Genomic DNA, 53908 nt, shown 5'->3' with positions numbered 1-53908 from the left:
GAGCACGAGGTCGGCGCCGCTTGCTGCGGGGCCTGCGTCGGGGTTGGGCCAGCCGTCGCGCGGGGCGACCAGCCGCATCTCGGTCAGGCCGAAATTGAGCATCGCCCGCGCGGCCTTGCCGATATTCTGGCCAAGCTGCGGCTGGACGAGAACGATGACCGGGGGCTTCGCGCTCACAGCAGCTTCCCCGGTTCAGCCAGTTCGACCGGCTCGCCGACTTCGCCCGCAATCTCGGCGAAATCGCTGGCTTCGGAAAAGTCGCGGTAGATGGACGCGAAGCGGATGTAGGCGACATGGTCGAGGGTCTTGAGGCCCGCCATCACCGCTTCGCCGATGTCGACGGTGGCGACCTCGTCACCGCGGGTTTCGAGCTGGCGCTGGATGCCCGACACCAGCCGCTCGATCCGCTCGGGCTGGATGTCGCGCTTGCGGCAGGCAAAGCCGATCGCCCGGGCGAGCTTGGACCGGTCGAACGGCTCGCGGCTGCCGTCCTTCTTGACCACGACGAGATCGCGCAACTGGACCCGCTCGAAGGTGGTGAAGCGCGCGCCGCAGCCTTCGCACTGGCGACGGCGACGGATCGCCGCCCCGTCTTCCGACGAACGGCTGTCCTTCACCTGACTATCTTGGTCTCCGCAGAAAGGGCAGCGCATCAGGGATAGATCGGGAAACGCGCACAGAGCGCGCGGACGCGCTCGTTGACCTGGCGCTCGACCTCGCCATTGTTCTCGACGCCATTGACGCGCAGGCCCTCGAGCACGTCGGCGACCATGTCGCCGATCTCGCGGAACTCGGCCTCACCGAACCCGCGGGTGGTGCCCGCCGGGGTGCCGACCCGGATCCCGCTGGTCTTGAGCGGGGGCAGCGGGTCGAACGGAATGCCGTTCTTGTTGCAGGTGATGCCGGCGCGCTCGAGGCTCTCGTCGGCGTCCTTGCCGGTGATCCCGAGCGGGCGCAGGTCGACCAGCGCGAGATGGGTGTCGGTCCCGCCGGCAACGAGGTCGGCGCCACGTTCCTTGAGGCGCGCGGCAAGCGTCCGGGCGTTGGCGACCACCGCCTTGGCGTAGGTCTTGAACTCGGGCTTCAGCGCTTCGCCGAAGGCGACCGCCTTGGCGGCGATGACGTGCATCAGCGGGCCGCCCTGGAGGCCCGGGAAGACCGCCGAGTTGATCTTCTTGGCGATTCCCTCGTCATTGGTCATCACCATGCCGCCGCGCGGGCCGCGCAGCGTCTTGTGGGTGGTGGTGGTGACGACATGGGCGTGGCCGAAGGGCGAGGGATGCTCACCGGCCGCAACCAACCCGGCGAAATGCGCCATGTCGACCATCAGATAGGCGCCCACCTTGTCCGCGATGGCGCGGAAGCGGGCAAAGTCGAGGATCCGCGGATAGGCCGAGCCGCCCGCGATGATCAGCTTGGGCTTGTGCTCGAGGGCGAGCCGCTCGACCTCGTCGAAATCGACCAGATGGTCTTCCTCGCGAACGCCATATTGGACCGCGTTGAACCACTTGCCCGACTGGGCCGGCGGGGCGCCGTGGGTGAGGTGGCCGCCCGCGGCAAGGCTCATGCCGAGGATCGTGTCGCCCGGCTGCAGGAGCGCGAGGAACACCGCGCCATTGGCCTGCGCGCCCGAATGCGGCTGGACGTTGGCGAAGCCGCAGCCGAACAATTGCTTGGCCCGCTCGATCGCCAGCGTCTCGACCGCGTCGGACGGATGGCAGCCCTGGTAATAGCGGCGGCCGGGATAGCCTTCGGCATATTTGTTGGTGAAGACCGAACCCTGCGCCTCGAGCACCGCGCGGCTGACGATATTCTCGGAGGCGATCAGCTCGATCTGGGTCTGCTCGCGGGTCAGCTCGCCGCTGACGGCGGCGGCGACATCGGGATCGCTGTCGGCGAGGCTGCGGCTGAAGAAGCCGTCGGGCTGGACGTCGTTGAGGTTGGCGGCGGTGGCCATGTCAGGCTCCTGTGGCGGCGGAAAGAAGGTCGACGCGGCGCTGGTGGCGGCCGCCGGCGAAGTCGGTCGAAAGGAAGGCGGTGACGCAGGCCCTGGCAAGGTCGATGCCGGTCAGCCGGGCGCCGAGCGCGATGACGTTGGCGTCGTTATGCTCGCGGGCGAGCGCGGCCGAGAGCGGCTCGTTGACGAGGGCGCAGCGGCAGGCCGGGTTGCGGTTGACCGCGATCGAGATGCCGATGCCCGACCCGCAGACGGCGATGCCCCGTTCGGCCTTGCCCGCGGCAATGGTCTCGCCGAGCAGGCTTCCGAAGCGCGGGTAATCGACGCTTTCCGGGCCATTGGTGCCCAGGTCGAGGACCTCGTGCCCTTCGCTGCGCAGCCACTCGGCGAGCGCATCCTTGAGCGCGAATCCGGCATGGTCGGCGGCGAGGGCGATGATCATGCCGCGCCCTTAGCGCAGGCCTGGCCGCGATGCCACCGGGACCCGTGCCAAAGTCGGCTTGTCATCGCCCGTCCGCTCACTAGGCTCCGCTGATCGATCAACGGCCCAGAAAGACCGGTCCTGTGCGTATTTCCCTGGTGGCATTGGCGTCTGCCCTTCTCCTCGCCGCGCAGCCCGCGCAGGCGGACTGGGTCGAGGCGAGCAGCGATCACTTCCTTGTCTACGGCGACCTCAAGCCCGCCGAGGCACGCGACTTCGCCGAGCAGCTGGAGCGCGTCGACAAGCTCCTTCGCCTCGTCACCGCCACGCCCGACACGCCGGCCGAGCGGGCCAACAAGGTCACCATCTTTTTCGTCCCCGACATGGCGACGGTGCAGCGGCTTTACGGCGCTGGCGGACAGGACGTCGGCGGCTTCTATCGTCCCGACGCGCAAGGCTCGCTCGCGGTCACGCCGCGCTCGGTCGGGCGGATCGGCGAATATATCCAGCCGCAATCGGTGCTGTTCCACGAATATGCCCATGCGATCCTGATCAGCGGGCAGCGTGCGGCCTATCCCAAGTGGATCAACGAGGGGCTCGCCGAATTCTTCGGGACGGTCGACCCGCGGCCCGACGGAAGCCTGGTGCTCGGGCGCCTGCCGCTGATCCGCGGCTTCGCGCTGGCCGAGCAGAACCAGATGGGCGCCGAGGAACTGCTGACCTCCGACCAGCGCCGGCTGAGCGGCGAGGACACGGGCCATCTCTATGCCCGCGGCTGGGCGATGATCCACATGCTGATGCTCAACAAGGAGCGGGCCGGGCAGCTCGATACCTACATGCGGCTGGTCGGCGAAGGGATGCCGAGCCTGCAGGCGGGGCAGAAGGCGTTCGGCGACCTCGGCAAGCTCGACAGCGACCTCAAGGTCCATCTCCGCTCGCGCAAGTTCCCGAGCATCGTCGTGCCCGCGGCCAAGGTCGGCGGCGGCAAGGCGGCGGTCCGGACGCTCAGCGGCTGCGAGGCGAAGATCATGCCCGTGCGGGTGCGCTCGGCGGTCGGTGTCACCGAGAAGACCGCGGGCGCGGTCGCGCTACAGGCGCGCCAGGCGGCGGTCGGCTGCGACAAGGACGGCTTCGTCCAGCGCGTGCTGGCCGAGACCGAATATGACGCCAAGAACAATGCGCAGGCTGCCGCTGCGGCCGATCGCGCGCTGGCGGTCGATCCCAACAACGTGATGGCGATGGTCTATCGCGGCCGGGTCGATGCCCGGGCGGGCAAGTGGGCGGACGCGCGCAAGTGGTTCGTGAAGGCCAATCGGGCGAGCCCCGACTATGCCCTTCCCCTGGTCCTCTACCACGACAGCTTCACCGCGGCGCGCCAGGCGCCGACCGCGGCGGCGACCAACGGCCTGCTGCGCGCGCTGGTGCTGGTTCCGCAGGACACGTCGCTTCGCCTCCGGCTGGTCATGGCGGCGGTGGGCTCGGGCGACTACGAGCTCGCTCGCACGGCGCTCCTCCCGGTGGCCAACGCGCCGCACGCCAAGCCCGACGCCCCGGCGGCGAAGATCCTCCAGATGATCGAAGCGAAGAAGGACAAGGCCGAGATCACCAAGGCGATGAACGAGGCCAAGTGGAACGAGATCACGACCTTCTGACCCGCGGCAGGAGCCGGGTTCCGCGGCCGGCGCTCTGGCTCGGCCTTGCGGGTCTGATCCCGCCCGTCTTCCTGACGGCCGCCGCTCTGTCGATGAGGGGCGACTTCTGGCCGGTCGCCCCCGGGTTCGTCCGCTCCTATGCGGCGATCATCCTCAGCTTCCTTGGCGGCACCTGGTGGGCCTTTGCCCTGCGCGAGGAACGGCCGCGGTTCCTGCTGCTCCTCATCAGCGTTCTGCCCTCGCTGGCCGGGTGGGTCGCCATGTTCTGGTTCACGCCGTCGCAGTCCCTCTTCGCACTGGCGCTGTTGCTGTGGGGCGCGCTTGCGATCGACCATCTGCTCGTCCGCCGCGGCCTCGCGCCGCCCTGGTGGATGAAGCTCCGGCTCCCGCTGAGCATCGGCCTTGGCCTCTGCTGTGCGCTGAGCGGACTGGCGCTGGTCCGATAATCTTCACTCTCGGCCGCTAGGACGGAGGGGCATGATCTACGGCCTCCTGTTCTTCGCGATCCTCTTCTTTCCGGCAGTGATGGTCGCGGCCTTGCCGTCGCCCTTCTGGCGCCCGGTCGCGGCATGGGTGACGCTTGGCGGGGGCCTCCTCCTGATCGGCGAGCGCAACATTCCCTGGTACGACCAGGGGATGTTCGGCGGCCTCGCCGAGGGCCTGCTTTTGTGGATCCTCATTCCGCTGCTGATCATCGCCTTCGTGCGCGCCTTTCGCGACATCGAAAAGGAGCGCCCGACCCTCCTGCTTTGGGCCGACTGGCACGTGCCGGTCGCCATTCTGGCGGCTGTCTCCTTCTTCCACTGGCTGGCGAACCGGCTGGCGGGGGCAGCTCCAGCGCTCGCGGTGCATCTGGCGACGATTGTCATCGCGGCGAGCCTGTGCGCGGGCGCCGTGCTGGCATTCAGGAAATGGCGGGGCTCGAGACCGGTTCTCGGTGGCGCCTTCGCCTTCCTCGCCCTCTCGGCAGGCGCCTTCCTGCTCCTCGTCGGCAAGGCCGTGCTAACGGCGCGACAGCAGCAGGGCGTCGCCATGGAAGTTGCGGCCGGCCGTCCGTGGTGCGCGCTGACCTTCGCCGGCAACGGCAAGGCCCGCCCCGCGACCAATTGGCTCAACCTCTCGCCACTCGTCTCCCGGAGCGGCGGGCGAAGCTATGTCGAGGACGTCGCCTGGCTTGCGGTGGAGGAGGGCGGCACAGTCACGCGATACCGCGGCTATGCGGGTTCGAACGGCGCCTTCATGCGCGCCGTGACGTCTGCCGACCCCTTCGACCGGGTGACTGCTGGCCGATGCCGGCCCCGCCCCGGCGGAAACCTCGGCTAGGCGGCTTCGCGCATCTCGAGGCGGCTCCAGATCTCGACCAAGGCGCCGGTGAGTTCGTCCTGCATCGCCTCGTCGTGCCACGGCCCCGGGGTGAAGCGCAGCCGCTCGGTGCCCCGCGGCACGGTCGGGAAATTGATCGGCTGCACGTAGAGGCCATATTCGGCGAGGAGGATGTCGCTGATCGTCTTGGCCTTGACCGGACAGCCGACCAGCAGCGGCACGATGTGCGTCACCGTTTCCATCACTGGCAGGCCGGCATCGGCGAACTTGCGCTTCAGCATCGCGGCGGCGGTCTGCTGGCCGGTCCGCTCGGCGTCGCTCGCCTTGAGGTGCCGGACGCTGGCGAGTGCGCCGGCGACCAGCACCGGCGACAGCGAGGTCGTGAAGATGAAGCCCGGCGCATAGGAGCGGATGCAGTCGACGATATTCTGGTCGGCCGCGATATAGCCGCCCATCACGCCGAACGCCTTGCCCAGCGTCCCCTCGATGATCGTCACCCGGTGCGCGACCGCGTCGCGTTCCGAAATGCCGCCGCCACGCGCGCCGTACATGCCGACCGCGTGGACTTCGTCGAGATAGGTCAGCGCGCCGTAGCGCTCGGCAAGGTCGCAGATCGCACCGATCGGGGCGACGTCGCCATCCATCGAATAGACGCTCTCGAAGGCGATCAGCTTGGGCGTGTCGGGATCGGCCGCCGCCAGCAGTTCCTCGAGGTGGGCGAGGTCGTTGTGGCGGAAGATCTGCTTCTCGCAGCCCGAATTCTTGATCCCCGCGATCATCGACGCGTGGTTGAGCTCGTCCGAGAAGATGATGCAGCCGGGCAGGAGCTTGCCGAGCGTCGACAGCGCCGCCTCGTTCGAAACGTAGCCCGAGGTGAAGAGCAGCGCGGCTTCCTTGCCGTGAAGGTCGGCGAGTTCGGCCTCGAGGTCGACGTGATAATGGGTGTTGCCGCCGATGTTGCGGGTGCCGCCCGAGCCGGCGCCGACGTCGTGCAGCGCTTCTTCCATCGCCGCGACGACGGCCTCGTGCTGGCCCATTCCGAGATAATCGTTCGAGCACCAGACGGTGATCGGCTTGGGGCCGTTATGTCCCGCGAAGCAGCGCGCGTTGGGGAAGGATCCCTTGTTGCGCAGGATGTCGATGAAGACCCGATAGCGGCCCTCATCGTGCAGCCGGTCGATCGCTGCCTGGAATACGGATGAATAGTCCAACGCTTTGAAGCCTCTTGCTCGATCGCGCCTGTAATCAATCTAGGCGATCAAGGCCAATGCAAACGACTCGCAAGTCATACATGCCTTAGGTCGTCCAGATTAAGGGCGGTCAATGCGCGGGCCAATGGGACATTCGGTCCACCCCCCGTGAACACCGCGATCCCGCGCGGCGCGACGCTCGGCCAGGGCTGGCCTTCAGTGAGGTGGGCGATCCGCCGGGCGATACCAGGACCGCCGTCGATCTGCGCCACGCCCGGCAGGGCAACGGCGAGCTCGTCGGCGAGCAGGGGGAAGTGGGTGCAGGCGAGCACCACCACGTCCATGCCCTGGCCGGTCAGCGGCGCGACCGCGGCCGCCACGTCCGCGGGAGCGATCGCCTCGCCCCCAAGTTTCGCTTCGGCCAAAGCGACGAGTTCGGCCGAGCCGTGGCGGAGCACGGTGCAGTCGGCGGCGAAGCGGGCAGCGAGATCGTCGACATAGGGCTGGCGGACGGTGGCCGGCGTGCCGAGGACCCCGATCACCCGGCTCTTCGACATCGCCGCCGCCGGCTTGATCGCGGGCACGGTTCCGACCACCGGAATGTCGAGCGCGGCGCGGACGAAGGGGAGGGCGATCGTCGAGGCGGTATTGCAGGCGATGACCGCGAGCCGCGGGCGGAATCGTTCGGTCAGCCGTCCGAGCAGGGCCGGCACCCGCGCCGCAATCTCCGCCTCCGAGCGGGTTCCGTAGGGGAAGGCCGCGCTGTCGGCGACATAGACGATCGGCGCCGTCGGCAGCAGCGCCCGGGTCGGGCCCAGTACCGACAGTCCGCCGACCCCGGAATCGAAGAAGAGGAGGGGCGCGTCGGCGGCTTCCATGGCGCGCGCTTGTGGCGGTCGTTGCGCGGTCGCGCAATGGCCACTAGCCTTCGCCCCACGATGACGTTCCAGCTCCTGCTTCCCCTTCTCCTCGGCTACCTCCTCGGTTCGATCCCCTTCGGCCTCGTCCTCACCCGGCTGACCGGGCGCGGCGACATTCGCGAGATCGGGTCGGGCAATATCGGCGCGACCAACGTGCTCCGGACCGGGTCGAAGGGCCTCGCCGCGGCGACCCTCCTCCTCGATGCGCTGAAGGGAACGGCGGCAGTGCTGCTGGCGGAGCAGCTCTGGCCGGGCAGCGGCCGCTATGCCGCCACCGGGGCGCTCGTCGGGCACCTCTATCCCGTCTGGCTCCGGTTCAAGGGCGGCAAGGGGGTCGCGACCCTGCTCGGCATCCTCCTCGGCCTCGCCTGGCCGATCGGCGCCATCTATGCCGCTGTCTGGATCGGGCTTCTGCTGATCGTCCGGATCAGCTCGGTCGCCGGCATGACCGCCGCGGTCAGCGCGCCCATCGCCGCCTCGCTGATGGGGCGCCCCGAGCTCGTGCTGATGCTGGCCGGTTTCGCGCTGCTGATCGTGTGGAAGCACAAGGAGAATATCGCGCGGCTGCTGGCCGGGACCGAACCCCGGGTCGGACGCTCCCGCCAGTGAGCGACGCGGACCTCCTCGCCCGGGTCCGCCTCATCCGGACCCCGAGCATCGGTCCGATCACCTGCCGCCAGTTGATGGCCCGCTTCGACTCGGCCGAGGCGGCGCTTCATGCCATTCCCGATCTCGCGGCCCGCGGCGGCGGTCGCCTCCCGGCCGTCTGCAGCGAGGACAGCGCCAGGAGGGAGATTGATCGCGTGCGCCGGCTCGGCGGTCGTTATCTCGTATCGGGCCAGGGGCTCTATCCGGCGCTCCTCGCCGAGGCGGACGATGCGCCCCCGCTGCTGACCGCGCTTGGCGACGTCACCCTGCTCGACCGGCCGCTGGTGGCGATGGTCGGCGCCCGCAACGCGAGTGCCGCGGCCTGCCGCTTCGCCCGCAGCCTCGCTCATGAGCTCGGCCGTGAAGGGCAGGTGGTGGTGTCGGGCCTTGCCCGCGGGATCGATGCCGCCGCGCATGAAGGGGCGCTCGAGACCGGCACGATCGGGGTAATCGCCGGCGGGCTCGACATCTTCTATCCGCCCGAGAACGAGCGGCTGCAGAAAGCCGTCGCCGAGCGCGGGCTGGTGCTTGCCGAAATGCCGCCGGGGACCGAGCCCCGTGCCCGGCACTTTCCCTATCGCAACCGGATCATCGCCGGCGTGTCGACCGGGACCGTCGTGGTCGAGGCGGCGCCGCGCTCGGGGTCGCTGATCACCGCCCGGCTCGCCGCCGAGATGGGCCGTGAGGTGATGGCGGTCCCCGGAAGCCCACTCGATCCGCGCGCCCAAGGCTGCAACGATCTGATCCGCGACGGCGCGACGCTCATCCAGAATGCCGCCGACGTGATCGAGGCGCTGCGTCCGGGCCTCGGCGGCGTGCGCTCGGGTCGCGACCTCTTCGACCATGCCGATGCATCGCTTTCCGCCGATCCGTCAGAGCCGGACGCGACGGCCCGGGCGGCGGTCGAGGAATTGCTCGGACCGTCGCCGGCCCCGGTCGATGAGCTGGTCCGCCTGTCCGGCCTCGACACCGGCGCCGTCCAGCTCGTCCTCCTCGAACTCGACCTCGCGGGCCGCCTCGATCGCCACGCCGGCGGCAAGGTCAGCCTGCGGATGGGTTGACGGGGGCCATCGGGGCCCATCACCCTCGTGCGTATGCGTGAGGGAAAAGCAAAGTGAAGCTGGTCGTCGTCGAATCGCCGGCCAAGGCGAAAACCATCGAGAAGTATCTGGGGCCTGGCCACAAGGTGCTGGCCTCCTACGGCCACGTCCGCGACCTGCCGCCCAAGGACGGCTCGGTCGACCCGGATCAGGATTTTGCGATGGACTGGGAGGTCTATGGCGACAAGGCCAAGCAGGTGAAGGCGATCGCCGATGCCGCCAAGGCCTCAGACACGCTCATCCTCGCGACCGATCCCGATCGCGAGGGCGAGGCGATCAGCTGGCACGTCCAGGAGCTGCTGAAGAAGCGCAAGGCGCTGCCCAAGGACGTCCAGCGCGTCACCTTCAACGCGATCACCAAGAATGCTGTGCTCGACGCGATGGCGGCGCCCCGCGGCCTCGATAACGACCTGATCGACGCCTATCGCGCCCGCCGCGCGCTCGATTATCTGGTCGGCTTCACCCTGTCGCCAATCCTGTGGCGCAAGCTTCCCGGCGCCAAGAGCGCGGGCCGCGTCCAGTCGGTCGCGCTCCGCCTGATCGTCGACCGCGAGGCCGAGATCGAGCGCTTCGTCGCGCAGGAATATTGGACCGTGACCGCGCGCTTCGCCGCGACCGGCCAGGAATTCACCGCGCGTCTTGTCGAACTCGATGGCAAGAAGCTCGACAAGCTCTCGCTCGGCGACAAGGGTTCGGCGACCGAGGCGAAGAAGGCGGTCGAGGCCGGCCACTTCGCGGTCGCCTCGGTCGAGACCAAGCCCTTCACCCGCAACCCCCCGCCGCCCTTCACCACCTCGACTCTGCAGCAGGAAGCCGCGCGCAAGCTGGGCTTTGCCGCGAGCCACACCATGCGGATCGCGCAGCAGCTCTACGAGGACGGGCTGATCACCTACATGCGGACCGACGGCGTGCAGATGGCGGGCGAGGCGATCAGCGCCGCGCGCAAAGCCGTCGCCGACCGCTTCGGGGCATCGCATCTTCCGGACAAGCCGCGCCAATATTCGAGCAAGGCCAAGAATGCGCAGGAAGCGCACGAGGCGATCCGGCCGACCGACTTCTCTCGAGAGAAGGCCGGCAGCGGCGATCATGCGCGCCTCTACGAGCTGGTCTTGAATCGCGCGCTCGCCAGCCAGATGGCCTCGGCCCGGCTCGAGCGCACGACGGTCGAGCTTGCGAGCGATCGCGCCCGGCTTCGCGCCACCGGCCAGGTGACGCTCTTCCCGGGCTTCCTCGCGCTGTACGAGGAAGGCCGCGACGAAAAGGGTGACGACGAGGATTCGGCCAAGATGCCGCACCTCGCCAAGGGTGACCGGCCCGACAAGCTCGGCGTCGATGCTGTGCAGAGCTTCACCCAGCCGCCGCCGCGTTACTCGGAAGCGAGCCTGGTCAAGCGGCTGGAAGAGCTCGGCATCGGCCGGCCGTCGACCTATGCGGCGACCCTCCAGACGCTCAAGGACCGCGAATATGTGCGGCTCGAGAAGCAGCGCTTCATCCCCGAGGAGAGCGGGCGGCTGGTGACGGCCTTTCTCGAGCGCTTCTTCGAGAAGTACGTCAGCTACGACTATACCGCCGAGCTCGAGGAGGAGCTGGACGACGTGTCGGGCGGGCGGCTCGAGTGGCTAAAGCTGCTCGAGGCCTTCTGGCGCGACTTCAAGCCCAAGGCGGGCGAGGTGATGGAGCAGAAGCCGTCCGAAGTGACGGCGGCACTCGACGAATTCCTCTCGCCCTGGCTGTTCCCCGACAAGGGTGACGGCTCTGATCCGCGGACCTGCCCGCTCTGCGGCACCGGCCGGCTGGCGCTTCGCGGCGGCAAGTTCGGGGCGTTCGTTGCCTGCTCCAACTATCCCGACTGTAAGTTCACCCGGAAGTTCGGGCAGGGCGGCGACGCCGCGGCGTCGAGCGGGGAGCCGGCCGACCTTGGCGAGGGCATTCTCCTGAAGAGCGGTCGCTTCGGCCCGTATGTCGAGCAGGGCGAAAAGCGCGCTTCGATCCCCAAGGATGTATCGATCGACCTCGACTGGGCGAAGAAGCTGCTGAGCCTGCCGCGCGAGATCGGGCCGCATCCCGAGACGGGCGAGATGATCTCGGCGTCGATCGGGCGCTATGGGCCCTATCTGGTGCACCAAGGCAAATATGCCCGCCTCTCGAACACCGCCGAGGTGTTCGAGACGGGGATGAACGCGGCGGTCGCCAAGCTTGCCGATGCCGCGGCGGGCGGGGGCAAGGGACGGGGCGCGAGCCGGGAGCCGCTGGCGGTGCTCGGGACCCATCCCGAGACGGCCAAGGAGCTCAAGGTGCTCGAGGGCCGGTTCGGTCCCTATGTCAGCGACGGCACCGTTCATGCGACCCTGCCCAAGGCCACCGATCCCAAGGCCCTGACCCTCGACGAGGCGGTGGCGCTGATCGATGCCAAGGCCGCCAAGGGACCGGCCAAGGGCAAGCGCAAGGCCGCGCCTAAGAAGAAGGCGCCGGCGAAGAAGAAGACGGCGTAGCGCCGCCGCAGGCCCGGCAGCCCGGATCGGCAGGAATGCGGATCGGGCGCTGGGTCCCGGCGAGGCCGTCGATGAGGTGGAGGATTCCGGCGGGGTCCTCGCCCGCCTGCGTCAGGAGCCGGATCGCAATCAGCGCGGCGAGGTTCCCGGCCAGCCCGGTCAGCGCGCCGGTGACACCGAGCTCGGCGCAATTGTCGCAATCGTCGGCATCGAAGGCGTCGCCGACGAAGCAGCGATAGCAGGGCTTGCCCCGGAACAGCCCGACCTGCCCCTGCCACTGGGCGGCGGCGGCACTGAGGAGCGGGAGGCCGAGGCCGACGCAGGCGTCGCTGACCGCGAGCCGGGTCGCGAAATTGTCGGTCCCGTCGATCACGAGGTCGTGGCCGGAGAGCAGGGCCGCGGCATTGCCGGGCTCAATCCGCCGCTCGATCGGGTCGACCTCGACGAACGGATTGAGCCGCCGCACGAACTGGCCCGCGAGCGCGGCCTTGGGCTCGCCCGCATCGCGCGAGCGGTAGATGGGCTGGCGGTGGAGATTGGACAGGTCGGCGAGGTCGGGATCGACGATGGTGATCTTGCCGACCCCCGCGCCGGCCAGGGTCGGGATCACCGCCGCGCCGATGCCCCCGGCGCCAATCACCGCGACCGAGGAGGCCTTGAGGCGCTGCTGTCCGGTGCCGCCAAGCTCGGGCAGGACGATCTGCCGGGCGTAGCGGGTCAGTTCCTCGTCGGTCAGCGTCCGGTGCTCCCGAAACCGCCTTCGCCGCGGGCAGTCTCGTCGAGTTCGTCGACTTCCTGCCAAGAGGCCTGGGTCACCGCGGCGGGTACGAGCTGCGCGATGCGCTCGCCGCGGCGGACCGGGAAGGGCTGGTCGCCATGATTGATCATGATGACCTTGAGTTCGCCGCGATAGTCGCTGTCGATCGTCCCCGGCGTGTTGGGGACGGTGATGCCATGCTTGAGCGCGAGGCCCGAGCGCGGCCGGACCTGGACCTCATAGCCGTGTGGAATGGCGATCCGGAAGCCGGTCGCGACGGCGTGGCGCTGCCCCGGCTGGAGGTCGAGGTCCTCGGCCGCGACCACGTCCATGCCTGCGGCATGGGCGGTCGCATAAGCGGGAAGCGGCAGGCCTTCCCCGTGGGGCAGGCGGGCAATCTGGATGGGAATCATGAAAGTTCCTGAGCAAGGCGGGCGACGAGCGAGCGGGCGAGCATGTCCTTCGGGCCCGCGCCGAGATCCTCGATGCCGGTGGCGGTGACGAGGTGAAGATGGTTGTCGGTCCCGCCCATCACGTCGCCCGAGACGTCGTTGGCGACGATCCAGTCGGACTTCTTGGCGGTGCGCTTGCCTGCGGCATTGGCGAGCAGGTCGTCGGTCTCGGCGGCGAAGCCGACCAGCAGGCGCGGGCGGTCCGGATGCGATCCGAGGGTCGCAAGGATGTCGGGATTGGGGGCGAAGCGGAGATCGGGCGGGCCGGCCGACTTCTTGAGCTTCACCGGGCTCGCCTCGACCTTCCAGTCGGCGACCGCGGCGACGAGGATCGCGGCATCGGCGGGAAGCGCGGCTTCGACCGCGGCGAGCATCTCCTCGGCGGTCTCGACGTCGATCCGGGCGACCCCGCCTGGGGTGGGAAGGGCGACGGGGCCGGCGACGAGCGTGACCCGCGCGCCGGCGGCGGCGGCTGCGGCGGCGATGGCGAAGCCCTGGCGGCCCGAGGAGCGGTTGGCGATCACTCGGACGGGATCGATCGGCTCGTGCGTCGGGCCAGCGGTGACGAGGATGTGGCGGCCGGCCAGCCGCTCCTTCCCTTCAGGGGAGGTGGCGCGAAGCGCCGGAGGGGTCCGAATGGATGGCGGTGCGGGGACAGACCCCTCCGCCGCCTGCGGCGGCACCTCCCCTGAAGGGGAGGGGCTGATCTGCGCAAGGATCTCCGCCGGTTCGGGGAGGCGGCCGGGACCATATTCGCCGCAGGCCATCGCGCCCTCGGTCGGCTCGATCACGGTGACTCCGCGTTGCCGAAGGGTGGCGACATTGGCTTGCGTCGCCTCGTGGAGCCACATTCGGACATTCATCGCGGGGGCGGCGAAGACCGGCTTGTCGGTGGCGAGGAGGAGGGTGGTGGCGAGGTCGTCGGCGATGCCCGCGGCCATCTTGGCAAGAAGGTCGGCGGTGGCGGGGCAGACGAGCAGGATGTCGGCGGCGCGGGACAATTGGATATGCCCCATCTCGGTCTCGTCCTTGAGGTCCCAGAGCGAGGTGTAGACCGGGCTTTCGGCCAGGGCCGCGAGGGTCATGGGCGTGACGAAATGCGCGCCTCCGCCGGTGAGGACCGGGGTGACCTCATGGCCTTGGCGACGGGCAAGCCGAATCAGTTCGGCGGCCTTGAAGGCGGCGATCCCACCCCCGACGATGAGCAGGATGCGGGCCATCAGCCGTTCGCCCCGTCGCGGCGAAGTTGACGAAGTTGACATAGGGCGGGCCCGCCGCGGGCGCCGAAGTTGACGAAGTTGACATAGGGCGGGGTCGACGCGGCGACCGGATTCCCCCGGCGACCGGCGGCGTGTGCGAGCCGCGGTGCGGCCGGCGCCGGGCGTTGCGGCGGCAGGAGGGAAAGGCTGGGCTCCATGACCGCATCGCGATGCCAGACGAAATCCTACTTTGCTAGGCAGGAACATGGGCGTGCCCTCTTGGTTGGCCAGCACGGCGACCCATGTCGCGGCCGAAACGACAGGAGAGGCTTTCCCGATGAGCGATTACGTTCCGCCCAAGGTCTGGACCCCCAAGCCCGCCGAAGGGCGCTTCGCGGCGATCAACCGGCCGATCTCGGGCGCGACCCACGACAAGGAGCTGCCGCTCGGCGCGCATCCCTTCCAGCTCTACAGTCTCGGCACGCCGAACGGGCAGAAGGTGACGATCCTGTTCGAGGAATTGCTCGCCGCCGGGTTCGCGGAGGCCGAATATGACGCCTGGCTGATCGACATCATGGAGGGCAATCAATTCTCCAGCGGGTTCGTCGACATCAATCCCAACAGCAAGATCCCGGCGCTGGTCGACCGCAGCGGGACCGAGCCGGTGCGTGTGTTCGAGAGCGGCGCGATCCTCCTCCACCTCGCCGAGAAGTTCGGGGCCTTCCTCGGCACCAGCCGGACCGAGACGCTGAGCTGGCTGTTCTGGCAGATGGGTTCGGCCCCGATCCTCGGCGGGGGTTTCGGCCACTTCTTCGCCTACGCCCCGCACAAGGTCGAATATGCGATCGACCGCTACACGATGGAGGTGAAGCGGCAGCTCGACGTGCTCGATCGCAAGCTTGCGACCAGCGAATATGTGGCGGGCGACGAATATAGCATCGCCGACATCGCCATCTGGCCCTGGTATGGCGGGGTGGCGCTCGGCCGGACCTACGAAGGCGCGAACGAATTCCTCGATGCCGCCGGCTATACGAACCTCATGCGCTGGGCCGAGCAGGTCGATACGCGGCCGGCGGTCAAGCGCGGACGGGTGGTCAACCTGACGCGCGGCGACGTCCAGCTTCGCGAGCGCCACTCGGCCGCGGACTTCGCGCCGCTCGGGCTCTAGTCAGGCGGCCAGCGCCGGGGCCGGGTCGTCGTCGTTGGCGGCCCGGTCCTGCGGGGTCGCGGTACGGCGCCGGCGACGGGCCTTGCACGGGCGCGGGCCGGTGGCGGGGCGCCGCCTGAGCCACGGAAGGAGGGCGCGGACCCTGGCGACCGCGCCTGCGACGAACGTCACCGTCACCGCATCGGCATAGACCGCTGCCTGCCAGGCGAAGGCGGTGACGGCCTCGGCCGAGCCGAGCATCAGCACCACTTCGGCCCCTGCGACCGCGAGGAGCAGGAGGATGCCGAGAAAAATCAGCCGGGTCCGGTCGAGCGATCCGATGAGGCGGACCGGCTCGGCCACGAGCATGTGGTGGAGGGCCCGGCTGAGCGGAATTTCGGGAACGAAGACCAGCAGCGCAAGGATCGCATAGGCCAGGACCAGCATCACTCTTCCCCCTTCAGGATACGGGAGATGGGGCGGGGAGCGGCTGGTCGCAAGCGAGGCCCGGTTGAACCGCGCCGGGAGGCTGCTACGCCTGTGTCATCGAGACATCAGGCGAGGGTTGACGAGATAATGACTGATCGGATGACGACCACGGTTCGCGGCGTGAAGATGCTTCTCCTGACCGCCGGCTGCAGCGCCGCGGTCGCGCTGGCGCAGAGCGCGCCGATCGTGCAGCCGGGCGCGCCCGGCCAACCCTCGCGGCAGATCGACGCGGCCACGGCGAGCCGGATCGCCGACACCAGCTATTCGTCCTACGATGTGCGCTTCCTGCAGGACATGATCCCGCACCATGCGCAGGCGACGCAGATGACCGCGCTGGTCCCGACCCGGACCAACCGGCCCGAGATCCTGACCATGGCCAAGCGCATCGACGCCACCCAGGCCGACGAAGTCAGCTGGATGAAGAAGTGGCTCAGCGATCGCGGCCAGGCGAGCGAGAGCCCGCACGCCATGCACATGATGCATGACGCGACGATGATGACCCAGATGGGGATGGCGACCCCGGCGCAGATGCAGGCGCTGGCGGCGGCCAAGGGGATCGACTTCGAGCGCCAGTTCCTCGCCCGGATGATCACTCACCACCAGGGCGCGATCCGGATGGCGGACGAGCTGCTCCAGCGCGGCGGGACCGCGGCCGACCCGGGGCTCAACGCCTTCGTGGTCGACCTGGTCAAGGAGCAGAAGGAAGAGATCAAGCGGATGAGCGCGCTGCTCGGCACCATCGCCGAGGATCCGCGCACGGGGCTGAAGGCCGGAACCAGCAATGCCGGCTCCGCGATCAGCGGCATGACTTTGCTCGCCTCACTGCCCAAGCCGACCGGCTTCTTCGATCCGCGTAATCCCTATGACCTGCCGCCCAAGGCGCTGCTGAAGCCGGGGCAGAAGGAGCCGGAAGGCGCCGGCCGCTCGCCGCTGCTGAGCTTCGCCCAGACCGACATGGCGTTCCAGGGCGACCTGCTCGCGACCGGCAACTATCATGGCTTCAACCTCTACCGGGTGAACCCGCAGGGCGGCGCGCCGGCCTTGGTCAGCTCGGTCATCTGCCCGGGCGGGCAGGGCGACCTCAGCCTCGTCGGCAACCTCCTCATCATGAGCGTCGAGCAGGGGCGCGGGCGGGTCGATTGCGGCCGCCAGGGCGTGCAGGACGTCGCCAGCCCCGAGCGCTTCCGCGGGATCCGCATCTTCGACATCAGCAACCCGGCCCAGCCGCGCCAGGTCGGCGGGGTACAGACCTGCCGCGGGAGCCACACCCATTCGGTGGTGAGCGAGGACCGCGAGCGGGTGATCGTCTATGTCTCGGGCACCGCGCAGGTCCGCTCGAGCAAGGAGAATCCGACCTGCGTCAGCGATCCGGGTTCGCAGCAGTCGGCGCTCTTCTCGATCGACGTGATCGAAATCCCGCTCGCCAATCCGGCGGCGGCGCGGATCATCGACAAGCCGCGCGTCTTCGGCGACCCCGCGACGGGGAGCATCTCGGGCCTGTGGTCGGGCGGCGACCATGGCGACGGGACGCAGGAAACCAACCGCACCGACCAGTGCCACGACATCACCGTCTTCCCGTCGCGCAAGCTGGCGGCGGGCGCCTGCTCGGGCAACGGCATCCTGCTCGACATCAGCAACCCGGCGCGGCCGAAGCGGATCGACCAGGTGGTCGACCCGACCTTCGCCTACTGGCATTCGGCGACCTTCAACAACGACGGCACCAAGGTGATCTTCACCGACGAGTGGGGCGGCGGCGGTCGTCCGCGCTGCCTCGTCAGCGATCCCCGCAACTGGGGCGCGGACGCCATCTACGACATCGACAACGGCAAGCTTCGCTTCCGCAACCACTACAAGCTGCCGGCGGCACAGAGCGAGCAGGAGAATTGCGTCGCGCACAACGGGTCGATCATCCCGGTCCCGGGCCGCGACCTGTTCGTCCAGGCCTGGTACCAGGGCGGCATCTCGATCAGCGACTTCACCGATTCGAGCCGCCCGACCGAAATCGGCTATTTCGACCGCGGGCCCGTCTACAAGGACGAGCTGGTGATGGGCGGCTACTGGTCGGCCTATTATTACAAGGGCCGGGTCTACGGGACCGAGATCGCGCGCGGGCTCGACGTCTTCGCGCTCAAGCCCGGCCCGCAGATGACCGCCAACGAGATCGCCGCTGCGGCGCTGGCGCAATATCCGAACGGCCGCTTCAACCCGCAGGACCAGGCGCCGGTCAGCTGGCCGGCGGTGCCGGTCGTGGCCGCGGCCTATGTCGACCAGCTCGAGCGGAGCGCGAGCCTCCCGGCGCAGCAGATCGCGGCGCTCCGGGCCGGGCTCGCCCGTCCCCAGCCGCAGCAGCTGCGTGCGCTGGCGAGCGGCCTGGTCGCTCCGGCCGACCCGATCGCGGCCAAGCGCGTCGCGGCGCTGAAGGACGTGCTGGTCCGGATCGGGCGCTGAGGTGAAAAGGGCGAGGGCAGGGGCGGCGGCAGCGCTGCTCCTGCTCCTGCTCGGAAGCTGCAGCCGGGGCTATCCGCTCGACCTGGTCGCTCGCGACGGACGGGTCGTGATCTGGACCAAGCGCGAGATGCGCTGGTTCATCATTCCGCATCGCCCTGCCTTCCGGGCCCATGCCATCGAAGTGTGGAGCGGAAAGACATGGATGTGGCGGGTCGAGCCCCGGCCCGGCACCGACATCATGCTGCCCGTGACCTACGGGATCGTTCCGGCCGGGGCGAAGGAGCTCGTTCCGGCGCGGCCGCTGCGGCCCGGCATCCGTTATGTCGCCGCCATCGGTCACGGGGTCGGCCTCCCCTTCCAGGTGAGTGCCGACGGGCGCGAGATCAGGGTCGGGCAGGACGCGGAGCTCGACAATCCCGAGGAGGCGGCGGCCAGCGAGGCGCGGGGTCGGCGCCTAGCCGAACTGCTCAAGCGCGGGTTGACGATGCAGCAAGCGGCCATGGTCCTGATGCGCGAAGAGGAAGATCGAGCGCGAGGACGGCCACCGGTTTCCTCCGGCGTCAGCAGCACGGCCTATGCGGTCGACGGCGATGATCCGGCGGTCGGAAAGTAAGCGCGTACTCCCGCGGTATCGCACCGGCAGGGTAGTGGCGGCACTGCTGCTCCTGTCGGCCGGAAGCTGTTCGCTGCCGCCGTTGCCGCTCGACCTCGTTGTCCGCGAAGGTCGGCTGGTCTTCTGGTCGGAGCGGAGCTGGCGGTGGTTCCTGATCCCCCAGCGCAAGACCCTCGAGGTCGATGAGGTCGAAGTCTGGCAGGGCGAACAATGGATGTGGCGCGTCCATGCCCGCAAAGGGCAGACGATCAGCCTGCCGCTTGCCTATGGCGCCAAGCCGGCGAACGCCGAGCAGCTCGTCGCACCGAGGCCGCTCCGACCCGGGGTGATCTATCGGATCGACGTGGGCAAAAGCGCCCGGGTCAACGCCTTCCGGCTCGACGGCAATGGCGGCCTCTGGGTCGGCGACTTGCCCTATCGGCCCGATCCCGACCTTGCCGCGAGCCTTCGCCGGGACGCGGATTATGAGAAGGCGCGGCCAGCGAAGGAGAAAGTCCGGATCCGCCAACTGGTCGCGGCGGGCATGACCGAGCCGCGGGCGCGCGCGGCGGTAGCCGACGAGCGGCGCCGCGGGATTCGTTACTGAAGCAGCAGTACCGCGGCACCGCCGGCAAGCGCGGCGGCGACCGCCACGATCACGTCACGGAAGCGGATCGCGGGAAGCTTCTTCACGTCGACCTTGACCTCGGGGAGCGCTGGCGGGGCGCCGCCGGGGGCCGGGAAATAATGGTCGATGCGGTCGATGAGGTCGGGCAGCTTTTTCAGCGCCCGGGTGACATGGACGATGCGGTCGGCGGCATAGGCTTCGGGCCCGAGCTCCGAGCGGATCCATTCCTTGAGGAAGGGCTCGGCCTGCTCCCACATGTTGATGTCGGGATCGAGGAAGGTCGCGACTCCTTCTTCCATGACCATCGTCTTCTGCAGCAGCAGGAGGTGCGGCTGGACGGGCATGTCGAAGTCGCGGGTGATCGAGAAGAGGCCCTCGAGCATCCGGCCGACGCTGATGTCCTTGACCGGGAGGCCACGGATCGGCTCGCCCACGGCCCGCAGCGCGGTCGCGAACTCGTCCGAATTGTGGTGGGCCGGGACATATTGGGCTTCGAAATGGATTTCGGCGACGCGGGCGTAATTGCCGGTGATGAGGCCGTAGAGGATTTCGGCCAGCCACAGCCGGGCGCGGCGGTCGATCCGGCCCATGATCCCGAAGTCGATCGCGGCGAGGCGGCCGTCAGGGAGCGCGAAGAGATTGCCCTGGTGGAGATCGGCGTGGAAGAAACCGTCGATCACCGCCTGGCGAAGGAAGGCGCGGACGAGGATCCCGGCGAGTGCGCGGGGATTGTGGCCGGCGGCGATGAGCTCGTCGCGCTTGGACAGCTTGATTCCGTCGAGCCATTCGAGGGTGAGCACGCGTCGGGCGGTTCGGCGCCAGTCGATCTCGGGAACGTAGAAGCCGTCCTCGGCGACCATATTCTCCTTGAGCTCGCTTGCCGAGGCGGCCTCGCGCTGAAGGTCGAGCTCGCGCCGGGTCCACTGGCGGAAATGGGCGATGACGGTCTTGGGGCGGAGGCGCCGCGCCTCGTCGCCGGCATGCGCTTCGAGATGGGCGGCGGCCCATTCATAGGTTTCGAGCGCTTCGGCGAAGGTCTCCTCGATGCCCGGGCGGAGCACCTTGACCGCGACCTCGCGGCCTTCGGTGGTGACCGCGCGGTGGACCTGCGCGATCGAGGCCGCGCCGACGGGCATTTCCTCGAAGCTGCTGAAAAGCGTTTCGAGCGGGGCTTCGAGCGCCTGCTCGATCGCCTTGCGGATCAGGGGAAAGGGCGCGGGCGGAAGCGAATCCTGAAGCGCGAAGAGATTGTGCGCGGCTTCCTCGCCGACGAGGTCGGGGCGGGTGGCGAGTGCCTGGCCGAGCTTGATCGCCGCGGGGCCGAGCTGCTGGAGCGCGGCGGCATAATCGGGAACCGCGGGCTGGCGCAGGCCGAACCGGGCGAGGCGGACAAGGCGGCGCGCGAATGGCGGGGTCAGGGGATCGCGCTCGACTCCCTGAAGCGCACCGTAGCGCGCGAGGGTCCGGCCCCAGCGCAGCAGGCGAAGGACGTGGGTGACGGAGGAGGTCACAACCCCTCCCGCCTGCGGGAGGGGAGGAGCCGCGAAGCGGCGGAGGGGAGGGGATGTTGCCCACAGGCCCTCCCCCGGCCCCTCCCGCAAGCGGGAGGGGAGAAGAGCTGGATCATGCCTTCCACCCCGACCAGATGCAGACGAGGCCGCCCATCAGCGTTTCGGTGCGGGTGCGGATGAAGCCGGCGTCGGCGATCATCTTCTCGAAGTCGTAGGGCTTGGGGAAGCGACGGATGCTTTCGACGAGGTAGCGGTAGCTCGCCTCGTCGTTGGTGACGGCCTTGCCGATCTTGGGGATCGCCTTGTCGGCCCACAGGTCATAGGCCTCGCCGAAGCCCGGCCAGTCGCTGGTCGAGAATTCGAGCACGAACAGGCGCCCGCCATAGTTGAGGACCCGGTGGGCCTCGCGCAGGGCCTTGGGGATGTCGGTGACGTTCCGGATCCCGAAGGCGATGGTGTAGGCATCGAAGCTGCGGTCGGAAAAGGAGAGGGTCTCGGCGTTCTGGACCGACCAGGTCAGCCCTTCGATGCCCTTCTTCTCGGCGCGCTCCTCGCCGACCCCGAGCATGTCGGGATTGATGTCGCTGACGGTGACCCGGGCGCCGCGGGCGGCGATGCGGAAGGCGATGTCGCCGGTGCCGCCGGCCATGTCGAGGACATGCTCGTGGGGCTGGGGCTTCAGCCGGTTGACGAAGCGATCCTTCCACAGGCGGTGCATGCCGCCGCTCATCAGGTCGTTCATCAGGTCGTAGCGGCGGGCGACGGAGGAGAAGACCTCGCCGACCTTGCGGGTCTTTTCCTCGGGGCTGACGCGCTGGTCACCGAATTGCACGAAGTCGCTCATGGGGGCGCTCTAGCGGGACGCGCCCGCCCGCGCCATATGGCCCACAGCATGCCCGAGCTTCCCGAAGTCGAGACCACCGTGCGCGGGCTGGAGAAGGTGCTTCTCCGCCGCCGGCTGACCCGCGTCGAGGCACGGCGGGCGGACCTGCGGCGGGCGTTTCCGCAAGATCTCGGCCAGCGGTTGACGGGGGCGGTCGTGACCGGACTCGGGCGGCAGGCGAAATATGGGCTGGTCCATACCGACCGCGGCGACACGATGATCTTCCACCTCGGCATGAGCGGGCGGTGGCGGATCGATCCGTCGGAAATCGAGCTTCACGACCATCTGCTGCTCGACACCGACGACGGGCACCGGCTGGCGCTCAACGACCCGAGGCGATTCGGCAGTGTCGATCTCGTGCCGACCGACGCGCTCGACCGCTGGCCGGCCTTTGCCGAGCTCGGGCCCGAGCCGTTCGACCTTACTGCGCGTGAACTGGAGCGGCGGCTGGAGGGACGGAGCGCGGCAATCAAGCTCCTGCTGCTCGACCAGCGAATCGTCGCCGGGCTCGGCAACATCTACGTCTGCGAGGCGCTGTTCCGGGCCGGCATCAATCCCAAGCGCGCCGGCGGACGGGTCAGCCGGGCGCGGCTCGAGAAGCTCGTGCCTGCGATCCATGCGGTGCTCGAGGAAGCGATCGCGGCCGGGGGATCGACCCTGCGCGACTATGCCCAGCCCGACGGGGAGCTTGGCTATTTCAGCAAGAGCTTCTCGGTCTACGACCGGGAAGGCGAGGATTGTCCGTGCGGCGGCAAGGTCCGGCGATTCGCGCAGGGCGGGCGCTCGACCTGGTATTGCCCGGCCTGCCAGCGCTGAGACGAGTTGACCGGCAGAGGCACCTCGTATAGGGGAACCGCCAACCGGTGCGAGCCATCAGGCTTTCGCGCCGCTTTTCATTTAGACAGCCTAGGGAATTCAGGTCAGCCATGGCGAACACGCCGCAAGCCAAGAAGCGCATCCGTCGCAACGCTCGTCGCACCGAGATCAACGGGGCGCGTGTCAGCCGCATCCGGACCTTCATCAAGGCGGTCGAATCGGCGCTGCTGGCTGGCGACAAGAGCGCTGCGGCCGACGCCCTCAAGGCGGCGCAGCCCGAGCTGGCCCGCGGCGTTGCCCGCGGCGTGCTTCACAAGAACACCGCTTCGCGCAAGTTCTCGCGCCTGACCAAGCGGGTGTCGTCGCTCGGCTGACACGCAAAACTGTCCAGTTTCGGGAAGGCCGTCGGATGCGAATCCGGCGGCCTTTTTCGTTGTCCGCAAAAAACCCTTTGAATCCCGCGATTCGCACAGGGGTGCGGTTAACAGGAAGGCGGAAAACGGCAGAAAACCGCCGGTAACGGCGCTTTGTCTCTACAGGGTCCTGTCAAGCGGGATTATTTCACTCTCGTGAAAAAAGCCGCTTGGCATCGGCCCCATGCTTGCTCCAAAAAACCCCTCCGGCAGTGATTCCACTGGGGGGATCCACGCGAGGCAGAAGAAGGACGCGTCGACTCGGAAGTCGAGGCGAGCGACCTTCTGTGCCTGGGGCACGCGGGTAAGTCGGCGCGGAAAAGACGGAGGCTCGGGGCGAAGTGACTGGTGTTGGGACGGGATTGGGACAGAGCGAGGCGGGCTTGCATGCAGAGGCGGCGCTGCCGTCGGACATGTCGCCGCTGGGCGCTGCCTGGTCCGCGATCCGTACTGGTCTTCGCCGTGACTGCGGCGCGCGCACCTTCGACGGCTGGCTGAAGCCGGCGGAGCTCGGCGACTTCGATCCCGACAGCGGCAGCCTCGAGCTGGTCATGCCGAGCCAGTTCATGGCCGACTGGGTCCGCAGCCACTTCGGCGAGCGGCTCCAGCTGGCCTGGCGCTCGACCCTGCCGGTGGTGCGCGAAGTCCGCATCGTCGCCTGCGAAGGCGGCCCCAAGCCCGCGCCGCTCCTGATCCTCGAGGAAGAGCCGGTCGCGGCCGAGCCGGTCGCCACCGCCACCGTGCACCCGCGCCCGGCGTTCGACCCGCGCTACAGCTTCGAGAGCTTCGTCATCGGCAAGGCCAACGAAGTCGCGGCGACCGCGGCCCGGACCCTCGCCGAAGCGGCGACCGTGACCTTCAACCCGCTCTTCCTCCATGGCGGCACCGGGCGGGGCAAGACCCACCTGCTGCACGCGCTCGGCCAGCGCTTCCTCGCGCTCAATCCGCAGGCGCAGGTCGTGATGATGAGCGCCGAAAAGTTCATGGTCGAGTTCGTCCGCGCGATCCGCGAGAACGACACGATCGGCTTCAAGCAGCGGCTGCGCAGCGCCGACCTCCTGCTGATCGACGACGTCCAGTTCATCGCCGGCAAGGAATCGACGCAGGAAGAATTCTTCCACACGATGAACGAGATCATCAACGCCGGTAAGCGGCTGGTGATCACCTCGGACCGCGCGCCGCAGGACCTCGACGGGATCGCCCCGCGTATCCTCTCGCGCCTGAGCTGGGGCCTCGTCGCGGACATCAACGCCGCCGACCTCGAGCTTCGCTACAACATCCTCGTCGCCAAGCTGGCGCTGCTGCCGGGCGTCTCGATGCCCGACAATGTGGTCGACTTCCTCGCGCGGCGCCTGACCAACTCGATCCGCGAGCTCGAAGGCGCGCTCAATCGCATCGCCGCTTATGCGCTGATGACCGGCAAGGTGATCGACCTCGCCTTTGTCGAGGAAGTGCTGGCGAACGTGCTCCGCGCCAACCAGCGCCGGATCAGCATCGACGAGATCCAGACCCGCGTCGCCGAGCATTATTGCATCCGCAAGGCCGAGATGGTGTCGGCGCGTCGCGCCCGGGAGGTCGCCCGTCCGCGCCAGGTCGCCATGTACCTGTCCAAGCAGCTGACGCCCAAGTCGCTGCCCGACATCGGCCGCCGCTTCGGCGGGCGCGACCATACGACGGTGATCCACGCCGTCCGCCAGATCGAGAAGCTCCGCGCGAGCGATCCCGACATCGACGCGGCGATCCGGCTGCTGACCCGCCAGCTCGAGGGCTGAGCGGCGGCGCATTAAGCGCTTTGGTAAGAGTGGTTCGCTAGACAGGCGCCTCGGTTCTCCCGGGGGCGCTTGTGAACAACGACATCGAGACGCTGGCGATCTTCGCGGGGGTCTTCCTCGTCGGGCCGGTCCTGCTTGCGAAATTGGTAGTGCGCGCCTCGTGGCGACAGATCGGGCTCGCCTATCTCATCCTGTACGGCTTGCTGTTCGTGGCGACGTCGGGGCCGCACGGTCTCGAGGAGACGTTCGGCTGGATGCTGATCCTCTGCATGTTCGTGACCATTCCGGTGGTCCCGCTGCTGTGCCTCCTGATGAAGGCGGTCGGCTACGCCCGCCGCGCCGTCTAGCGCGGGGCGAGGGGAGGGAGGCTGCCGGTCTGCCGCAGCGCCTCGCCGAGGGCGAGCGCGGCGCTGGTGGCGAGGTTGAGCGAGCGCACCTCGGGGCGAAGGGGGATTCGGACCTGCTCCTGGACGGTCGCCCGGACATCATCGGGGACCCCGGCGCTTTCCTTGCCGAACAGCAGGATGTCGTCGGGGCGATAGGAGAGCGCGTAGGACGAGACGGTCGCGCGGGTCGTGAAGAGGATCAGGCGGGCCTCGCCGATCGTCTCGAGGAAGGCCTCGAAGCCCGCGTGCCGGGTCACCGCGACATGATCGATATAGTCCATGGCGGTGCGACGGACCCGGGCATCGTCCCAGCCGAAGCCCATCGGCTCGATGAGGTCGACCGCGACCCCCATGCAGGCGCCAAGACGAAGGACGGCGCCGACATTGCCGGCGATTTCGGGTTGGTAGAGGGCGATGCGCATGGTGCGCTGCGTGGCGCGGTGGAGCGACAAAGAAAAGCCCGCCCGGATCGCTCCGGACGGGCTGTTCCTTCAACCGCTGACGGATCAGCCCTTCTTCTGGGCCGGGACCGTGATCTTGACCGTCTCGCCATTGCGACCCGGGAAGCCGGTGAACATCGCCTGGATCAGGTTGGGGACGAGCACCTGCGTATTGTCGGTGGTCGAGCGCGCCTGGGCGCGTCCATCGAACAATTGCTGGTTGTCGGCCCGGCGACGGATGTCGAGGTCGAGTTCGGAGCGATATTCGGTATACTGACGAACGCTCGGCCCGCCGTACCAGAAGGGATCGTCCCAGCCGTAGTAATAAGGCGAGCGGAGCCCGCCATAATAGCCGAAGCGGCTGTAATAGGGGCGGCCGTAATAGACGCCGAATGCGCTGTCGAAGCGGCTGCCGTAGCGGCCGTAGGGCCGGTAGAAACCGTCGTAGAAGGGATCATAGCCCGGCGCGCCGAAGTCGTTGACCACGAGCCGCTGGGTGCCCTTGTCGACGTCATAGCCGAGCTGGACGATCATGGTCGCGGCCTGCGGGCTGGCGGCGCGGGAATAACCCTGCGCCTGCATCTGCTGCGCGACCATTTCGGCATAGCGGCTCCATTCGAGGCCGCCGCCGCGGGCCTGGCCTTCGCCCGGAACGACATAGAAGCTCTGGCCCTGCGGGGCGGGCATGGCCTGGAAGCGGGTGACCTTGGCCGGAAGGCCGGTGGCACAGCCTGACAGGCCGACCGACGCGGCGCCCACAAGCGCGGCGGCGGCAATCTTCTTGAGGAACGTCATGATCGGCAAACCCTCGAGTCGGGGGAAAGTCCCGTTAAGTGAGGGGGTTATAGCACGAAGTTGGTTGAACGGTCGATGAAGGGAGTGCTGGCGGCGGTGAGTGGAAGGCCGGACCCAGCCAGTCGGTCGTGCCTGCGGCAGACGATATCAGTCTAGTGCCGGCTTAATCCCAGTGCCCTTTTGGCGGCCTGGAGCGTCGGGGCGGCGAGCGTGCGGGCGCGTTCGGCGCCGTCGTCGAGGATCCGGTCGAGCGACGGCGTGTCGCGCTCAAGTTCGACATAGCGGGCACGGATCGGGGCGATCAGCGTCACCAGGGCCTCGGCCAGCGCGGGCTTGAAGGCGCCGAAACCCTGGCCCTCGAAGCGGGCGAGGATGGCGGGTTCGCTTTCGCCCGTGACAGCGGCCATGATCCCGACGAGGTTGCGCGCCTCGGGCCGCTCCTTGAGCAGTTCGGGATCGCCGGGGAGGGGTTCGGGATCGGTCCGGGCCTTGCGGATCTTGGCGGCGATCTCGTCATCCGAATCGACAAGGTTGACCCGGCTCATGTCCGAGGGGTCGGACTTGCTCATCTTGGCCGAGCCGTCGCGCAAGGACATGACCCGTGCCGCGACCCCGCCGCCGATGAAGGGCTCGGGCACGGTGAAGGTCTCGGTGCCGGTGTCGAGGTTGAACTTGTTCGCGATGTCGCGGGTCAGCTCGATGTGCTGCTTCTGGTCCTCGCCGACGGGGACGTGGCTGGCCTGGTAGAGGAGGATGTCGGCGGCCTGCAGCACGGGATAGTCGAACAGGGCGACCGAGGCGCCCTCCTTGTTCTTGCCCGACTTGTCCTTCCACTGGGTCATGCGGCTGAGCCAGCCCATGCGGGCGGTGCCGTTGAGGAGCCAGCAGAGCTCGGCATGGGCGGGGACGTCGCTTTGCGCGAAGAGGGTCGAGCGGGCGGGGTCGATCCCGCTGGCGATCAGCGCGGCGGCCATGGCGCGGACCTGCGCGAGGCGGGTCTCGGCCGGAATATGATCCGACAGGCTGTGAAGGTCGGCGAGGAAGAAGAGGCACGGGGCCTCGTCCTGCATCCGGACCCAGCGGAGGATCGCGCCGAGGAGGTTGCCGAGGTGGAGGTTGCCGGTTGGCTGGATGCCCGAGAGGACCCGGGTGACGGGAAGCGGATCAGGCATTGGCAGCGGGCTTCTTGCGGGCGAGGAGGTCACGGAAGGCCTGGCGGTCGACACCGCCGATGACCCAGCAGAGCGGGAAGTAGATCGCCATGCCGAGGCCGACGAGCGCGCCGACGGCGACGATCCGCTTGCCGGTGCCGCCGGTGAACCAGTCGGCGAAGACCATCTCCAGCCCGTAGAGGGCGGCGACCATCACCGCGCCGGCAAGCAGCTGGCGGAACAGGCGCGAGGCGAGCCAGCCGGGGATCCGGAAATGGCCGCGGCGGTGGAGGATGACGTAGAGGATCAGGCAGTTGAGCCAGCTGGTCAGCGCGATGACGGCGCTGAGGCCGGCGATGCGGAACAGCGGATCGCTCGACAGGCCCTGGACGACGAAGTTGAGGACGATGTTGACCACCAGCACGAAGGCCGCGGTCTTGACCGGCGTCGCAGTGTCCTGGCGCGAGTAGAAGCCCGGCGTGAGGACCTTCACCAGCACGTAGGCAGGAAGGCCAAGGACGATGATCGCGAGGACGGTCGCGGTGATCTGGCTGTCGCGGAGGGTATATTCGCCGCCCTGGAAGAGGGCGCCGACCAGCGGCCCGGCGGCGACGCACAGAGCGAGCGCGGCGGGGAGGGTCAGGAACATGCCGAGGTCCATCGCCTGCGCCTGGACGTGGGCGGCCTTGTCGGGCTCCTTCTGGCCGACGAATCGGCTGACCTGGGGCAGGATGGCGGTGCCGAGCGCGGCGCCGATCACGCCCAGCGGAAGCTGGTTGAGGCGGTCGGCATAGTTGAACCAGGACAAGGCCCCGGTGCCGATCCGGGCGAGGAAGAAGGTGTCGATGAAGGCGCTGATCTGGTAGACGCCGGCGCCGAGCGTCGCGGGCACGACGACCCGGACGAACTGGCGCACGCCGGGAGTCATCCGCGGACGGCGGAGGCGCAGCGAGACCCCGGCGCGGACCGAGGCCGCGATGAGCAGCGCAAGCTGGATCACCCCGCCGAAGGTCACCGCGCAGGCAAGCCAGAAGGCGGTATAGTCGCCGCCCTGCGGGAAGAAGATCAGCGCCATCATCATCGCGAGGTTGAGGAGGGCAGGCGCGAAGGCCGCGGCCGTGAAGCGCGCGAGGCTGTTAAGGATGCCCGCCCACAGCGACACTAGGCTGATCAGGATGAGATAGGGGAAGGTGATCCGGGTGAGGTAGGTGGCAAGCGCCAGCTTCTCGCCCTGATAGCCCGAGATGGCGGCGACAAAGGCCGGCATGATGAGCTGGAAGACGAGGGTGAAGAGCACCAGGGTCGGGAGGAAGACGGCGAGCACCTCTTCCGAGAATTTCTTGGCCTCGGCCTCGCCATTCTCGCCGTGGAGGCGCTGGGCGTAGAGCGGCACGAAGCCCGCGCTGAACGCGCCTTCGCCGAACAGGCGGCGGAAGGTGTTGGGGAGGCGGAACGCGACGAAGAAGGCGTCCGCCGCGGCCGATGCGCCCATGATCCGGCTCATCAGCATTTCGCGGGCGAAGCCGAGGATCCGGCTGACGAGCGTCAGCCCGCCGATGGTTCCGGTGGCCTTGAGGAGATTCATCGGTCCGCCACGCCCCCTCCGGTCGTGCGAGGCCCCTCCCCGGCGACGGGGAGGGCGCCGGTCTTACTGGACGGTGGGTTCACCGCTCGGCTGCTCGCCCGTGTCGGCGGCCTGCTGGGCGGCCTCGATCTGCGACAGGTAGATGCTGGCGAAGTCGATCGGGTCGAGCATCAGCGGCGGGAAGCCGGCGTCCTGCGTCGAGGCGGCGACGATCTGCCGGGCGAACGGGAAGAGCAGGCGCGGAGCCTCGACTAGGAGGAACGGCGGGAGCTGCTCCTCGGGCAGGTTGCGAAGGCCGAACAGGCCCGCGTAGCTGAGGTCGAGGACGAAATGGACGCCCGAGTTGGACCGCGCCGAGGCGTCGATCTTGAGCACGACCTCGTGGACGTCGTCGGCGATCTTGTTGACCGCGATGTTGAACTGGACGTCGAGGCTCGGCTGCTCCTGCCACTGGAAGACCTGCGGCGACGAGGGGTTCTCGACCGAGAGGTCCTTCACATATTGCGCCAGCGCCGCGATCTGCGGAGCGTCGGCGTTGAGGTCGTCGGTGGCGCCGTTCGCGGCGACGGGATCAGAAGCGGCCATGATTTGTGCCCTTAACCATGCTACAAGGAAGACTCAGGCAAGGTTGCTGCCCTGGTCCGAACTGGGGCGGGCGACTAGCAGCCGGGGTGAACCGGTGCAATGGCGCGGGCAGGCCTTTGGGCGAGGGTTTGAAGCGGGGGCACCAGCCCCTATGTTAAGCGTTGTCTCCCATTGCTGGATTACAAGAAGGCGGTTCCTTGGTCTCGATCATCATCCTCGCGCTGGTAGCCCTGTTCATCGGCCTTCGCCTGTACAGCGTGCTGGGCGAACGCACCGGGCATGAGCAGCAACTGACGCTGAAGCCGGCCGACGCCGACAGCGCGCCGCAGCCGCGTACCGCCGTGCCCGTCGCCGGGCAGCCGAGCGCCGCCGAACCGCTCGACACCGCCTATCTGCCGATGGCCGGCCCGGGCGTCCGCGCCCTGCTTGCCGCCGATCCGGGCTTCGACGTCGCCCGCTTCCTCGAGGGCGCGCAGGGTGCCTACCGGATGATCCTCGAGGCCTTCTGGCGCGGCGACATCAGCGACGTGCGCGGCTTCCTCGATCCCGAGATCGCCGAGGCCTTCGACAGCGCCATCGCCGAGCGCAAGGCCGCCGGGCAGACGCTCGACAATCGCCTGATCGCGATCGAGCAGGCGGTGATCGCCGCCGCCAACCTGTCGGGCAAGGTCGCGACCGTGATCGTTCGCTTCGAGGCCGACATCGCCGCGGTGACCCGCGACGGTGAAGGCGCGGTCGTCGCCGGTTCGCTCAGCGATGCGGTGCAGACCCGCGATCGCTGGACCTTCCGCCGCGACCTCGGATCGCACGATCCGAATTGGATCCTGATCGAAACCGACGACGAATAGTGCGGATCAAGACGAATGCGTCGGCCGCGCTCCTCGCGCTGACGCTCGCCGCCTGCGCGACGCGCCCGACACAGCAGCCGGCTCCGCTGCCGAGCCCCGCGCCCGCGCCGACCCCGGTGACGCCGCCCGCGCCGCCGCCGCCGAAGCGGGCGATCGACGCGGGGGCCTTTGTCGCCGCGCCGCGCACCCTCTCCGACGAGCAGGCGGTCCGTACGCTCGAGGCGTTCAAGCTTTCCTGCCCGGTGCTGGTCCGCCGCAAGGATGCGAGCGGGCTGACTCTCGGCACCGACTGGCAGCCCCTGTGCAGCGAGGCGGCGACGCTGGCGCCGACCGCGGCGCGTTCCTTCTTCGAGCAGCGCTTCGAATGGGTCCAGGTCGCCGACGGGAAGGCCTTCGCGACCGGCTATTACGAGCCCGAGCTCGCCGGGGCGCGGACGGCGCTGCCCGGCCACGTTCCCATCTATCGGACGCCGACCGACCTCACCCGCTGCACCAAGGCGGACGGGACCACGGGGCGCGGGCGGATCGACGAGACCGGGACCTGCGTCTTTTATTATACCCGCGGCGAGATCGAGGACGGAGCGCTCGCCAACAAGGGGCTCGAGCTCGCCTGGGCGGCCGACCCGATCGAGCTCTTCTTCCTCCAGATCCAGGGCTCGGGCCGGCTCCGGCTCCCCGACGGGGGCGAGATGAGGCTTGGCTATGCCGAGCAGAATGGGCGCGAGTATAAGGCGATCGGGCGGATCATGCGCGAGCGCGGGATCCTCCAGCCCGGCGGCACGAGCATGCAGGACATCGTCGCCTGGCTCCGGGCCAATCCCGAGGAAGGCCGCGCGATCATGCGCGAGAACCTGTCCTACATCTTTTTCCGCGAGCTGACCGGCCCCGGGCCGCTGGGCGCGATGAACGTCCCCGTGACGGGCCGCGCGACCGTCGCCGCCGATCCCCTGTTCGTGCCGCTGGGCGCACCTTTGTTCCTCACCGTCGATCGCCCCGAGGCCAGCGGCCTGTGGGTCGCGCAGGATACGGGCGGGGCGATCAAGGGCTCGAATCGCTTCGATACCTTCTGGGGCCATGGCACCGAGGCGACCCGGATCGCGGGCGGGATGGCGGCCAAGGGCAGCGCGCTCCTCCTGCTCCCGCGCGGAAGCCTGGCCGCGGCCAAGGCCAGGGCGGCCGCCGAAGCCGCTGCCGCTGCGGCGACGCTGCCGGTCCCGGCCAATGTCCCGCTCACTCAGCCCTGACGAGCAGGCGCTGTGGGCGCGGGTGGCGGCCACGATCACGCCGCTGAGCCGCGACCGCCCGCCCACGCCCCCCGTCCGGACCGTGCCGCTGACGGCACCCGAGCCGGAGCCGGTCCGCGCTGCGCCGAAGGGCAGGGTCCCGCCGCCGCGTCCGGTCACCGCCGCGCCGGTTCGCCGGGCGACCATCCACGGCAATCTCGACGGCCATTGGGAAAAAAGGCTCAAGAGCGGTAACATCGCGGTCGACCGTACGGTCGATCTCCACGGCCATAATCTCGAGGGCGCGTGGGATGCGATCGACCGGGCGCTCGAGCGCGCGGTAACCGCGGGCGAGCGGGTTCTCCTTCTGGTCACTGGCCATCATCGTCCGGGCGAGCCGCCGATCCAGCGCGGACGCATCCGCGCGGCCGTTCACGACTGGCTGGCGGTGTCGCGCCATGCCGACCGGATCGCCGCGGTCCGGAGCGCGCATCGCCGTCACGGCGGGGGCGGGAGCCTCTATCTCATCCTGCGCCGCTAGCAGTCGGCGGGCCTACACGGCTTCTTAACTCTGCCGCTTTAACTATCCCCCGTTATGAAGGGCGGAAGCGCGCAGAAAATCAGCAATATGCTCCTGTCGGGGCTGGCCGGCGTCGCGTCGTTCATCTTCTCGCTCTATGCCTTCCTGACCGTCACGCACCTGCCCGAGCAGATCGCCGCCGCGATCGTCGCCGGGGCCTTCTGCCTGATCGTCTGCTATGTCGCCTCGGAGCGTCCCAACAGCGAGGGCGCGCGGGCGCTGACCGCCCTGCGCGACCGGTTGCTGGCGGTGGAGGAGGGCGATCTCACCAGCCCGGCCCCCGAGCTTGTCCGGCGGGCGATGCCCAAGGTCGCCTCGGCGGTCGACACGCTCTTCGCCGAGGTCCGCAGCTCGATCGACAACGCCCATGCGCTGGGCATGTACGATCCCGTCACCAGCCTGCCCAACCGGCTCAACTTCCGCGCCGAGGCCGAACGGCTGCTGGTCGCGGCGGGCGAGCGCTCGTCGGTGATGCTGTTCCTCGACCTCGACCGGTTCAAGGCGGTCAACGACAGTTTCGGCCATGCCCGCGGCGACCAGCTGCTGGTGATGGTGGCGAACCGGCTGCGGGTTCTGATCAACAGCGAGGCCGCGAACAATCAGGCGCGGCCGCTGCTGGCACGGCTCGCGGGTGACGAATTCACCCTCTTCTTCCCCGATGTCGCGAGCGAGGCCGAAGCCGACCGGCTGGCGCGCCGGGTGGTGCTGGCAATCGGCGAACCCTTCGAGCTCCAGGGCAACAGCGTCGACATCGGGGCCTCGGTCGGGGTCGCGATGGGGCCGGCGCATGGCCGCTCGGTCGAGGAGCTGATGAAGGCGGCGGACGTCGCCATGTATCGCGCCAAGAGCCGCGGCGGGCACCAGCATTGCCAGTTCAACGACGCGCTGGCCGAGGAGCATCGCCACCGGCTCGAGACCGAGAAAGCGCTGGTCGACGCGGTCCAGCGGGGCGAATTCGTGCTCGCGCTCCAGCCGCAGCTCAGCCTCACAAGCGGGGCGGTGACGGGGGCGGAGGCGCTGCTGCGCTGGAACCACCCGACCCGCGGCATGGTCGCGCCGGGCAATTTCATCACCATCGCCGAGCAGACCGGGGTCATCAACGACATCGGTGACTGGGTGATGGCCGAGGTCGCGGCGATGCTGGCGAGCTGGACCGAAAGCGGGGACGGCCCGAGCCGGATCGCGTTCAACGTCTCGCCGCGCCAGCTCGAGCGGCACGATTTCTTCCCGCGGCTGCGGCAGATCTTCGCCCAGGCCGGAGTTCCGCTCGACCGAATCGAACTCGAGTTCACCGAGACGGCGGCGATGGAATGCTCGGCCGCGGTGCTGGCCGAGATCGCCGAGGTGCGCCGTGAAGGCGCACGGATCGCGATTGACGACTTCGGGACGGGCTATTCGAATCTCGCCCGGCTGCGGCAGTTGCCGATCGACCGGGTCAAGCTCGACCAGTCGCTGATCCACGACATCGTCGACAGCGAGCAGGCGCGCAACGTCGTCCAGGCGGTGATCCAGCTGGTCCGCGGGGTCGAGTGCGAGCTTGTCGCCGAGGCCGTCGAGACGGTCGCCCAAGCCGATATTCTCCGGGCGATGGGCTGCGAGACCATCCAGGGCTTCGTCTTCGCCGAGCCGATGATGGAAGGCGAGTTCCTGTCCTGGACCGCCCACGCCAGCAGCGAAGGCCGAAGCGCCGCCTGAGCGCTTGCGGTCAGGCCGAGAGGCCGCCCTCGAACACCCGCCGGTAGATGCGCGCCAGCACCTCGATGTCCGTCACCGCCGCGCTCTCGCCGACCTTGTGCATGGTCGCGTTGGGCAGGCCGAAGTCGACCACCGGGCAGAGCTGGATGAGGAAGCGTCCGTCCGACGTGCCGCCGCCGGTCGAGAGCTCGGGCGTGATCCCGCATTCGGCGCGGATCGCCTCGGTGACCAGGTCGTAGAGCCTGCCCTTGGGGGTGAGAAAGGCTTCGCCCGAGATACGCGAGCGGACTTCGGCCCCGGGGTCGATGGCGTGCGCGGTCTCGGTCACCAGCGCGATGAGGTCGGCGCCGCGGTGGAGGTTGTTGAAGCGGATGTTGAATTGCGCCGTCGCCTCGCCGGGGATGAGGTTGCTGGCATTGGTCGGCGTGCCGAGCGCGGTGAACTGGAGGTTGGACGGGGGGAAGGCCTCGGTCCCGGTGTCGAGGTGGAGCGCGGCGAGCGCGGCGACGATCCGGCCGAGGCGCGGGACCGGATTGTCGGCCTTGTGCGGGTAGGCGACATGGCCCTGCGTGCCCTTCACGGTGAGCCAGAAGTTGACCGAGCCGCGGCGGCCGATCTTGACCGTGTCGCCGAGCCTCTGCTCGCTGGTCGGCTCCCCGATCAGGATCATGTCGGGTCGGATGCCGCGCTCGTTCAGCCAGTCGATGATCCGCGGCGTGCCGTAGGTCGCATAGCCTTCCTCGTCGCCGGTGATGAGGAAGGAGAGGGTGCCCGAGCGCTGCTCGATCGCGGCGGCGGCGGAAGCGGCGGCGGCGATCGCGCTCTTCATGTCGTTGGCGCCGCGGCCGACCAGGCGGCCGTCCTCGAGGGTCGCGGTGAAGGCGTCGCTCGCCCAGCCTTCGCCCGCGGGGACAACGTCGAGGTGGCCGGCGAAGCCGACATGGGGGCCGGGGCCGCGGTCGCGGATCGCGATCATGTTCTCGGTCGGGCCGTCGGGCGCCTGGCCAAGGGTGAAACGGTGGATGGTGAAACCGGCTTCGGACAGGGCATCGGCAAGCACGTCGAACACCGCGCCGCTGGCCGGGGTGACCGACGGGACCGAGATCAGCTTGGCAGCGAGCGCGACGGGGTCGATGATGGGCATGAAGCGCCCGCTAGCATGAGGATTGCGAATGCCGAAACTCCCGCTCGAGACGATCCCGGCGACCAATGCCACGGGTTATCCCCCGCCGCATGACTCGGCGGTGCAGGGGCGCTGGTACAAACGGCTGGCGCCAGTCGCGGGGCTGGAGGATTTCGGCGTCAGTCACGTCACGCTCGAACCCGGGGCCTGGTCGAGCCAGCGTCATTGGCACGAGGAAGAGGACGAGATCGTGGTGATGCTCGAGGGCGAGGCGGTGCTGGTCGAGAATGGCGGCCGGACCGTGCTGAAGGCAGGCGACGTCGCAGCCTTTCCCAAGGGTGTCGCCGACGGCCACCACCTCATCAACGAGAGCGCGGCGCCGTGCCGCTTCGTCGCGGTCGGCAAGCCCAATGGGAGCGACTGCCATTATCCGGACATCGACATGCATCTCGACGCCCGGACGATGAAGTTCCGGCGCAAGTCCGACTAGGAGAGGAGCGCCTTCGAGAGGTCGGTGAAGCCCAAGGGCACGAGGCCGCAGCGGCCGGCCGACTTGGCGACGGTCAACGGAATCTTGGGATCGCGGATCTCGCTGCTGAGGACGAGCAGGTCGTCGACCGTCAGCGCCCCGGGGTTGGGGTCACGCGCGCGATAGGCCTTGGCGGTGCGGCTGAGCTCGAGAAGCTGAGCGGTGCTGAGCTCGGCTTGGAGATAATTGCCGACGCAATCAGCCCGGGCGCGCTCGAGGCCGTAGCCGGCGAGCGTGTCCGAAATCCGTTCGGCCGGGGTTGCACAGGCGCCGAGCAGGGAAAGCAGGACGGCGGGGATAACGAAAGTTGAACGCATCCCCTCCGGACGAACGGCGAGTCAGGCGGTTCCCTGGCCGCCTTCATATTGTTCGATGACCCAGGGTTCGTCCTGCGCGGCGTCGATCCATTCGGCGACATGGGGGTGCCGGAGGACGTCGGACATATATTGCCGGGCAAAGGGCGGGACCGGGATGGAATAGGTCAGGAAGCGGGTAACGACCGGGGCGTACATCATGTCGGCCGCGCTCCAGCCGCCGAACAGGAAGGGGCCACCCGAGCCGTGGCGGGCGCGGGCCTGGGCCCACAGGACGAGGATCCGGTTGATGTCGGCGACGGTCTCTTGCGACAATTGCGGCATGGGCGTGTTGCGGCGCACGTTCATCGGGCATTCGCGGCGCAGCGCCGCGAAACCCGAATGCATCTCGGCAGCCATCGAACGGGCCATGGCGCGGGCGGCGAGGTCCTCGGGCCAGAAGCGCGTCGTCTCGGTGAGGTCGGCGCAATATTCGATGATCGCGAGGCTGTCCCAGACGACGAGGTCGTCGTGCCACAGGAGCGGTACCTTGCCCGAGGAGGGGGCGAATTCGTCGCCCTCGCGGCGCTGGTCCCAGCTGTCGTTGTAGAGCGGGACAACCAGTTCCTCGAATTCGAGGCCGGACGCCTTGAGCGCAAGCCAGCCGCGCATCGACCAGGAGGAATAGGCCTTGTTGCCGAGGATCAGTTTGAGCATCGGCCCTCCTTCGCGGCTGGAGAGCGCATGCGCAAGCTCGGGCTTAGCTGAGTGCGTCTTCCAGTACGGCGGCGCGAACTTCGGCGATGCCCATGCCCTTCTCGCTCGAGGTGGCGATGAGCTGGGGGAAAGCGGCAGGGCGCTTGGCGGCCTCGGCCTCGGTCGCGGCGCGGACCGCGGCGAGCTCGCTCGCCTTGATCTTGTCGGCCTTGGTGAGGACCAGCCGGTAGCCGACCGCAGCGGCATCGAGCATGTCCATGATCTCGCGGTCGACGGGTTTCACCCCGTGGCGGCTGTCGATCAGCACCACCGCGCGCTTCAGCACCTGCCGGCCACGCAGATAGTCGTTCACCAGGAAGCGCCAGCGCTTGACCATGTCGCGCGGGGCCTCGGCGAAGCCATAGCCGGGCATGTCGACGAGGCGCAGCGCGAGCGGCTGGCCGACATCGAAGAAGTTGAGCTCCTGCGTGCGGCCGGGCGTGTTCGAGGTCCGCGCCAGCTTGTTGCGGCCGGTGATGGCGTTGAGCAGCGAGCTCTTGCCGACGTTCGACCGGCCCGCGAAGGCGATCTCCGGCGCGGTCGCGTCCGGCAGGAATTCGAGCCCGGGGGCCGACTTCAGGAACTCGACCGGGCCTGCGAACAGGCGCCGGGCGCGTTCCACCAGATCCTCGTCCTGCGCGTCCATCAGGTCTTCGCCGTCGTGGCGAGGCCCGCCTTGGCCGCGATCTTGTCGGCGTCATACTTCGAATAGAGATACTTCTGCTGGACGATGCCGAGGATGTTCGAGACCACCCAGTAGAGCTGAAGGCCCGCGGCGAAGCTCGCCATGGTGAACATAAGGACCCAGGGCATGAACGAGAAGATCTGCTTCTGGACCGCGTCCATCGGCGCCGGGTTGAGGCGGAACTGGAGCCACATGGTGATGCCGAGGAGGATCGGGAGCACGCCCAGGTGGAGCAGACCCGGAGGATCGAAGGGCAGCAGGCCGAACAGGTTGACCGGGGTCAGGGGGTCGGGCGCCGACAGATCCTTGATCCACAGGACGAAGGGCTGGTGGCGCATCTCCACGCTAACGGTCAGCACCTTGTAGAGGGCGTAGAAGACCGGGATCTGGAGGAAGATCGGAAGGCAGCCGGCGGCCGGATTGATCTTCTCGCGCTTGTAGAGCTCGAGCAGCTCGCGCTGCATCTTCTCGCGGTCGTCCTTGTGACGGTCCTGGATCTCCTTCATCTTCGGTTGGACGGCGCGCATCGCGGCCATGCCGCGGAACTGCCGGTCGAAGATCGGATACATGATCGCGCGGACGATGAAGGTCAGCGCGATGATCGCGAAGCCGAAGTTGCCGATGGTGTGGAACAGCCAGACCAGCAGCGCGAAGATCGGCCGCATGAACCATTCGAACCAGCCCCAGTCGATCGACTTGGAGATGAGCGGGAGCGCGCCCGATGCCTCATAAGCGTCGAGCCACTTCTTCTCCTTGGCACCGGCGAAGAGGTGATTGGTGTCGGTCAGCGCCTGGCCGGGGGCGAGGACCTTCGGCTCGAGCGCATAATCGGCCTGGTAGCTGGTGCCCGCGCCGCGGCGGAAGCTGGCGGCAACGGCGCCGTTGCCGGCCGGAGCGAGTGCAGTCAGCCAATATTTGTCGGTGAAGCCGAGCCAGCCGTTGTTGCCGCTGAAACGCTGGCCAGCGGCCTCGTCGTCGAGCGTGCCATAGTTGATGTCGTAATTGGCCTTGCCGTCGAGCACGGCCATCGGGCCCACATGGTGGGTCCAGCCGTCCGGGTCGGTCGACTTGGAGGCGCGGCTGAGGAGGGCGAAGGGACGGATCGCGACGGGGCCGGTGCCGCCGTTGCTGACCTTCTGGGTGACGGTGAAGAGATAGCCGTCGTCGACCTTCACCAGCAGTTCAAAGCGCTGGCCGGTCGGGTTGGTCCAGCTGAGCGTCACCGGCTTGGCCGGGGTGAGCTCGGTGCTGCTGGGGGTCCAGACGGTGTTGGCGTCGGGAACGGCGACGCCTTGGCCCGTCCAGCCGAAGCTCGCGAAATAGGCACCGCGCGCGCCGGCCGGGCTCAGGAGCCGGACCGGGGGCGACCCTTCCTTGATGTTGGTGGTCTGGCGAACGAGGCGAAGGTCGTCGAACCGCGCGCCCTTGAGGTTGAGCGAGCCGGTCAGGCTGGGGGTCGAGATCCGGACCCGGGGGACGCTGGTCAGCGCCTGCGCCGCCGACAAGGTCGGGGCGGCAGCGGCGGTGGCCGCGGCGGGCGTGCCCGTGGCAGGCTGGCCGGGCTGCGCCGCGGCGGTCGCGGCGGGCTTCTTGGGGGTCGGGAAATAGCGCTGCGAGAGCGCGCCCCAGCCGAACAGCACCAGTGCCGAAAGCACGATGGCGAGGACCATGTTGCGCGTGTCGTTATTCACTTCGAATCATGTCCTCGTCAGGGAACGGGGTCGTGGCCCTGGCCGCCCCAGGGATGGCAGCGGCCGATCCGCCTCAGGGCGAGCCAGCTTCCGCGAAGCGCGCCATAGCGGGACCATGCGGTGATTGCATAGGCCGAGCAACTTGGCTGGAACCGGCAGGACGGCGGCAGGATCGCGCTCGGGCCGAGCTGCCAGCCGCGCGCGATCAGGATAAGCAGGCGCGCGATCATGCCGCGACCTTGCGCAGAGCCTTGGTCAGGTCCTGGCGGAGGAGGGCGAAATCGCGCTCGATCCCGCCGTTGCGGCCAATCAGGACATGGTCCGCGCCGGTCAGCCCGGCGGTCGGCAGCAGTTCGGCGGCGAGCGCACGGAGGCGCCGCTTCATCCGGTTGCGGACGACGGCGTTGCCGACCTTCTTGCTGACCGTATAGCCGACCCGCTTGGCGTCCGAGCCGTCGCCGCGGGGGCGGACCAGCAGGACAAAGCCGGGAGTCGGGGCGCGCCGGCCGCCATTGGCAGCCAGGAAATCGGCGCGCTTGCGGAGCGTGATTAAGCGCTGAGCTTCTTGCGGCCGCGGGCGCGGCGGGCATTCAGCACCTTGCGGCCGCCCACCGTCGCCATGCGCGAACGGAAACCGTGACGCCGCTTGCGGACGAGATTGCTGGGCTGGAAAGTGCGCTTCATCGCTCATTGCCTTGAGTTTGGGAACAAAAAGGGCCGCCCCAACGAGGGCAGCCGCATCTCTTGCGGGGCCGTTACTGAAGACAGGCGCGCAAGTCAATGGCGGGGAGTCGCCGTGACCGGCGCGACCTCGGCCGGCGTGGGGTCGATCGGGACCACTTCGAGACCCGCCTTGGGAAGGGGGTCGTCGATCCGCTCGACCTCCTGCCGGTCGGGGGCTTCGGCCCGTTCGCGCTCTTTGGCAAGGGCCACGCGGCGCTTGGCGCTGCCGCGGCGAAGGCCCCAGTCGGTCCAGCCGCCGGCGCGCGGCTGCCAGCGCTTGAAGCGGACATAGTGGCGCTTGGCCCAGAGGCTGCTGCGAAGGATGAGGGTGAGGCCGCCGGCGAAGACGAACACGCCGCCCGGGCCGGGGAGGGCGCTCACCAGCGGAGTCACCAGGATTAGCAAGACGCCGGTGGCGAACACCAGCGACTGGAGCAGCCGGGTGTCGCGGACCTGGGCAAGGCGCTGCCGGAACGACATGGCGGGTGATGTAGGGAGGTAAGACGGTCAGGCAAGGGGCGCTTGTGCGGCTCGGGCCGATACCATAGTCTCGCGTCCGCCGAGCTAGGGGGACCTTTGCGTCTGTCATTGCGGGTGCGCGGAGGGCGCGGCTGATGGTCGCGACCGTGGCCACCGTCGCCTATCTCGGGCTCGAAGCCCGCGCGGTCGAGGTCCAGGTCCAGCTGTCGACCGGGATCCCGCGCTTCGTCATCGTCGGTCTGCCCGACAAGGCGGTCGCCGAAAGCCGCGAGCGGGTCCGCGCCGCGCTGACCGCGATCGGGCTGGCGCTTCCGCCCAAGGTGATCACGGTCAACCTGTCGCCGGCCGACCTCCCCAAGGAAGGGAGCCATTTCGACCTGCCGATCGCGCTCGGCCTGCTGGCGGCAGTGGGGGCGACCGATGCCGAGATGCTGTCGCATTATGTCGCGGTCGGGGAACTGGGCCTCGATGGGCGGATCGCCGCCTCGCCCGGGGTGCTGCTCGCCGCGCTCCACGCAGCGCAGGAAGGGAAAGGGCTGATCTGCCCGGCGGCGCAGGGGGCGGAGGCGGCCTGGGCGGGCGAGGTCGAGGTACTGGCCGCGCCCGATCTTCTCGCGCTGCTGGCGCATCTCAAGGGCACGACCCTGCTCGGCGCACCGAGCATCGGCGAAGCGGAAAGCGCGGTCGGCGGGCCCGACCTTCGCCAGGTCAAGGGGCAGGAGGTGGCCAAGCGGGCGCTCGAGATTGCCGCGGCGGGCGGGCACAATCTCCTGATGAGCGGGCCGCCGGGGGCAGGAAAGTCGCTGCTCGCTTCCTGCCTCCCGGGAATCCTCCCGCCCCTGTCGCCCGCGGAGGCGCTCGAAGTATCGATGGTCGCCTCGGTCGCGGGCGAGATGGAGGGCGGGCAGATGAAGCGGCGGCGGCCGTTCCGCGCGCCCCATCACAGCGCGTCGATGCCCGCGCTGGTCGGGGGCGGGCTCAAGGTCCGACCGGGGGAGATCAGCCTCGCGCATCTCGGGGTGCTGTTCCTCGACGAGCTGCCCGAATTTCAGCGGGCGGTGCTCGACAGCCTCCGCCAGCCGCTCGAGACGGGGACGGTGAGTGTCGCCCGGGCCAACAGCCACCTCACCTTCCCCGCGCGCGTCCAGCTGGTCGCGGCGATGAACCCGTGCCGCTGCGGGCATCTCGGCGATCCGGCGCTGGCCTGCACCCGGGCGCCGCGCTGCGCGGCCGACTATCAGGCGCGGGTATCTGGGCCGCTGCTCGACCGGATCGACCTGCATGTCGAAGTCGCGGGAGTGAGCGCGGCCGACCTGTCGCTGCCGCCTCCGGCCGAAGGCAGCGCGGCGGTTGCCGCCCGCGTTGCCGCCGCACGGGCCGTCCAGGGCGCGCGCTTCGCGGGGACGAAGGCCCGGACCAATGCGGAAGCCGACGGCGAGCTGCTCGACGCCATCGCGACCCCCGACGAACCCGGTCGCAAGCTCCTCGCCGACGCATCGGCGGCGATGCGACTGAGCGCGCGGGGCTATCACCGGGTGCTCCGGGTGGCGCGGACGATCGCCGACCTTGCTGGAGCCGAGGGGATCGGGCGGATCCACGTCGCCGAAGCGCTCAGCTACCGGCGGGTTGCGCCGCGTAACTAGAAGTTAATCCCGATCCATGAAAAGCTGGCGGGACAATAGGGGAGAGTAACGATGGGTGCGTTCGAGTCGGTGGGCCACAGCTTCCGCCACTATGCGGACTTCAAGGGGCGCGCCTCGCGCTCGGAATTCTGGATCTTCTTCGGCTTCGTCATCCTGCTCAACCTGGTGGCGGGCATCTTCGGGATGCGGATCAGCGGGATCGTCTCGCTGCTGCTGTTCGTGCCGCAGCTGTCGGTCGCGGTGCGCCGCCTGCATGACGTCGGCTGCTCGGGCAAGGAGCTGATCATCCCCTTCGCGCTGATGTTCGCAGCGGGCCTGCTCGCGGTCTTCCCGGGCTTCCTGTCGAAGATGGTGACGATGGGCGTGATCGGCGCCGCATTGATCTTCTTCGCCGCGCTGCTGCGCCACTTCCTCAAGGAAGGCAGCCGCGTCCCCAACAAGTGGGGCGCCAGCCCGACCGCCTTCTCCTTCGCCGGCTAGGCTCCTTGCCGCTTCCCTGGCTCTGTCCTAGGGAGGCGGCGGGCCCCCGTGGCGGAATGGTAGACGCGACCGACTCAAAATCGGTTGTCGAGAGACGTGTCCGTTCGAGTCGGACCGGGGGCACCATCGCTTCACGCGCGTGAAGAAAGCGGAGCGTATATGCCGCATCGGGGTAGCGTCGTCCGACACTTGCTGATCGCCTGCCTTGCCGCGCTGATCGCGGCGTGCAGTCCCGATCCCGCCCGCTTCGCGCCCCCGGAGGACCAGGCGCTGGCAGGGCAGTTCTTTGCCACCCTGAAGCGCGCGCGGACGGTCGAGGCTGGATCGCTCGCCATTCCGCCCGGGATCCGGCTGCAGGAAGGCGGCTTTCGCCGGGTCGCCGACGATGTCCCCGATGTGGCCCCGCGACTAGTCGGCTTCCGCGCCGAGCGCGGAACGATGGGGGCGCGCAACAACCTCACCTATTCACTCGATCAAGGCAGCGCCTCGGTACTCCTCACCCTGACGATCAGCAGGAAGGGCGCCCGGCCCGAGATCAGCGACGTCAATGTCATGAAGCTCGGCAAGACGCTGGACGAGGCCAGGAAAACAACTGGCCCGTCCGCCTCGCCGGTGCTCCTCGCCCTGGTCATGCTGCTTCCGCTGACCGCGCTGACGGTGTCGATGGCGGCGATCGTGCGCGTCTGGCGCAGCGGCAGGTTCCGGCGGCGCTGGCTGGCGACGCTCGCCTGCCTCCCCGGGATCGGCCTGCTGTCGATCCTGTGGCCGAGCGGACGCCTGTTGTTCGCGCCAATCTACCTGTCGCTGCTGCCGGTCGGTTTCCAGCAGCTCCTCTTCGCAGGCGATACGTGGCGCTTCTCGGCGACCATTCCGGTGGGCGCGATCATCATCCTGCTCATCCGCCGCGGGCCGCGGGAGCGTCAGGATCGCGGCGAGGCTTGAGCAGCTTCGGTGCGAAGCGAGGGCGATCCCTGGGAGCCATGGCGTCCAGCCTTGCCTTGGGCCGATCGGGTCGAAATGCCTGTTCCGCTTTGCTAATCCTTGCTGGGCCGATGTCGAATCGGCGGTCAGGGGAGGCCGACGCATGAACTTCGTCCAGTGGCTGAATACGCTGGACGATCTCCTTTACGAGCTCATGAGCTGGCTCGTCTTCTTTCCCGTTACCCTGTGGCGGATCCTGACGCGGCCGCTGGCGACGCTACGTTATGCGGAAGACCAGCTGACGCTCGAGGAAAGCCAGCAATATCGCGGCACGGTCAGCCCGCCGGTGATGCTGATCCTGGCGATCCTCGTCAGCCAGGCACTCAGCATTTCCATCGAGGGCACCAACCCGATCGTCGCCAGCAAGCGCGGCATGTCGGCTCTCGTCAACGACAATACGACCCTGCTGCTGTTGCGGATCTTCCTGTTCGGCATTTTCGCCGTCGCTGCCGCCTCGTGGAAGGTGCACCGAAGCGACCGGCCGGTCGATCGCGACACGCTGAAGCCCCCCTTCTACGCCCAATGCTATCTGGTCGCGCCATTTGCGCTGCTGATGGGCGTGGGCACGGTCTGCGCGGTCCATTATGCCGGTCCGGTACGGCTCGCGGGCTGGACGATGCAGGGGGCGACCATTCTCTTCTACGGGGTGGTGCAGACGGCATGGCTGCAGCGGGAGCTGGACCAGTCGCTGGCACGGTCGCTGCTGGACGCGGCGATCATCATGCTGATCAGCGTTCTCGCTTTTCTCGCCGTCGCCATCATGTTCGTCGACTGACCGGTCAGAGCATCTCAAGCGGCGTCGGTCCGCGAGGGGGCGGGAAGATGCGGTCGAGCGCGGCGAGATCGTCGTCCGAAAGCTGAAGGTCGGCAGCCGCGCGATTGTCGCGGACATGCTCGACCGAACCGGCCTTCGGAATGGCGATGACCTTCCCGCTGCGCATCGTCCAGGCAAGGCCGAGCTGAGCCGGGGTCGCGCCGATCTGCTCTGCCAGCGTGACGAGATCGGGATGGTCGAGGAGCCGCCCCTGCTCGACCGGGCTGTAGGCCATCGCCGGAATCGTCTGCGCGGCAAGCCACGGCAGCAGGTCATGCTCTGGCCCGCGGCGGGTGAGGTTGTAAAGGATCTGGTCGGTCGCGCAGGCGCCGCCGCCGACGTCGACGAGCTCCTCCATGTCGTCGGTGTCGAGGTTGCTGACGCCCCAGTAGCGGATATTGCCCGCCTGCTTTAGCGCCGCCATCGCCTCTACCGTCTCCTCGAGTGGCACCGATCCGCGCCAGTGGAGAAGGTAGAGGTCGATGCGATCGGTGCCGAGACGGGCGAGGCTCGCCTCGCAGGCCCGGGCGAGCCGGCCGTGCGAGGCATTTTGCGGATAGGCCTTGCTGACGATGAACAGCTCGTCGCGGCGATGGCCGAGCGCCTCGCCGATCAATTCCTCGGCCGCACCGTCGCCATACATTTCGGCAGTGTCGATGAGCGTCATGCCGAGGTCGGCCCCGGCCTGGAGGGCAGCGACCTCGTCGGCACGACGATCGGCCCGCTCGCCCATCATCCACGTCCCCTGGCCGAGCATGGGAACCTCTTCTCCGGACGGCAGGGCGACAGTCTTCACGGCATGTTCCTCGGCTGATTCGATGTCGCCTCAACGCGCCCGGGGCGCGACGGTCGCATCGCCGACATTGCAGGCCGAACGGCCATCTCGCACCCGAGGGGGGCTGCCGTGCATTGAGCGCGGACATGTTCGGATTTGAAACCTACCATATCGCGCTGGCCGGGATCGGGCTCGCGATCCTGCTGGCGTACTGGCTGCCACGCTTCGTGTCGGGACGGGAGCCTGCGGCGTCGGCGCTGCTGATCCTCCTCGGGCTGGTCGCCTTCCTGCCCTTTCCGGCGATTCGCGAGGCGCTCGATCCGGTCGCGACCCCGCGCGGGTGGGAGATCATGGCCGAGCTGTGCGTCATCGTCGGACTATTCGGAACGGGCCTCCGGATCGACCGTCTGGCGAAAAGCGCGCAATGGGTGCCGACGCTGCGCCTGCTAGGAATCGCGATGCCGCTCTGTATCGCGGCGCTGGCGTTGTTCGGGTGGATGGTCGCGGGCCTGACCTTCGCCGGAGCATTGTTGCTAGGCGCCATCCTGGCGCCGACCGATCCGGTGCTTGCGGGCGACGTGCAGGTCGGGCGGCCGAGCGAAGGCGGCGAGCATCCGGTGCGCTATACGCTGACGACGGAGGCGGGCCTAAACGACGGGCTCGCCTTTCCCTTTGTCCACCTTGGAATCCTCGTCGCCACGGCGGGCGGCCTCAGCCTCGGGCTGGCCGGCGAATGGCTCGCGCGCGACATGCTCTATCGCGTCGCGGTCGGGGGGCTGTCGGGAGCGGCGGTCGGGTGGCTGCTCGGTAAATTGCTGTTCGACTGGCCGCGCGAGAATGCGCTGTCACGAACCGAGAGCGGGGTCATCGCCTTTGCCGGCGTCTTGCTCGCTTATGGCGCGACCGAGCTGGTCGAGGGCTATGGCTTCATTGCAAGCTTCGTCGCGGGCCTGACGCTCCGCCGATCGGAAACGCAGCACGACTTCCACAAGCGGCTTCATGACTTCAGCGAGTCGCTCGAACATGCGCTGACCGCTTTGCTGCTCGTCGCGCTGGGCGCGGCGCTGCCGGTGTTGTGGCCGCACATGGGCTGGTCGAGCCTCGGCATCGCAGCGGCGCTGATCCTGGTCATCCGTCCGGCCTCGGCCTGGCTGTCGCTGCTGGGGACGAAGCTTCGCGGCCGGGAGCGGGCGGTGGTCGCCTTCTATGGCGTGCGCGGCATCGGCTCGATCTATTATCTCGCCTACGCCGGGCATCATGTGAAGCTGACCAACGAATATGAGCTGTGGGCGATCATCGCCTGCACCATCCTCCTGTCGACCCTGGTCCATGGCCTGACCGCCGGGATCGCGCTGGAACGGGTGACGGGCGAGGGCGGCGATGGGGAGGCGAAGGCCGCGATTGAAGGGGAGGGCGCGGCCCGTTAGGCTCCCTTCCATGGCGGAACGAACCTGCAAGACCTTCGCGGAATTCTGGCCTTACTATCTGCGCGAGCATTCGGGCCGGCGGACCCGTGCGCTCCATTATGTCGGCACCGCGATCGTGATCGCCGCCGCGGTGGCGCTTTTCGTTACGGGAAATGGCTGGTGGGCGCTGGCGATGCCGCTCGCGGGCTACGGCTTTGCCTGGTTCGCGCATTTCTTCGTCGAGAAGAACCGGCCCGCGACCTTCACTTATCCCTGGTGGAGCCTCGCCAGCGACTTTCGGATGTTCTTCCTCGCGGTGACCGGGCGGCTTGGCCCGCACCTCGCGGCCGCGGGCGTCGGCAATGACGCGCGGGACGCTGGCGGAGCGGGGCGGCGCTGACTAGGATGAGCGGCATGGACGCGCCCGCTCACCGCCAGGACCACGAAGAAGATGCGGCGGTCCTCGCCGAGCATATCACGATCAAGCGTGACCGGCTGCTTGCCTCGCTGACGCTGATCGCGGGCATCGGCCTCGTCTTCGCGCTTCCCTTCGCGCTCCGGGCGGGAGCCGAATTCTTCCTTCCGGTTACCGCCGCGCTGGTCATCGCCATCGCGCTGGTGCCGCTGCTCGAATGGTTCGAGCGGCGTGGGCTGCCGTCGGCGCTGTCGGGCTTCTTCTGCGTCCTCATTTTCCTCGCGGTGATGGCCTTCGCTCTGCTGTCGATCGTCATTCCGGCGATCGACTGGGTGGCGCTGCTGCCCGAGCGCATTTCCCGGGTGCGGACGGCGCTCGAGCCATTGCTCGATCTCTACCAGAATCTCGAGCGGTTCGTGGACCGGATCCTGCGCCAGTTACCGAGCGAGACGGGGGGCACGCGGACGGTGCAGCTCGAGACCCCCAACAGCATGCTCGACCTGCTGACGAGCTCGGCGCCGCATGCGCTGATCCAGCTCTTCTTCGCGCTGTTGCTGATCTTCTTCTTCCTGTCCGGCTGGACCAGCATGCGCAAGCAGACGATCACCAGCCGGGGGAGCTTCGAGGGAGCGCTGACGACCGCGCGGGTGATTCAGCAGATGGTCACCGCCACGTCGACCTATCTTGGCACGATCACCCTCATCAACGTCAGCCTCGGCGGGCTGATGGCGGTCATCCTGTGGTGGATGGGAATGGATTCGCCCCTGATGTGGGGCGGCATCGTCGCGGTGCTGAACTACATCCCCTATCTCGGTCCGATCGCATCGGCGCTGTTGCTGGCGCTGGGCGGGCTGATCAGCTTCACCGACGTCTGGACGGCGCTGCTGCCGCCATTGATCTTCATCGGCTTCCACATGGTCGAGGCGAATGCGATCACGCCGCTGGTGGTCGGGAAGAGGGTGCGGATCAATCCGCTGCTGATCCTCATCTCCCTGAGTTTCTGGGCCTGGGTGTGGGGCACGACCGGGGCGCTGCTGGCGATCCCGCTGCTGATCATCCTCAAGACGGTCTTCGCCGCGGCGGGGACGCCGGACATCGCCGGCTTCCTGTTCGAGCATGGCACGCTGACCCATGCGGGCGAAGATGAAGATGAGGAGGAGAGCGAAGAAGTTTCGCCAGGGAAAGCGTCAAGGCCAAATTGACCGTTGACGGGGCGGGGAGCCTCCCCTAGTTGGCCGCTCACCCAAGCGGGTGTAGCTCAGTTGGTTAGAGCGCCGGCCTGTCACGCCGGAGGTCGCGGGTTCGAGCCCCGTCACTCGCGCCACTTCTCACAGATGATGATGAAGGGCGCGGCAGCCGAGAGGGCTGCCCCACCGCTTGCACTTCAAAAGCTCAGGATTAGAGGCCGGTCGCCCCGGCAGCGGCACCCGCCGACGCGCCGCCAGCGGCGGCTGCGGCGGCCGGTTCGGGTGCCTTCTTGCCGAGCGGGGCCTGGTCCGCGGCATCGGCGGTGGCGCCGGTCAGGCCCCACTTGAGATCGGTCGAGGCTGACCCGATGAGATTGCGCTCGGCCGTCTGCGCGGCGGCGCGGGTCGCCTCGTCGTGACGAGGAGCATTGATGCGCAGGCTGACGCGGCTCTGGCCCTGGGGGCCGATCTCGGCCTCGACCAGCTTGGCAAGCTCGAGCGGAAGCTCCTGGCGGGCCTGGGCGACGAGCGCGGGCGTTTCCGTCTCGCTCGGCTTCAGCGCGGCATAGCGCGCCTCGGCGGCGAGCGCGGCGAGGCGCAGGCCCTTGGGATCGGCTTCGCGCTTCGCCCACTTCTGGGTGAAGGCGGCGGGCTGGCCCCAGCCACCCGACCAGCGATAGAAGATGTGCGCACCAAGAACCGCATTCTTGGTCAGCGTCGGAGCCCAGTAAGGCAGCACGTAATTGGCATGGTAATGGGTCGCATTGCCGACCGAGGCCGCGACATAGCCCTTGAGGGCTTCGTCGGCGACCCGGCGGGCGCGATCCCAGTAGACCCGCATCGGCGCGTTCGCGAGCGCGCCGTCGCAGGTGAAGCTGAACTGGCAGCCGGTCGGTCGTTCGGCGCCCTGGTAGACCACGCCGCAGACGCTGGCCGGATAGGCCGGGTGGCGGACGCGGTTGAGGACGACCTGCGCGACCCCGCGCTGACCTTCGTCAGGCTCGCGCGCGGCTTCGTAATAGACGGCCTGCGTCAGGCACTCGAGCGCCCGCGCATAGGTCTTGCTGTCGGTCTTGAGGAAGAAGGGCGCGGCGGCGGGATTGGGACCGCCCGCCAGCGGCACCGCGGCATTGAGACGAAGCGCTTCCTCGGGGGCGAGCTGACGCACCGCAAAAGGGGTCATGTCCTGGACCGTCGGCGCGGCCCTGGCCGAGGCGGCGCGCTGGTCGACGGGAATGGCGCCGCTCGGATTGGCGACCGCGGCGATCGAAGCCACCGCGGCAAGCAACAGCAAGCCGCCGCCAGCCGACTCGCGCGGATAGGCGCGCAGCAGTTCCAAGGCCTGTCGGGCCGTCGCCGGCCGGGCTTGCGGGAGAGCCAGGGAAGTCATGAGCAGGTGTAATAGTTAGCTAAAGCAGTCCGGAATTTCAAGGTCGGGGAGGGCCACTCCGCCAGCGCCCGGTCTCGCTCCAGCGCAGGATGGGCTTCAGCGGAAGCACCCAGATGATGCCCGCCGCAATATAGAAAGGCAGCTGAACCAGGGCTGGCCAGCGGCTGACGATGTCCGACAGGGAGGCGATCAACGCTGCCCAGACGATGATCACGCCGATGATCATGAACGCGCCCGCGGTCGGGCGAGGGCGGGGCTCTTGTTCCTGCATTAGCGGGCAAACTCCTGGAGTCCGGCGGGGGAGGCGAAGGCGTCGAGCGGCTGATCCCACGGATCGGCGGGAAGGGGCAGATCGAGCAGCTGGAAGTCCCAGCCGATGCCGACGACGCGGGCATGGGGGCGAAGCGCGGCTAGCGCACGGTCATAATGGCCCTGGCCCATGCCGAGGCGATTGCCGGCCCGGTCGCAGGCGACGAGAGGCACGAGCACAAGGTCGGGCTCGACCGGTTCATGGTCGAGCGGAGGCTGGAGCAATCCCCACGGGCCGGGCTCGGTCGCGGCGCCGGTGCGGAAGGTCATCCGGGAATCGCGCTCGGCGAAGGCGGGGAGGGCGGCGGACCGGCCGAGGGCTTCGGCCCGCGCAAGCGCGGCAAGAGGGCTGATCTCATCGCGCATCGGCTGGTAGGCGGCGATGATCCGGGCCGCGAACAGCAGGGGTTCGAGCGCGTTCGCAAGGCTGTCCTCGAGCGCGATCCGGGTGTCGGGGGCAAGGCTCTGCGCATAGGCCTTGCGGCGGGCACGGAGATCGGCGCGCAGCGACTGCTTGTCGAGGAGGGGGGAGGGTGACGGGTCCACCATGAGGTCGTTGCTCTGTAATCCTCTGACGCCTTTAACGTCAGGTGGGGACCATATGTGCCGGACCAGGGCCCGGCCAGGGACAGCCCCCAAGGATCGGGAATAGCCTCAGGGATTTCGAAAAGCTCGTGCCAGGCAGAGCCCGTCGCCAGCGAACTTAGGCGCTCGCGACCTCATTCTCAAGATGACCGGCGAGGCGTTCCAGGCGCTCGGCCAGCGCATCGACCCGGCGGACCACTTGCGGATCGGGCGGCATGGTCGGCGGCGGGGTGGCGCTGCCGCGCTTCTCGATCAGCTGGTCGGCCAGGAGAAGCGAGGCGAACAGGAGGGTGCGGCTCTCCGACAGGGCACCGAGCCCGGCCAGTGCCTCGCGGCCCTTGGCATCGACCATTTCGGCGGCGTGGCGGAGGTTCTGCTCCTCGCCGTCGCGGCAGGCGACCCGGTAGCTGCGACCGGCGATGCTGATGTCGACTTCGGCCATCTCAGGCTTCCACCTTGCGGATGATGTCGTCGAGCTCGGCAATGGCGGCCCGGACCTTGGCCCGGAGCCGTTCCTCATTGTCGCCGCGGCGACCGACCTGCTCGGCCACGCGCTCGACCCGTGCCAGTGCCCGCTCGGCGCGGGTCAACGCCGTTTCCAGTGCCTCTTGTGTCATGCAGCTGACCTATGCCTCCCGCGGCTCCATAACAAGCGGTGGCAGGTGTTGACGCTCAACGGCTCACCGCCCAAAGGGGCCGCACTATCGGTGCTGCCGATTCCGGTGCGGTGCCGTCACGAACAGCGGAGCCCCGATGCAGCCGACCCAGCGCCGTCTCGCCAATGCCATCAGGGCCTTGGCCATGGACGCGGTAGAGGCCGCCAATTCCGGCCACCCCGGCATGCCGATGGGAATGGCGGATGCGGCGACAGCCCTATTCACCAAGGTGCTGAAGCACGATCCGGCGGACCCGCACTGGCCCGACCGCGACCGCTTCGTCCTGTCGGCCGGCCATGGCTCGATGCTGATCTACGCGCTGTTGCACCTGACCGGCTATGCGCATCCGACGCTCGACGAGATCCGCAACTTCCGCAAGCTCGGCAGCCCCTGCGCCGGTCACCCCGAGAATTTCGAGCTTCCCGGCGTCGAGACCACCACCGGCCCGCTCGGCCAAGGGCTCGCGACCGCGGTCGGCATGGCGATCGCCGAGCGCCACCTCAATGCCATCTACGGCGACGAGCTGGTCGACCATCGCACTTATGTGATCGCCGGTGACGGCTGCCTGATGGAAGGCATCAACCACGAGGCGGTCGGGCTGGCCGGGCACCTGAAGCTCGGCCGGCTGATCGTCCTGTGGGACGACAACAAGATCACCATCGACGGTTCGACCGACCTCAGCCGGTCCGAGGACGTGATGGCGCGGCACGCGGCAAGCGGCTGGCACACGATCGAATGCGACGGGCTCGACGCGGGCAAGGTCGCGCAGGCGATCGAGAAGGCCAATGCCGATCCGCGGCCGAGCCTGATCCGCTGCAAGACGATCATTGGCTATGGCGCGCCCAACAAGCAGGGCACGTCGGCAACGCATGGCGCGGCGCTGGGCAAGGCCGAGGTCGAGGCCGCGCGCAAGGAACTCGGGCTCGATCCGCAGGAATTCACCATCCCTGCCGACGTTCGCGAGGCCTGGGCCAAGGCCGGGCAGCGCTGCGCGGGCGAGAAGGCCGCGTGGGAAGCGCGACTGGCGAGGAGCGGCAAGGCCGACGACTTCCGCAAGCGCATGGCCGGCGAGGCCGACGAGCGCTGGCTGACGCCCTATCTCGAGGAATTGCTGAAGAGCCCGCCGACGGTCGCGACCCGCAAGGCGTCGGAAATGGCGCTGGAGGTGATCAACACCGCGGTTCCGGCGACGATCGGTGGTTCGGCCGACCTCACGGGCTCGAACAACACGAAGACCAAGTCGACCGGGCCCCTCACGGCCGAGGATTATTCGGGCCGCTACGTCTATTATGGCATCCGCGAATTCGGGATGGCCGCGGCGATGAACGGCATGGCGCTGCACGGCGGCGTCATTCCCTATGGCGGGACCTTCCTCGTCTTTTCCGATTATTGCCGCGCTGCGATCCGCCTGTCGGCGCTCCAGAATGCGCGGGTCATCTACGTGATGACCCATGATTCGATCGGGCTCGGCGAGGACGGCCCCACCCACCAGCCGGTGGAGCATATCCAGAGCCTGCGGATGATTCCCAACCTCGAGGTGTGGCGTCCGGCGGACGCGGTGGAGACCGCGGAATGCTGGGCCGAGGCGCTGAAGCAGGACGGGCCAAGCGTGCTCTGCCTGTCGCGGCAGAACCTTCGCCCGATCCGGACCGAGGCGGCGAGCGAGAATCTGACCGCGCGCGGCGGCTATGTCGTCCGCGAGGCGGCCGATCCCAAGGTCGTGCTGATGGCGACCGGCTCGGAAGTCGAAATTGCGCTCGACACCGCCGAGCGGCTCGACGGGCAGGGGATTGCGGCCCGCGTGGTGTCGCTACCCAACTGGCGCCGGTTCGAGGCACAGGACGCGGCCTATCGTCAGTCCGTCCTTCCCGACGCCGATCCCGAACAGGTGCTCCGCGTCTCGATCGAGGCCGGGACGACCTTCGGCTGGGAACGGCTGACCATGGTCAAGGGCCTGCGCTTCGGGCTCGACGGCTTCGGCGCCAGCGCGCCGGCTAAGGATCTCTACGACCATTTCGGCCTGACGGCCGAGAAGATTACCGCCAAGATTACGGAGGCTCTCCAAGCATGACCAAAGTTGCCATCAACGGGTTCGGTCGAATCGGCCGTCTCGTCGCCCGCGCCATCCTCGAGCGTCCCGACTGCGGGCTCGAGCTGGTCGCGATCAACGACCTTGCCGATGCCAAGTCGAACGCCTGGCTGTTCAGCCGCGACAGCGTCCATGGGCGTTTCCCGGGCGAGGTGAAGGCCGAAGGCAGCGATATCGTCATCAACGGCAAGCGCATCGCGGTCACCGCCGAGCGCGACCCCGCCAACCTGCCGCACAAGGAGCATGGGGTCGACATCGCGCTCGAGTGCACCGGCTTCTTCACCAGCAAGGAAGGCGGCGAGAAGCACCTCCAGGCGGGCGCCAAGCGCGTGCTCATCTCGGCTCCGGCCAAGGGCGCGGACCTCACGGTCGTCTATGGCGTCAACCACGACAAGCTGACGCCCGAGCACAAGATCGTCTCCAACGCCTCGTGCACCACCAACTGCCTCGCGCCGGTCGCCAAGGTGCTCAACGACGCGATCGGAATCGAGCGCGGCCTGATGACTACCATCCACGCCTACACCAACGACCAGAAGATCCTCGACCAGATCCACAGCGACCTGCGCCGCGCCCGCGCCGCGGGCATGAGCATCATCCCGACCACCACGGGCGCCGCCCGCGCGGTCGGCGAGGTGCTGCCCGAGCTGAAGGGCAAGCTCGACGGCTCGGCCGTGCGCGTGCCGACCCCGAACGTCAGCCTCGTCGACCTCACCTTCACCCCCGCCCGCGACACGTCGCTGGACGAGGTGAACGGCCTCCTCAAGGCGGCGTCGGAGAGCGGGCCGCTGAAGGGCATTCTC

The 53908-nt window shown here is 68.5% G+C and carries 60 protein-coding genes and 2 tRNA genes (2 of these 62 cut by a window edge); 30 read left to right on the top strand and 32 right to left on the bottom strand.

From position 1 onward, the window contains the following. The 4 genes in view from AC4GYU_RS12845 to rpiB are tightly spaced (at most 1 nt apart) and all read right to left on the bottom strand, a layout consistent with a single transcriptional unit that may run on beyond the window. Positions 1-177 carry the beginning of an RNA methyltransferase gene (locus AC4GYU_RS12845; RefSeq protein WP_491087345.1) on the bottom strand. 561 nt of this gene lie to the left of the window's left edge, so the window shows 177 of its 738 coding nt (coding positions 1-177); the start codon lies at positions 175-177; its stop codon lies off the left edge, out of view. Then, positions 174-653 carry a transcriptional regulator NrdR gene (nrdR, locus tag AC4GYU_RS12840; protein ID WP_491087344.1) on the bottom strand — a complete coding sequence of 160 codons (480 nt, stop codon included), beginning with the start codon at positions 651-653 and terminating at the stop codon, positions 174-176. The genes AC4GYU_RS12845 and nrdR overlap by 4 nt, the downstream gene beginning before the upstream one ends. After that, positions 653-1957 (bottom strand): serine hydroxymethyltransferase, encoded by a 1305-nt coding sequence (gene glyA, locus AC4GYU_RS12835; protein WP_491087343.1) that lies wholly within the window; start codon positions 1955-1957, stop codon positions 653-655. Before glyA ends, nrdR begins: the two co-directional genes overlap by 1 nt. 1 nt (position 1958) lies before the next feature. Then, positions 1959-2399, bottom strand: a complete 441-nt coding sequence (gene rpiB / locus AC4GYU_RS12830; RefSeq protein WP_491087342.1) for a ribose 5-phosphate isomerase B — start codon at positions 2397-2399, stop codon at positions 1959-1961. Between the two features lie 122 nt (positions 2400-2521). Here rpiB and AC4GYU_RS12825 point away from each other — a divergent pair, with 122 nt between their 5' ends. The 3 genes from AC4GYU_RS12825 to AC4GYU_RS12815 are packed head-to-tail and all read left to right on the top strand — an operon-like array spanning position 2522 to position 5353. Beyond that, on the top strand, positions 2522-4030 hold the full coding sequence (locus AC4GYU_RS12825; protein ID WP_491087341.1) for a DUF1570 domain-containing protein: 1509 nt from the start codon (positions 2522-2524) through the stop codon (positions 4028-4030). After that, a complete protein-coding gene (locus tag AC4GYU_RS12820) occupies positions 4006-4476 on the top strand; it encodes a DUF3429 domain-containing protein (protein ID WP_491087340.1) in 471 nt (156 codons plus the stop codon). The genes AC4GYU_RS12825 and AC4GYU_RS12820 overlap by 25 nt, the downstream gene beginning before the upstream one ends. Positions 4477-4507: 31 nt before the next feature. After that, positions 4508-5353, top strand: a complete 846-nt coding sequence (locus AC4GYU_RS12815) for a hypothetical protein (protein WP_491087339.1) — start codon at positions 4508-4510, stop codon at positions 5351-5353. On the opposite strand, the gene hemA is transcribed toward AC4GYU_RS12815, so the two are convergent. Both hemA and murI read right to left on the bottom strand, forming a co-directional pair. After that, positions 5350-6564, bottom strand: a complete 1215-nt coding sequence (hemA, locus tag AC4GYU_RS12810; RefSeq protein ID WP_491087338.1) for a 5-aminolevulinate synthase — start codon at positions 6562-6564, stop codon at positions 5350-5352. The genes AC4GYU_RS12815 and hemA overlap by 4 nt on opposite strands. Positions 6565-6638: 74 nt before the next feature. After that, positions 6639-7421, bottom strand: a complete 783-nt coding sequence (murI, locus tag AC4GYU_RS12805) for a glutamate racemase (RefSeq protein ID WP_491087337.1) — start codon at positions 7419-7421, stop codon at positions 6639-6641. A gap of 60 nt (positions 7422-7481) precedes the next feature. On the opposite strand from murI, the gene plsY reads away from it, so the two are divergent. The 3 genes from plsY to topA are packed head-to-tail and all read left to right on the top strand — an operon-like array spanning position 7482 to position 11703. After that, positions 7482-8072: a glycerol-3-phosphate 1-O-acyltransferase PlsY gene (gene plsY / locus AC4GYU_RS12800; protein ID WP_491087336.1), complete on the top strand. Its 591-nt coding sequence runs from the start codon at positions 7482-7484 to the stop codon at positions 8070-8072. After that, positions 8069-9172 (top strand): DNA-processing protein DprA, encoded by a 1104-nt coding sequence (dprA, locus tag AC4GYU_RS12795; protein WP_491087335.1) that lies wholly within the window; start codon positions 8069-8071, stop codon positions 9170-9172. Before plsY ends, dprA begins: the two co-directional genes overlap by 4 nt. Positions 9173-9225: 53 nt before the next feature. After that, entirely contained in the window at positions 9226-11703 is a 2478-nt protein-coding gene (gene topA / locus AC4GYU_RS12790; RefSeq protein ID WP_491087334.1) for a type I DNA topoisomerase, read from the top strand. On the opposite strand, the gene AC4GYU_RS12785 is transcribed toward topA, so the two are convergent. From AC4GYU_RS12785 to AC4GYU_RS12775, 3 genes are read right to left on the bottom strand one after another with little or no spacing between them, the layout of a single operon-like run. Further along, on the bottom strand, positions 11666-12505 hold the full coding sequence (locus AC4GYU_RS12785) for a HesA/MoeB/ThiF family protein (RefSeq protein WP_491087333.1): 840 nt from the start codon (positions 12503-12505) through the stop codon (positions 11666-11668). The genes topA and AC4GYU_RS12785 overlap by 38 nt on opposite strands. Then, a complete protein-coding gene (dut, locus tag AC4GYU_RS12780; protein WP_491087332.1) occupies positions 12436-12873 on the bottom strand; it encodes a dUTP diphosphatase in 438 nt (145 codons plus the stop codon). The genes AC4GYU_RS12785 and dut overlap by 70 nt, the downstream gene beginning before the upstream one ends. Beyond that, entirely contained in the window at positions 12870-14132 is a 1263-nt protein-coding gene (locus AC4GYU_RS12775; RefSeq protein ID WP_491087331.1) for a bifunctional phosphopantothenoylcysteine decarboxylase/phosphopantothenate synthase, read from the bottom strand. The genes dut and AC4GYU_RS12775 overlap by 4 nt, the downstream gene beginning before the upstream one ends. Positions 14133-14448: 316 nt before the next feature. Here AC4GYU_RS12775 and yghU point away from each other — a divergent pair, with 316 nt between their 5' ends. Then, positions 14449-15279 carry a glutathione-dependent disulfide-bond oxidoreductase gene (yghU, locus tag AC4GYU_RS12770; RefSeq protein WP_491087330.1) on the top strand — a complete coding sequence of 277 codons (831 nt, stop codon included), beginning with the start codon at positions 14449-14451 and terminating at the stop codon, positions 15277-15279. On the opposite strand, the gene AC4GYU_RS12765 is transcribed toward yghU, so the two are convergent. Continuing rightward, positions 15280-15708, bottom strand: coding sequence for a hypothetical protein (locus AC4GYU_RS12765; RefSeq protein ID WP_491087329.1), 429 nt, complete (start codon positions 15706-15708; stop codon positions 15280-15282). A 126-nt stretch (positions 15709-15834) separates the two neighbouring features. Here AC4GYU_RS12765 and AC4GYU_RS12760 point away from each other — a divergent pair, with 126 nt between their 5' ends. From AC4GYU_RS12760 to AC4GYU_RS12750, 3 genes are read left to right on the top strand one after another with little or no spacing between them, the layout of a single operon-like run. Then, a complete protein-coding gene (locus tag AC4GYU_RS12760; protein ID WP_491087328.1) occupies positions 15835-18195 on the top strand; it encodes a DUF305 domain-containing protein in 2361 nt (786 codons plus the stop codon). Between the two features lies 1 nt (position 18196). After that, positions 18197-18808: a hypothetical protein gene (locus AC4GYU_RS12755; RefSeq protein WP_491087327.1), complete on the top strand. Its 612-nt coding sequence runs from the start codon at positions 18197-18199 to the stop codon at positions 18806-18808. A 34-nt stretch (positions 18809-18842) separates the two neighbouring features. Continuing rightward, positions 18843-19394, top strand: a complete 552-nt coding sequence (locus tag AC4GYU_RS12750; RefSeq protein ID WP_491087326.1) for a hypothetical protein — start codon at positions 18843-18845, stop codon at positions 19392-19394. Here the strand turns inward: AC4GYU_RS12750 and ubiB are convergent. Then, positions 19388-20926, bottom strand: coding sequence for a 2-polyprenylphenol 6-hydroxylase (gene ubiB, locus AC4GYU_RS12745; protein ID WP_491087325.1), 1539 nt, complete (start codon positions 20924-20926; stop codon positions 19388-19390). The genes AC4GYU_RS12750 and ubiB overlap by 7 nt on opposite strands. A gap of 112 nt (positions 20927-21038) precedes the next feature. Continuing rightward, entirely contained in the window at positions 21039-21770 is a 732-nt protein-coding gene (locus tag AC4GYU_RS12740) for a class I SAM-dependent methyltransferase (RefSeq protein ID WP_491087324.1), read from the bottom strand. A 48-nt stretch (positions 21771-21818) separates the two neighbouring features. On the opposite strand from AC4GYU_RS12740, the gene mutM reads away from it, so the two are divergent. The 4 genes from mutM to AC4GYU_RS12720 all read left to right on the top strand — a co-directional run bounded on the left by mutM (position 21819) and on the right by AC4GYU_RS12720 (position 25157). Next, positions 21819-22625, top strand: coding sequence for a bifunctional DNA-formamidopyrimidine glycosylase/DNA-(apurinic or apyrimidinic site) lyase (mutM, locus tag AC4GYU_RS12735; protein WP_491087323.1), 807 nt, complete (start codon positions 21819-21821; stop codon positions 22623-22625). A gap of 110 nt (positions 22626-22735) precedes the next feature. Then, entirely contained in the window at positions 22736-22999 is a 264-nt protein-coding gene (rpsT, locus tag AC4GYU_RS12730) for a 30S ribosomal protein S20 (protein ID WP_491087322.1), read from the top strand. A gap of 452 nt (positions 23000-23451) precedes the next feature. Continuing rightward, positions 23452-24810 carry a chromosomal replication initiator protein DnaA gene (dnaA, locus tag AC4GYU_RS12725; protein WP_491087321.1) on the top strand — a complete coding sequence of 453 codons (1359 nt, stop codon included), beginning with the start codon at positions 23452-23454 and terminating at the stop codon, positions 24808-24810. A gap of 71 nt (positions 24811-24881) precedes the next feature. After that, on the top strand, positions 24882-25157 hold the full coding sequence (locus AC4GYU_RS12720) for a hypothetical protein (protein ID WP_491087320.1): 276 nt from the start codon (positions 24882-24884) through the stop codon (positions 25155-25157). On the opposite strand, the gene AC4GYU_RS12715 is transcribed toward AC4GYU_RS12720, so the two are convergent. The 5 genes from AC4GYU_RS12715 to secB form a co-directional block, all read right to left on the bottom strand. Then, positions 25154-25618, bottom strand: coding sequence for a tRNA (cytidine(34)-2'-O)-methyltransferase (locus AC4GYU_RS12715; protein WP_491087319.1), 465 nt, complete (start codon positions 25616-25618; stop codon positions 25154-25156). The two genes, AC4GYU_RS12720 and AC4GYU_RS12715, sit on opposite strands and share 4 nt — an antisense overlap. An 84-nt stretch (positions 25619-25702) precedes the next feature. Then, the gene (locus AC4GYU_RS12710) at positions 25703-26431 is read right to left on the bottom strand and encodes a DUF4136 domain-containing protein (RefSeq protein WP_491087318.1); all 729 of its coding nucleotides are present in this window, start codon (positions 26429-26431) and stop codon (positions 25703-25705) included. Between the two features lie 152 nt (positions 26432-26583). Further along, positions 26584-27603, bottom strand: a complete 1020-nt coding sequence (gene trpS, locus AC4GYU_RS12705) for a tryptophan--tRNA ligase (RefSeq protein ID WP_491087317.1) — start codon at positions 27601-27603, stop codon at positions 26584-26586. Then, the gene (gene murJ, locus AC4GYU_RS12700; RefSeq protein WP_491087316.1) at positions 27596-29167 is read right to left on the bottom strand and encodes a murein biosynthesis integral membrane protein MurJ; all 1572 of its coding nucleotides are present in this window, start codon (positions 29165-29167) and stop codon (positions 27596-27598) included. Before murJ ends, trpS begins: the two co-directional genes overlap by 8 nt. Before the next feature lie 63 nt (positions 29168-29230). Beyond that, positions 29231-29752 (bottom strand): protein-export chaperone SecB, encoded by a 522-nt coding sequence (gene secB, locus AC4GYU_RS12695; RefSeq protein WP_491087315.1) that lies wholly within the window; start codon positions 29750-29752, stop codon positions 29231-29233. 197 nt (positions 29753-29949) lie between these two features. Between secB and AC4GYU_RS12690 the strand changes: the two genes are divergently transcribed. The 4 genes from AC4GYU_RS12690 to AC4GYU_RS12675 are packed head-to-tail and all read left to right on the top strand — an operon-like array spanning position 29950 to position 34098. Further along, positions 29950-30600 (top strand): Tim44/TimA family putative adaptor protein, encoded by a 651-nt coding sequence (locus AC4GYU_RS12690; protein ID WP_491087314.1) that lies wholly within the window; start codon positions 29950-29952, stop codon positions 30598-30600. After that, entirely contained in the window at positions 30600-31844 is a 1245-nt protein-coding gene (mltA, locus tag AC4GYU_RS12685) for a murein transglycosylase A (RefSeq protein WP_491087313.1), read from the top strand. Before AC4GYU_RS12690 ends, mltA begins: the two co-directional genes overlap by 1 nt. Then, positions 31822-32364, top strand: a complete 543-nt coding sequence (locus AC4GYU_RS12680) for a Smr/MutS family protein (RefSeq protein WP_491087312.1) — start codon at positions 31822-31824, stop codon at positions 32362-32364. The genes mltA and AC4GYU_RS12680 overlap by 23 nt, the downstream gene beginning before the upstream one ends. Before the next feature lie 54 nt (positions 32365-32418). After that, a complete protein-coding gene (locus AC4GYU_RS12675) occupies positions 32419-34098 on the top strand; it encodes a putative bifunctional diguanylate cyclase/phosphodiesterase (RefSeq protein ID WP_491087311.1) in 1680 nt (559 codons plus the stop codon). Between the two features lie 10 nt (positions 34099-34108). Here the strand turns inward: AC4GYU_RS12675 and dapE are convergent, their stop codons facing one another. Beyond that, positions 34109-35242 (bottom strand): succinyl-diaminopimelate desuccinylase, encoded by a 1134-nt coding sequence (gene dapE, locus AC4GYU_RS12670; protein WP_491087310.1) that lies wholly within the window; start codon positions 35240-35242, stop codon positions 34109-34111. 28 nt (positions 35243-35270) lie between these two features. Here dapE and AC4GYU_RS12665 point away from each other — a divergent pair, with 28 nt between their 5' ends. After that, positions 35271-35711 (top strand): cupin domain-containing protein, encoded by a 441-nt coding sequence (locus AC4GYU_RS12665; RefSeq protein WP_491087309.1) that lies wholly within the window; start codon positions 35271-35273, stop codon positions 35709-35711. On the opposite strand, the gene AC4GYU_RS12660 is transcribed toward AC4GYU_RS12665, so the two are convergent. From AC4GYU_RS12660 to AC4GYU_RS12625, 8 genes are all read right to left on the bottom strand, one after another. Further along, positions 35708-36067, bottom strand: coding sequence for a hypothetical protein (locus tag AC4GYU_RS12660; RefSeq protein WP_491087308.1), 360 nt, complete (start codon positions 36065-36067; stop codon positions 35708-35710). The two genes, AC4GYU_RS12665 and AC4GYU_RS12660, sit on opposite strands and share 4 nt — an antisense overlap. A gap of 21 nt (positions 36068-36088) precedes the next feature. Continuing rightward, positions 36089-36760 (bottom strand): glutathione S-transferase family protein, encoded by a 672-nt coding sequence (locus AC4GYU_RS12655; protein WP_491087307.1) that lies wholly within the window; start codon positions 36758-36760, stop codon positions 36089-36091. 43 nt (positions 36761-36803) lie between these two features. Next, positions 36804-37445: a ribosome biogenesis GTP-binding protein YihA/YsxC gene (yihA, locus tag AC4GYU_RS12650; protein WP_491087306.1), complete on the bottom strand. Its 642-nt coding sequence runs from the start codon at positions 37443-37445 to the stop codon at positions 36804-36806. After that, entirely contained in the window at positions 37445-39175 is a 1731-nt protein-coding gene (yidC, locus tag AC4GYU_RS12645; RefSeq protein WP_491087305.1) for a membrane protein insertase YidC, read from the bottom strand. Before yidC ends, yihA begins: the two co-directional genes overlap by 1 nt. Positions 39176-39192: 17 nt before the next feature. Next, positions 39193-39405 carry a membrane protein insertion efficiency factor YidD gene (gene yidD, locus AC4GYU_RS12640; protein ID WP_491087304.1) on the bottom strand — a complete coding sequence of 71 codons (213 nt, stop codon included), beginning with the start codon at positions 39403-39405 and terminating at the stop codon, positions 39193-39195. After that, positions 39402-39725 (bottom strand): ribonuclease P protein component, encoded by a 324-nt coding sequence (gene rnpA / locus AC4GYU_RS12635; protein WP_491087364.1) that lies wholly within the window; start codon positions 39723-39725, stop codon positions 39402-39404. The genes yidD and rnpA overlap by 4 nt, the downstream gene beginning before the upstream one ends. Beyond that, a complete protein-coding gene (gene rpmH / locus AC4GYU_RS12630; protein ID WP_037504084.1) occupies positions 39725-39859 on the bottom strand; it encodes a 50S ribosomal protein L34 in 135 nt (44 codons plus the stop codon). The genes rnpA and rpmH overlap by 1 nt, the downstream gene beginning before the upstream one ends. A 93-nt stretch (positions 39860-39952) precedes the next feature. Continuing rightward, positions 39953-40378: a hypothetical protein gene (locus AC4GYU_RS12625; protein ID WP_491087303.1), complete on the bottom strand. Its 426-nt coding sequence runs from the start codon at positions 40376-40378 to the stop codon at positions 39953-39955. Between the two features lie 134 nt (positions 40379-40512). Between AC4GYU_RS12625 and AC4GYU_RS12620 the strand changes: the two genes are divergently transcribed. The 5 genes from AC4GYU_RS12620 (at position 40513) to AC4GYU_RS12600 (ending at position 44257) form a co-directional block, all read left to right on the top strand. Continuing rightward, positions 40513-42021 carry a YifB family Mg chelatase-like AAA ATPase gene (locus AC4GYU_RS12620; RefSeq protein WP_491087302.1) on the top strand — a complete coding sequence of 503 codons (1509 nt, stop codon included), beginning with the start codon at positions 40513-40515 and terminating at the stop codon, positions 42019-42021. A gap of 51 nt (positions 42022-42072) precedes the next feature. After that, on the top strand, positions 42073-42501 hold the full coding sequence (locus AC4GYU_RS12615) for a DUF805 domain-containing protein (RefSeq protein ID WP_491087301.1): 429 nt from the start codon (positions 42073-42075) through the stop codon (positions 42499-42501). Between the two features lie 42 nt (positions 42502-42543). Then, a tRNA-Leu gene (locus AC4GYU_RS12610) sits at positions 42544-42627 on the top strand. A 33-nt stretch (positions 42628-42660) separates the two neighbouring features. Continuing rightward, the gene (locus AC4GYU_RS12605; RefSeq protein ID WP_491087300.1) at positions 42661-43443 is read left to right on the top strand and encodes a hypothetical protein; all 783 of its coding nucleotides are present in this window, start codon (positions 42661-42663) and stop codon (positions 43441-43443) included. A 142-nt stretch (positions 43444-43585) separates the two neighbouring features. After that, entirely contained in the window at positions 43586-44257 is a 672-nt protein-coding gene (locus tag AC4GYU_RS12600) for a hypothetical protein (RefSeq protein WP_491087299.1), read from the top strand. A gap of 4 nt (positions 44258-44261) precedes the next feature. Here AC4GYU_RS12600 and AC4GYU_RS12595 read toward each other — a convergent pair whose 3' ends face one another. Continuing rightward, entirely contained in the window at positions 44262-45092 is an 831-nt protein-coding gene (locus tag AC4GYU_RS12595; protein ID WP_491087298.1) for an aldo/keto reductase, read from the bottom strand. A 125-nt stretch (positions 45093-45217) separates the two neighbouring features. On the opposite strand from AC4GYU_RS12595, the gene AC4GYU_RS12590 reads away from it, so the two are divergent. The 4 genes from AC4GYU_RS12590 (at position 45218) to AC4GYU_RS12575 (ending at position 48216) form a co-directional block, all read left to right on the top strand. Further along, positions 45218-46498 carry a cation:proton antiporter gene (locus AC4GYU_RS12590; protein WP_491087297.1) on the top strand — a complete coding sequence of 427 codons (1281 nt, stop codon included), beginning with the start codon at positions 45218-45220 and terminating at the stop codon, positions 46496-46498. A 10-nt stretch (positions 46499-46508) separates the two neighbouring features. Next, positions 46509-46877, top strand: coding sequence for an Mpo1-like protein (locus AC4GYU_RS12585; RefSeq protein WP_491087296.1), 369 nt, complete (start codon positions 46509-46511; stop codon positions 46875-46877). A gap of 14 nt (positions 46878-46891) precedes the next feature. Beyond that, positions 46892-48094 (top strand): AI-2E family transporter, encoded by a 1203-nt coding sequence (locus tag AC4GYU_RS12580; RefSeq protein WP_491087295.1) that lies wholly within the window; start codon positions 46892-46894, stop codon positions 48092-48094. A gap of 45 nt (positions 48095-48139) precedes the next feature. Further along, positions 48140-48216 (top strand) — tRNA-Asp (locus AC4GYU_RS12575). Between the two features lie 74 nt (positions 48217-48290). Here the strand turns inward: AC4GYU_RS12575 and AC4GYU_RS12570 are convergent. The 5 genes from AC4GYU_RS12570 to AC4GYU_RS12550 all read right to left on the bottom strand — a co-directional run bounded on the left by AC4GYU_RS12570 (position 48291) and on the right by AC4GYU_RS12550 (position 50980). Continuing rightward, positions 48291-49469 (bottom strand): cell wall hydrolase, encoded by a 1179-nt coding sequence (locus AC4GYU_RS12570; protein WP_491087294.1) that lies wholly within the window; start codon positions 49467-49469, stop codon positions 48291-48293. A 37-nt stretch (positions 49470-49506) separates the two neighbouring features. After that, on the bottom strand, positions 49507-49740 hold the full coding sequence (locus AC4GYU_RS12565) for a DUF2842 domain-containing protein (RefSeq protein ID WP_491087293.1): 234 nt from the start codon (positions 49738-49740) through the stop codon (positions 49507-49509). Further along, positions 49740-50327, bottom strand: coding sequence for a 5-formyltetrahydrofolate cyclo-ligase (locus AC4GYU_RS12560; RefSeq protein WP_491087292.1), 588 nt, complete (start codon positions 50325-50327; stop codon positions 49740-49742). The genes AC4GYU_RS12565 and AC4GYU_RS12560 overlap by 1 nt, the downstream gene beginning before the upstream one ends. Before the next feature lie 154 nt (positions 50328-50481). After that, on the bottom strand, positions 50482-50805 hold the full coding sequence (locus AC4GYU_RS12555) for a cell division protein ZapA (protein WP_491087291.1): 324 nt from the start codon (positions 50803-50805) through the stop codon (positions 50482-50484). Position 50806: 1 nt separating this feature from the next. Next, entirely contained in the window at positions 50807-50980 is a 174-nt protein-coding gene (locus tag AC4GYU_RS12550) for a hypothetical protein (RefSeq protein WP_491087290.1), read from the bottom strand. Between the two features lie 136 nt (positions 50981-51116). On the opposite strand from AC4GYU_RS12550, the gene tkt reads away from it, so the two are divergent. Together tkt and gap are read left to right on the top strand one after the other, a co-directional pair. Then, positions 51117-53090, top strand: coding sequence for a transketolase (gene tkt, locus AC4GYU_RS12545; RefSeq protein ID WP_491087289.1), 1974 nt, complete (start codon positions 51117-51119; stop codon positions 53088-53090). Then, positions 53087-53908, top strand: partial view of a type I glyceraldehyde-3-phosphate dehydrogenase gene (gene gap / locus AC4GYU_RS12540; RefSeq protein ID WP_491087288.1) — the 5' portion only. The gene runs 186 nt beyond the window's last position; 822 of the gene's 1008 nt are visible here — the first part of the coding sequence; it begins with the start codon at positions 53087-53089; its stop codon lies beyond the right edge, outside the window. Before tkt ends, gap begins: the two co-directional genes overlap by 4 nt.

This window comes from Sphingomonas sp. SP2 (assembly GCF_058313385.1).
Note: the sequence above shows the minus strand (reverse complement) of the source record. Positions and strands in the feature narration are given on the sequence as shown.

Excerpts from the sequence above, each read along its gene's own strand:
- rpiB (WP_491087342.1), bottom strand. The coding sequence starts at position 2,399 with ATGATCATCGCCCTCGCCGCCGACCATGCCGGATTCGCGCTCAAGGAT.
- AC4GYU_RS12675 (WP_491087311.1), top strand. The coding sequence starts at position 32,419 with ATGAAGGGCGGAAGCGCGCAGAAAATCAGCAATATGCTCCTGTCGGGG.
- murI (WP_491087337.1), bottom strand. The coding sequence starts at position 7,421 with ATGGAAGCCGCCGACGCGCCCCTCCTCTTCTTCGATTCCGGGGTCGGC.
- yidD (WP_491087304.1), bottom strand. The coding sequence starts at position 39,405 with ATGATCGCGCGCCTGCTTATCCTGATCGCGCGCGGCTGGCAGCTCGGC.
- AC4GYU_RS12600 (WP_491087299.1), top strand. The coding sequence starts at position 43,586 with ATGAACTTCGTCCAGTGGCTGAATACGCTGGACGATCTCCTTTACGAG.
- dut (WP_491087332.1), bottom strand. The coding sequence starts at position 12,873 with ATGATTCCCATCCAGATTGCCCGCCTGCCCCACGGGGAAGGCCTGCCG.
- dapE (WP_491087310.1), bottom strand. The coding sequence starts at position 35,242 with ATGCCCATCATCGACCCCGTCGCGCTCGCTGCCAAGCTGATCTCGGTC.
- glyA (WP_491087343.1), bottom strand. The coding sequence starts at position 1,957 with ATGGCCACCGCCGCCAACCTCAACGACGTCCAGCCCGACGGCTTCTTC.
- AC4GYU_RS12620 (WP_491087302.1), top strand. The coding sequence starts at position 40,513 with ATGGTCGCGACCGTGGCCACCGTCGCCTATCTCGGGCTCGAAGCCCGC.
- AC4GYU_RS12760 (WP_491087328.1), top strand. The coding sequence starts at position 15,835 with ATGACTGATCGGATGACGACCACGGTTCGCGGCGTGAAGATGCTTCTC.
- trpS (WP_491087317.1), bottom strand. The coding sequence starts at position 27,603 with ATGCCTGATCCGCTTCCCGTCACCCGGGTCCTCTCGGGCATCCAGCCA.
- rpmH (WP_037504084.1), bottom strand. The coding sequence starts at position 39,859 with ATGAAGCGCACTTTCCAGCCCAGCAATCTCGTCCGCAAGCGGCGTCAC.
- AC4GYU_RS12660 (WP_491087308.1), bottom strand. The coding sequence starts at position 36,067 with ATGCGTTCAACTTTCGTTATCCCCGCCGTCCTGCTTTCCCTGCTCGGC.
- mutM (WP_491087323.1), top strand. The coding sequence starts at position 21,819 with ATGCCCGAGCTTCCCGAAGTCGAGACCACCGTGCGCGGGCTGGAGAAG.
- plsY (WP_491087336.1), top strand. The coding sequence starts at position 7,482 with ATGACGTTCCAGCTCCTGCTTCCCCTTCTCCTCGGCTACCTCCTCGGT.
- yghU (WP_491087330.1), top strand. The coding sequence starts at position 14,449 with ATGAGCGATTACGTTCCGCCCAAGGTCTGGACCCCCAAGCCCGCCGAA.
- AC4GYU_RS12555 (WP_491087291.1), bottom strand. The coding sequence starts at position 50,805 with ATGGCCGAAGTCGACATCAGCATCGCCGGTCGCAGCTACCGGGTCGCC.
- AC4GYU_RS12570 (WP_491087294.1), bottom strand. The coding sequence starts at position 49,469 with ATGACTTCCCTGGCTCTCCCGCAAGCCCGGCCGGCGACGGCCCGACAG.
- secB (WP_491087315.1), bottom strand. The coding sequence starts at position 29,752 with ATGGCCGCTTCTGATCCCGTCGCCGCGAACGGCGCCACCGACGACCTC.
- AC4GYU_RS12775 (WP_491087331.1), bottom strand. The coding sequence starts at position 14,132 with ATGGCCCGCATCCTGCTCATCGTCGGGGGTGGGATCGCCGCCTTCAAG.
- tkt (WP_491087289.1), top strand. The coding sequence starts at position 51,117 with ATGCAGCCGACCCAGCGCCGTCTCGCCAATGCCATCAGGGCCTTGGCC.
- AC4GYU_RS12605 (WP_491087300.1), top strand. The coding sequence starts at position 42,661 with ATGCCGCATCGGGGTAGCGTCGTCCGACACTTGCTGATCGCCTGCCTT.
- AC4GYU_RS12655 (WP_491087307.1), bottom strand. The coding sequence starts at position 36,760 with ATGCTCAAACTGATCCTCGGCAACAAGGCCTATTCCTCCTGGTCGATG.
- AC4GYU_RS12715 (WP_491087319.1), bottom strand. The coding sequence starts at position 25,618 with ATGCGCATCGCCCTCTACCAACCCGAAATCGCCGGCAATGTCGGCGCC.
- AC4GYU_RS12625 (WP_491087303.1), bottom strand. The coding sequence starts at position 40,378 with ATGTCGTTCCGGCAGCGCCTTGCCCAGGTCCGCGACACCCGGCTGCTC.
- AC4GYU_RS12615 (WP_491087301.1), top strand. The coding sequence starts at position 42,073 with ATGGGTGCGTTCGAGTCGGTGGGCCACAGCTTCCGCCACTATGCGGAC.
- AC4GYU_RS12585 (WP_491087296.1), top strand. The coding sequence starts at position 46,509 with ATGGCGGAACGAACCTGCAAGACCTTCGCGGAATTCTGGCCTTACTAT.
- AC4GYU_RS12580 (WP_491087295.1), top strand. The coding sequence starts at position 46,892 with ATGGACGCGCCCGCTCACCGCCAGGACCACGAAGAAGATGCGGCGGTC.
- murJ (WP_491087316.1), bottom strand. The coding sequence starts at position 29,167 with ATGAATCTCCTCAAGGCCACCGGAACCATCGGCGGGCTGACGCTCGTC.
- AC4GYU_RS12710 (WP_491087318.1), bottom strand. The coding sequence starts at position 26,431 with ATGACGTTCCTCAAGAAGATTGCCGCCGCCGCGCTTGTGGGCGCCGCG.
- AC4GYU_RS12560 (WP_491087292.1), bottom strand. The coding sequence starts at position 50,327 with ATGGTGGACCCGTCACCCTCCCCCCTCCTCGACAAGCAGTCGCTGCGC.
- AC4GYU_RS12590 (WP_491087297.1), top strand. The coding sequence starts at position 45,218 with ATGTTCGGATTTGAAACCTACCATATCGCGCTGGCCGGGATCGGGCTC.
- nrdR (WP_491087344.1), bottom strand. The coding sequence starts at position 653 with ATGCGCTGCCCTTTCTGCGGAGACCAAGATAGTCAGGTGAAGGACAGC.
- AC4GYU_RS12740 (WP_491087324.1), bottom strand. The coding sequence starts at position 21,770 with ATGAGCGACTTCGTGCAATTCGGTGACCAGCGCGTCAGCCCCGAGGAA.
- AC4GYU_RS12815 (WP_491087339.1), top strand. The coding sequence starts at position 4,508 with ATGATCTACGGCCTCCTGTTCTTCGCGATCCTCTTCTTTCCGGCAGTG.
- AC4GYU_RS12565 (WP_491087293.1), bottom strand. The coding sequence starts at position 49,740 with ATGCAGGAACAAGAGCCCCGCCCTCGCCCGACCGCGGGCGCGTTCATG.
- rpsT (WP_491087322.1), top strand. The coding sequence starts at position 22,736 with ATGGCGAACACGCCGCAAGCCAAGAAGCGCATCCGTCGCAACGCTCGT.
- AC4GYU_RS12665 (WP_491087309.1), top strand. The coding sequence starts at position 35,271 with ATGCCGAAACTCCCGCTCGAGACGATCCCGGCGACCAATGCCACGGGT.
- dnaA (WP_491087321.1), top strand. The coding sequence starts at position 23,452 with ATGTCGCCGCTGGGCGCTGCCTGGTCCGCGATCCGTACTGGTCTTCGC.
- AC4GYU_RS12680 (WP_491087312.1), top strand. The coding sequence starts at position 31,822 with ATGTCCCGCTCACTCAGCCCTGACGAGCAGGCGCTGTGGGCGCGGGTG.
- AC4GYU_RS12550 (WP_491087290.1), bottom strand. The coding sequence starts at position 50,980 with ATGACACAAGAGGCACTGGAAACGGCGTTGACCCGCGCCGAGCGGGCA.
- yihA (WP_491087306.1), bottom strand. The coding sequence starts at position 37,445 with ATGGACGCGCAGGACGAGGATCTGGTGGAACGCGCCCGGCGCCTGTTC.